General features: G+C 72.0%; 51 protein-coding genes and 1 tRNA gene (1 of these 52 running past the window's edge). 25 read left to right on the forward strand and 27 right to left on the reverse strand.

Annotated features, from left to right (window positions below):
• The first annotated feature begins 244 nt into the window (after nucleotides 1-244).
• Nucleotides 245-1867 carry an ABC-F family ATP-binding cassette domain-containing protein gene (locus J5Y09_RS04400; protein ID WP_209350541.1) on the forward strand — a complete coding sequence of 541 codons (1623 nt, stop codon included), beginning with the start codon at nucleotides 245-247 and terminating at the stop codon, nucleotides 1865-1867.
• 453 nt (nucleotides 1868-2320) lie between these two features.
• Here J5Y09_RS04400 and arsA read toward each other — a convergent pair whose 3' ends face one another.
• The 6 genes from arsA to J5Y09_RS04430 form a co-directional block, all read right to left on the reverse strand.
• Nucleotides 2321-4081, reverse strand: coding sequence for an arsenical pump-driving ATPase (arsA, locus tag J5Y09_RS04405; protein ID WP_209350542.1), 1761 nt, complete (start codon nucleotides 4079-4081; stop codon nucleotides 2321-2323).
• Nucleotides 4082-4092: 11 nt separating this feature from the next.
• On the reverse strand, nucleotides 4093-5280 hold the full coding sequence (locus J5Y09_RS04410; RefSeq protein WP_209350543.1) for an acetyl-CoA C-acetyltransferase: 1188 nt from the start codon (nucleotides 5278-5280) through the stop codon (nucleotides 4093-4095).
• Nucleotides 5281-5604: 324 nt separating this feature from the next.
• On the reverse strand, nucleotides 5605-6984 hold the full coding sequence (locus J5Y09_RS04415; RefSeq protein WP_209350544.1) for an MmgE/PrpD family protein: 1380 nt from the start codon (nucleotides 6982-6984) through the stop codon (nucleotides 5605-5607).
• A 32-nt stretch (nucleotides 6985-7016) separates the two neighbouring features.
• On the reverse strand, nucleotides 7017-9335 hold the full coding sequence (locus tag J5Y09_RS04420; protein WP_209350545.1) for a heavy metal translocating P-type ATPase: 2319 nt from the start codon (nucleotides 9333-9335) through the stop codon (nucleotides 7017-7019).
• Nucleotides 9336-9400: 65 nt separating this feature from the next.
• Nucleotides 9401-10195 carry a hypothetical protein gene (locus J5Y09_RS04425; protein ID WP_209350546.1) on the reverse strand — a complete coding sequence of 265 codons (795 nt, stop codon included), beginning with the start codon at nucleotides 10193-10195 and terminating at the stop codon, nucleotides 9401-9403.
• Complete coding sequence (locus tag J5Y09_RS04430; protein WP_209350547.1) at nucleotides 10192-12630, reverse strand: Lon protease family protein; 2439 nt, start codon at nucleotides 12628-12630, stop codon at nucleotides 10192-10194. Before J5Y09_RS04430 ends, J5Y09_RS04425 begins: the two co-directional genes overlap by 4 nt.
• A gap of 146 nt (nucleotides 12631-12776) precedes the next feature.
• Between J5Y09_RS04430 and J5Y09_RS04435 the strand changes: the two genes are divergently transcribed.
• A complete protein-coding gene (locus tag J5Y09_RS04435) occupies nucleotides 12777-14387 on the forward strand; it encodes a GMC family oxidoreductase (protein ID WP_209350548.1) in 1611 nt (536 codons plus the stop codon).
• A gap of 81 nt (nucleotides 14388-14468) precedes the next feature.
• Here J5Y09_RS04435 and J5Y09_RS04440 read toward each other — a convergent pair whose 3' ends face one another.
• Complete coding sequence (locus J5Y09_RS04440) at nucleotides 14469-15233, reverse strand: arginyltransferase (protein ID WP_209350549.1); 765 nt, start codon at nucleotides 15231-15233, stop codon at nucleotides 14469-14471.
• 54 nt (nucleotides 15234-15287) lie between these two features.
• A complete protein-coding gene (locus J5Y09_RS04445) occupies nucleotides 15288-17669 on the reverse strand; it encodes a penicillin acylase family protein (RefSeq protein WP_209350550.1) in 2382 nt (793 codons plus the stop codon).
• Between the two features lie 92 nt (nucleotides 17670-17761).
• Between J5Y09_RS04445 and J5Y09_RS04450 the strand changes: the two genes are divergently transcribed.
• Entirely contained in the window at nucleotides 17762-19237 is a 1476-nt protein-coding gene (locus J5Y09_RS04450; protein ID WP_209350551.1) for a tetratricopeptide repeat protein, read from the forward strand.
• An 11-nt stretch (nucleotides 19238-19248) separates the two neighbouring features.
• On the opposite strand, the gene J5Y09_RS04455 is transcribed toward J5Y09_RS04450, so the two are convergent.
• From J5Y09_RS04455 to J5Y09_RS04465, 3 genes are all read right to left on the reverse strand, one after another.
• Complete coding sequence (locus J5Y09_RS04455; RefSeq protein ID WP_209350552.1) at nucleotides 19249-19689, reverse strand: surface-adhesin E family protein; 441 nt, start codon at nucleotides 19687-19689, stop codon at nucleotides 19249-19251.
• Nucleotides 19690-19694: 5 nt separating this feature from the next.
• Nucleotides 19695-21206, reverse strand: coding sequence for an aldehyde dehydrogenase family protein (locus J5Y09_RS04460; RefSeq protein WP_209350553.1), 1512 nt, complete (start codon nucleotides 21204-21206; stop codon nucleotides 19695-19697).
• 96 nt (nucleotides 21207-21302) lie between these two features.
• Nucleotides 21303-22577: a type VI secretion system contractile sheath domain-containing protein gene (locus J5Y09_RS04465; protein ID WP_209350554.1), complete on the reverse strand. Its 1275-nt coding sequence runs from the start codon at nucleotides 22575-22577 to the stop codon at nucleotides 21303-21305.
• 86 nt (nucleotides 22578-22663) lie between these two features.
• Here J5Y09_RS04465 and J5Y09_RS04470 point away from each other — a divergent pair, with 86 nt between their 5' ends.
• From J5Y09_RS04470 to J5Y09_RS04480, 3 genes are read left to right on the forward strand one after another with little or no spacing between them, the layout of a single operon-like run.
• Nucleotides 22664-23287 (forward strand): YdeI/OmpD-associated family protein, encoded by a 624-nt coding sequence (locus J5Y09_RS04470; protein ID WP_209350555.1) that lies wholly within the window; start codon nucleotides 22664-22666, stop codon nucleotides 23285-23287.
• A gap of 32 nt (nucleotides 23288-23319) precedes the next feature.
• Nucleotides 23320-24525, forward strand: a complete 1206-nt coding sequence (locus J5Y09_RS04475) for a CaiB/BaiF CoA transferase family protein (protein ID WP_209350556.1) — start codon at nucleotides 23320-23322, stop codon at nucleotides 24523-24525.
• 30 nt (nucleotides 24526-24555) lie between these two features.
• A complete protein-coding gene (locus J5Y09_RS04480) occupies nucleotides 24556-25389 on the forward strand; it encodes an alpha/beta fold hydrolase (protein WP_209350557.1) in 834 nt (277 codons plus the stop codon).
• On the opposite strand, the gene J5Y09_RS04485 is transcribed toward J5Y09_RS04480, so the two are convergent.
• The 11 genes from J5Y09_RS04485 to J5Y09_RS04535 all read right to left on the reverse strand — a co-directional run bounded on the left by J5Y09_RS04485 (nucleotide 25383) and on the right by J5Y09_RS04535 (nucleotide 37631).
• Entirely contained in the window at nucleotides 25383-26177 is a 795-nt protein-coding gene (locus J5Y09_RS04485; protein WP_209350558.1) for an SDR family NAD(P)-dependent oxidoreductase, read from the reverse strand. The genes J5Y09_RS04480 and J5Y09_RS04485 overlap by 7 nt on opposite strands.
• Nucleotides 26178-26246: 69 nt before the next feature.
• A complete protein-coding gene (locus tag J5Y09_RS04490) occupies nucleotides 26247-28220 on the reverse strand; it encodes a methyl-accepting chemotaxis protein (protein WP_209350559.1) in 1974 nt (657 codons plus the stop codon).
• Between the two features lie 150 nt (nucleotides 28221-28370).
• Complete coding sequence (locus J5Y09_RS04495; RefSeq protein ID WP_209350560.1) at nucleotides 28371-28694, reverse strand: hypothetical protein; 324 nt, start codon at nucleotides 28692-28694, stop codon at nucleotides 28371-28373.
• Nucleotides 28687-29742 carry a porphobilinogen synthase gene (hemB, locus tag J5Y09_RS04500; RefSeq protein ID WP_209350561.1) on the reverse strand — a complete coding sequence of 352 codons (1056 nt, stop codon included), beginning with the start codon at nucleotides 29740-29742 and terminating at the stop codon, nucleotides 28687-28689. Before hemB ends, J5Y09_RS04495 begins: the two co-directional genes overlap by 8 nt.
• Nucleotides 29739-31064, reverse strand: coding sequence for an O-acetylhomoserine aminocarboxypropyltransferase/cysteine synthase family protein (locus J5Y09_RS04505; RefSeq protein WP_209350562.1), 1326 nt, complete (start codon nucleotides 31062-31064; stop codon nucleotides 29739-29741). The genes hemB and J5Y09_RS04505 overlap by 4 nt, the downstream gene beginning before the upstream one ends.
• Nucleotides 31065-31210: 146 nt before the next feature.
• Complete coding sequence (locus J5Y09_RS04510) at nucleotides 31211-33472, reverse strand: glycosyltransferase (protein WP_209350563.1); 2262 nt, start codon at nucleotides 33470-33472, stop codon at nucleotides 31211-31213.
• The gene (locus J5Y09_RS04515) at nucleotides 33462-34433 is read right to left on the reverse strand and encodes a glycosyltransferase family 2 protein (RefSeq protein WP_209350564.1); all 972 of its coding nucleotides are present in this window, start codon (nucleotides 34431-34433) and stop codon (nucleotides 33462-33464) included. The genes J5Y09_RS04510 and J5Y09_RS04515 overlap by 11 nt, the downstream gene beginning before the upstream one ends.
• Nucleotides 34430-35020 carry a hypothetical protein gene (locus J5Y09_RS04520; protein WP_209350565.1) on the reverse strand — a complete coding sequence of 197 codons (591 nt, stop codon included), beginning with the start codon at nucleotides 35018-35020 and terminating at the stop codon, nucleotides 34430-34432. Before J5Y09_RS04520 ends, J5Y09_RS04515 begins: the two co-directional genes overlap by 4 nt.
• A gap of 27 nt (nucleotides 35021-35047) precedes the next feature.
• Complete coding sequence (locus J5Y09_RS04525; protein WP_209350566.1) at nucleotides 35048-35827, reverse strand: FkbM family methyltransferase; 780 nt, start codon at nucleotides 35825-35827, stop codon at nucleotides 35048-35050.
• Between the two features lie 115 nt (nucleotides 35828-35942).
• On the reverse strand, nucleotides 35943-36854 hold the full coding sequence (locus J5Y09_RS04530) for a DUF6492 family protein (protein WP_209350567.1): 912 nt from the start codon (nucleotides 36852-36854) through the stop codon (nucleotides 35943-35945).
• 30 nt (nucleotides 36855-36884) lie between these two features.
• On the reverse strand, nucleotides 36885-37631 hold the full coding sequence (locus J5Y09_RS04535) for a Stf0 family sulfotransferase (protein ID WP_209350568.1): 747 nt from the start codon (nucleotides 37629-37631) through the stop codon (nucleotides 36885-36887).
• Between the two features lie 26 nt (nucleotides 37632-37657).
• Between J5Y09_RS04535 and rpiB the strand changes: the two genes are divergently transcribed.
• Genes rpiB through J5Y09_RS04590 form a run of 11 tightly spaced genes read left to right on the forward strand, consistent with a single transcriptional unit; the run spans nucleotide 37658 to nucleotide 46729 of the window.
• Nucleotides 37658-38191, forward strand: a complete 534-nt coding sequence (gene rpiB / locus J5Y09_RS04540) for a ribose 5-phosphate isomerase B (protein WP_432761228.1) — start codon at nucleotides 37658-37660, stop codon at nucleotides 38189-38191.
• A complete protein-coding gene (glyA, locus tag J5Y09_RS04545) occupies nucleotides 38188-39528 on the forward strand; it encodes a serine hydroxymethyltransferase (protein ID WP_209350569.1) in 1341 nt (446 codons plus the stop codon). Before rpiB ends, glyA begins: the two co-directional genes overlap by 4 nt.
• A gap of 13 nt (nucleotides 39529-39541) precedes the next feature.
• Nucleotides 39542-39997 (forward strand): transcriptional regulator NrdR, encoded by a 456-nt coding sequence (gene nrdR, locus J5Y09_RS04550; RefSeq protein WP_209350570.1) that lies wholly within the window; start codon nucleotides 39542-39544, stop codon nucleotides 39995-39997.
• A gap of 9 nt (nucleotides 39998-40006) precedes the next feature.
• Nucleotides 40007-40675 carry a zinc metallopeptidase gene (locus J5Y09_RS04555; RefSeq protein ID WP_209350571.1) on the forward strand — a complete coding sequence of 223 codons (669 nt, stop codon included), beginning with the start codon at nucleotides 40007-40009 and terminating at the stop codon, nucleotides 40673-40675.
• 48 nt (nucleotides 40676-40723) lie between these two features.
• Nucleotides 40724-41830, forward strand: coding sequence for a bifunctional diaminohydroxyphosphoribosylaminopyrimidine deaminase/5-amino-6-(5-phosphoribosylamino)uracil reductase RibD (gene ribD / locus J5Y09_RS04560; RefSeq protein ID WP_209350572.1), 1107 nt, complete (start codon nucleotides 40724-40726; stop codon nucleotides 41828-41830).
• Nucleotides 41830-42441 (forward strand): riboflavin synthase, encoded by a 612-nt coding sequence (locus tag J5Y09_RS04565; RefSeq protein ID WP_209350573.1) that lies wholly within the window; start codon nucleotides 41830-41832, stop codon nucleotides 42439-42441. Before ribD ends, J5Y09_RS04565 begins: the two co-directional genes overlap by 1 nt.
• Entirely contained in the window at nucleotides 42438-43577 is a 1140-nt protein-coding gene (gene ribB, locus J5Y09_RS04570; protein WP_209350574.1) for a 3,4-dihydroxy-2-butanone-4-phosphate synthase, read from the forward strand. Before J5Y09_RS04565 ends, ribB begins: the two co-directional genes overlap by 4 nt.
• On the forward strand, nucleotides 43574-44059 hold the full coding sequence (gene ribH / locus J5Y09_RS04575) for a 6,7-dimethyl-8-ribityllumazine synthase (protein WP_209350575.1): 486 nt from the start codon (nucleotides 43574-43576) through the stop codon (nucleotides 44057-44059). The genes ribB and ribH overlap by 4 nt, the downstream gene beginning before the upstream one ends.
• On the forward strand, nucleotides 44056-44556 hold the full coding sequence (gene nusB / locus J5Y09_RS04580; protein WP_209350576.1) for a transcription antitermination factor NusB: 501 nt from the start codon (nucleotides 44056-44058) through the stop codon (nucleotides 44554-44556). The genes ribH and nusB overlap by 4 nt, the downstream gene beginning before the upstream one ends.
• Nucleotides 44553-45521 carry a thiamine-phosphate kinase gene (gene thiL / locus J5Y09_RS04585; RefSeq protein ID WP_209350577.1) on the forward strand — a complete coding sequence of 323 codons (969 nt, stop codon included), beginning with the start codon at nucleotides 44553-44555 and terminating at the stop codon, nucleotides 45519-45521. Before nusB ends, thiL begins: the two co-directional genes overlap by 4 nt.
• Nucleotides 45522-45544: 23 nt before the next feature.
• Nucleotides 45545-46729 carry an MFS transporter gene (locus J5Y09_RS04590; protein ID WP_245216840.1) on the forward strand — a complete coding sequence of 395 codons (1185 nt, stop codon included), beginning with the start codon at nucleotides 45545-45547 and terminating at the stop codon, nucleotides 46727-46729.
• Nucleotides 46730-46758: 29 nt separating this feature from the next.
• On the opposite strand, the gene J5Y09_RS04595 is transcribed toward J5Y09_RS04590, so the two are convergent.
• Nucleotides 46759-47277 carry an outer membrane protein assembly factor BamE gene (locus tag J5Y09_RS04595; RefSeq protein ID WP_209350579.1) on the reverse strand — a complete coding sequence of 173 codons (519 nt, stop codon included), beginning with the start codon at nucleotides 47275-47277 and terminating at the stop codon, nucleotides 46759-46761.
• A gap of 75 nt (nucleotides 47278-47352) precedes the next feature.
• Between J5Y09_RS04595 and J5Y09_RS04600 the strand changes: the two genes are divergently transcribed.
• The 8 genes from J5Y09_RS04600 to J5Y09_RS04635 all read left to right on the forward strand — a co-directional run bounded on the left by J5Y09_RS04600 (nucleotide 47353) and on the right by J5Y09_RS04635 (nucleotide 51731).
• A complete protein-coding gene (locus J5Y09_RS04600; protein ID WP_209350580.1) occupies nucleotides 47353-47907 on the forward strand; it encodes a ubiquinol-cytochrome C chaperone family protein in 555 nt (184 codons plus the stop codon).
• Nucleotides 47897-48403: a YceD family protein gene (locus tag J5Y09_RS04605; RefSeq protein WP_209350581.1), complete on the forward strand. Its 507-nt coding sequence runs from the start codon at nucleotides 47897-47899 to the stop codon at nucleotides 48401-48403. Before J5Y09_RS04600 ends, J5Y09_RS04605 begins: the two co-directional genes overlap by 11 nt.
• Nucleotides 48404-48519: 116 nt before the next feature.
• Complete coding sequence (gene rpmF / locus J5Y09_RS04610; protein WP_198375697.1) at nucleotides 48520-48720, forward strand: 50S ribosomal protein L32; 201 nt, start codon at nucleotides 48520-48522, stop codon at nucleotides 48718-48720.
• A 37-nt stretch (nucleotides 48721-48757) separates the two neighbouring features.
• Nucleotides 48758-49810 (forward strand): phosphate acyltransferase PlsX, encoded by a 1053-nt coding sequence (gene plsX, locus J5Y09_RS04615; RefSeq protein ID WP_209350582.1) that lies wholly within the window; start codon nucleotides 48758-48760, stop codon nucleotides 49808-49810.
• A 14-nt stretch (nucleotides 49811-49824) separates the two neighbouring features.
• Nucleotides 49825-50805, forward strand: coding sequence for a beta-ketoacyl-ACP synthase III (locus J5Y09_RS04620; protein WP_280845164.1), 981 nt, complete (start codon nucleotides 49825-49827; stop codon nucleotides 50803-50805).
• A gap of 73 nt (nucleotides 50806-50878) precedes the next feature.
• The gene (locus J5Y09_RS04625) at nucleotides 50879-51184 is read left to right on the forward strand and encodes an integration host factor subunit alpha (RefSeq protein ID WP_432761229.1); all 306 of its coding nucleotides are present in this window, start codon (nucleotides 50879-50881) and stop codon (nucleotides 51182-51184) included.
• On the forward strand, nucleotides 51181-51606 hold the full coding sequence (locus J5Y09_RS04630; RefSeq protein WP_209350584.1) for a MerR family transcriptional regulator: 426 nt from the start codon (nucleotides 51181-51183) through the stop codon (nucleotides 51604-51606). Before J5Y09_RS04625 ends, J5Y09_RS04630 begins: the two co-directional genes overlap by 4 nt.
• A gap of 48 nt (nucleotides 51607-51654) precedes the next feature.
• Nucleotides 51655-51731 (forward strand) — tRNA-Pro (locus tag J5Y09_RS04635).
• A gap of 37 nt (nucleotides 51732-51768) precedes the next feature.
• On the opposite strand, the gene J5Y09_RS04640 is transcribed toward J5Y09_RS04635, so the two are convergent.
• The 4 genes from J5Y09_RS04640 to J5Y09_RS04655 form a co-directional block, all read right to left on the reverse strand.
• Complete coding sequence (locus J5Y09_RS04640; protein WP_209350585.1) at nucleotides 51769-53355, reverse strand: ABC transporter substrate-binding protein; 1587 nt, start codon at nucleotides 53353-53355, stop codon at nucleotides 51769-51771.
• A 64-nt stretch (nucleotides 53356-53419) separates the two neighbouring features.
• Nucleotides 53420-54361 carry a dimethyl sulfoxide reductase anchor subunit family protein gene (locus J5Y09_RS04645; RefSeq protein ID WP_209350586.1) on the reverse strand — a complete coding sequence of 314 codons (942 nt, stop codon included), beginning with the start codon at nucleotides 54359-54361 and terminating at the stop codon, nucleotides 53420-53422.
• Entirely contained in the window at nucleotides 54358-55101 is a 744-nt protein-coding gene (locus J5Y09_RS04650) for a 4Fe-4S dicluster domain-containing protein (protein ID WP_342451410.1), read from the reverse strand. Before J5Y09_RS04650 ends, J5Y09_RS04645 begins: the two co-directional genes overlap by 4 nt.
• A protein-coding gene (locus J5Y09_RS04655) for a molybdopterin-dependent oxidoreductase (protein WP_209350588.1) crosses the window boundary here: on the reverse strand, nucleotides 55098-55415 show its 3' portion. The gene runs 2538 nt beyond the window's last position; 318 of the gene's 2856 nt are visible here — the last part of the coding sequence; its start codon lies beyond the right edge, outside the window — the gene reads right to left on this strand; it ends in the stop codon at nucleotides 55098-55100. Before J5Y09_RS04655 ends, J5Y09_RS04650 begins: the two co-directional genes overlap by 4 nt.

Genomic DNA, 55415 nt, shown 5'->3' on the forward strand with positions numbered 1-55415 from the left:
GAGCAGCCCGGTAGCTCGTCAGGCTCATAACCTGAAGGTCACAGGTTCAAATCCTGTCCCCGCATCCATCATCTCCCAACCTCAGAACACAACACGCCCGTCAGCAACAGCTGCCGGGCTTTCTGCGTTCCAGCCAACAAAACACGCCAGCACCAAGCACACACAGCAGGACTCTGCCGCCTGCCCTCGGCAGATCCACATGCCATAAGGCCCCCGCAACAGTGACGAGGCTTCCGCGCCCCCCATGATCCGCCTCGACAACGTCAGCAAGCAGAACGGACGACAGCTCATCTTCGTGGAGGCCTCTGCCGCTCTCCAGAAGGGAGAGAAGATCGGGCTCGTCGGCCCCAACGGCGCGGGCAAGACGACTCTCTTCCGACTGATCACCGGGCAGGAAGCCCCGGACGAAGGCCAGATCCTCGTGGATCGGGGCGTCACCATCGGCTTCTTCAGCCAGGACGTCGGCGAGATGGCCGGGCGCGCGGCCGTGGCCGAGGTGATGGACGGTGCCGGCCCGGTCAGCGCCGTGGCCAAGGAACTGGCCGCGCTTGAGACCGCCATGGCGGACCCCGATCGTGCCGACGAGATGGACAGCATCATCGAGCGATTCGGCGAGGTGCAGTCCCGCTTCGAGGAACTCGGTGGCTACGCGCTGGATGGACGCGCCCGCGAGGTGCTGGCCGGCCTGGGCTTCAGCCAGGAAATGATGGACGGCGACGTGGGCGCCCTTTCGGGCGGCTGGAAGATGCGCGTGGCACTGGCCCGCATCCTCTTCATGCGGCCCGATGTCATGCTGCTGGATGAGCCGAGCAACCACCTGGATCTTGAGAGCCTCATCTGGCTCGAGCAGTTCCTGGTGGGCTACGAGGGCGCGCTGCTCATGACCTCGCACGACCGCGAATTCATCAATCGCGTGGTCCGCAAGATCATCGAGATCGATGGCGGCGCGCTGACGACCTACTCGGGCGACTATGCCTTCTACGAGCAGCAGCGTGCGCTGAACGAGAAGCAGCAGCAGGCGCAGTTCGAGCGGCAGCAGGCCATGCTGGCGAAGGAGATCAGCTTCATCGAGCGGTTCAAGGCGCGGGCCTCGCACGCTGCCCAGGTCCAGAGCCGCGTGAAGAAGCTGGAGAAAATCGAGCGCGTCGAGCCCCCGAAGCGCCGACAGAGCGTTGCCTTCGACTTTCCCCCTGCGCCGCGTTCAGGAGAGGACATCGTGAACCTCCGGCAGGTGCACAAGCGATACGGCACGCGCACGATCTATGCCGGGCTGGACTTCATGGTTCGACGGCGCGAGCGCTGGTGCGTGCTTGGCGTCAACGGCGCCGGCAAGTCCACCTTGCTGAAATTGGTTGCCGGTACGACGCAGCCTGACGAGGGAACGGTGTCCGTCGGCGGCAGCGTCCGGATGGGATACTTCGCGCAGCACGCGATGGAATTGCTGGACGGTGACCTCACCGTGTTTGAGACGCTGGAGGAAGCATTCCCACTTGCCGGACAGGGATCGCTACGGACGCTGGCGGGCTGCTTCGGCTTCTCGGGCGACGAGGTCGAGAAGCGCTGCCGCGTGCTGTCCGGCGGAGAGAAGGCGCGCCTGGTCATGGCGAAGATGCTCTATGACCCGCCGAACTTCCTCGTGCTCGACGAGCCCACGAACCACCTCGACATGGCGACGAAGGAGATGCTGATCGCGGCGCTGGCGCAGTACGAGGGCACGATGCTCTTCGTCTCGCACGACCGGCATTTCCTGGCGGCGCTGTCCAACCGCGTGCTGGAACTGACGCCGGAAGGCGTGCACCCGTATGGCGGCGGCTACACCGAATACGTGGCGCGAACGGGCCAGGAGGCACCGGGCCTCCACGCCTGACGGGTTTGCGCGTGGCTTCGGGCGGGCGCCTGCGCCAATCGTCCCCGCCCGTCGTTGGGGTGGGCAGGTCCTCCACGCCGACCGCCATCGCGATCATGCTGCCGTGCGGCAGTTATGCCGCGTGCAGCAGCGCCCAAGGTCACCACGCAGCAAGACCGTCGTCTCGCCGCGATGCCCTCGGTGTCGCCGCAACTCAAGCTTCGCTTCGACTTGCCCGGCGCTGCACGAAAGACGGTCGCCCCCCGTCGCTTGGCGATCAGCGGCCGCACGATGCCGAGCGCGGCAAGCTCACTATGCAGCGTTGCCGCAACCCGAAGGAGCTGGCGCTGCGCGCCACCGAAGCGGGGAGGTTTGGCAGCCTTTGCCAAGCGACGGAGAACCAAGCCATCGCAAGCCTAATCCGTCGATCCGACGACATCCGGCGCACCGCCAACAGCAATCGAGTCCGCCCCCCTACGCCGCAAGGCGGCGGAGCGCAGCCATACCGACCGGCGCCTCGGCCTGCCAGGGCAGGAGGAACAGCCGCTGCGCAAGGCCACGCTCGATCCGTTGGATCTGGGCTCGCTCGCCCGCCATCCGCTGCATCAGCAGGGGATCCGTCGTGCCGCTGCCGGAAAGCGCGCGGTTGACCATCCACGCATAGGGCTCGATGCGAGCGCGCCGCAGATCCTCCTGAAGCGCCGCCGCTTCCGACACGGGCGTCGTCTCGGGAAGGGTCACGAGCAGGACCTGCGTGTGTTCGGGATCCTGCAGCCGCATGAGCGGCGTGACGATCCGTCCTGCACCCTTCGCCGGATCGAGGTTGCGCGTCATCTGCCGGTGATAGGCGCCGGTCGCATCCATCAGCAGAAGCGTGTGTCCGGTGGGCGCGGTGTCCAGCACGACGAAGCTGCTCCGCGCCTCCGCGACGATGCGCGAGAAGGCATGGAAAACCGCGACTTCCTCGGTGCAGGGGGAGCGCAGATCCTCCCGCAGCAGCGCGCGCCCGGCCTCGTCCAGGGTGCGACCGCGGCTTTCCATGATCCTTGCGACGTAGCGTTCCGTCTCGATCTTGGGGTCGATGCGGTCCACGCGCAGGCCGGGTAGTTCGCCGCCGAGCGTCATCGCGAGGTGGGCCGCCGGATCGGTCGTGCTGAGATGGACGGCATGGCCGCGCCTGACGAGTCCGATGGCCACGGCCGCGGCGATCGTCGTCTTGCCGACGCCACCCTTGCCCATGACCATGACCAGGCCGTGCCCGCGCGCGGCAAGCCCGTCCACCAGCGCATCGAGACCCGGCGGCTTCACCGATGCGGCCGCTGTCGCCTGCGGGATGGCGGCTGTCGTCGGAGGAGGCGGCTTCAGCAGCGCGCGAAGCGCCGTGAGCCCGACCATGTCGAAGCCGCGCAGCGGCACCTCGTCCCGCGGCAGGCCCCTCAGCGTCTCGGGCATGCCGTCGAGCGCGTCGCGGCCACCCTGCTCGATGGCACGCGCGACCACGTCATGCGGGGCGCCCGCATGAAAGACGCCGTTGACCATCAGTCGCTGGTTGCGCAGGCCCAGCGCGGCAAGTTCCCCCGCGCTGCGGGCTGCCTCCAGGAGAGAAGTTCGGTCAGCCCTGGCGACCAGGATGATGGCCGTGGTCGCGGAATCGCCCAATGCCTCCATCGCGGCACGGAAGCGGCGCTCCTGCATCTTCAGCCCGGAATGGGGACCGAGGCAGGAGGCGCCCGCCTCATTCGCCGCGAGGAACCCGGTCCAGGCCGCCGGCAGGCTCAGCAGGCGCAGCGTGTGCCCCGTCGGCGCCGTGTCGAACAGGACATGATCGAACCCGGCCGTATCGCCAGACAGAAGCGCGGCGAACTCGTCGAAGGCGGCGACTTCCGACGTGCAGGCACCGGACAGTTGTTCCCGCACGGTTGCGCGCTCGGCTTCGCCGGCCCCTTCCATCTGCGCCAGCACCCGCTTGCGATAGGCATCCGCCGCCGCCTCCGGGTCAATGTTCAGGGCCGACAGGCGCGGCACGCCGGGCACAGGTCGCGGCGCATCCGACAGCGCCACGCCGAGCATCTCGTCCAGGTTCGACGCCGGGTCGGTGCTGACCAGCAGCACGCGCCGCCCGGCCTCCGCCAGGGCGATCGCGGATGCGCAGGCGATCGAGGTCTTTCCCACTCCACCCTTGCCGGTGAAGAAGAGGTGGCGCGGCGGTGCCTGGAGAAAGCCCGGAAGCGTCATATGACGCGCGTTCAGGCCAGACGCTCCAGGCAGAGCGCGATGCCCTGGCCGCCGCCGATGCACAGCGTCACCAGGCCCCGGGCCTGGCCCGCGCGGGCCATGCCGTGCAGCAGCCTGGTCGTCAGCACGGCGCCGCTCGCGCCGATCGGATGGCCGTGTGCGATGGCGCCGCCCTCGGGATTCACCGCGTCTTCCTTGAGGCCGATCTCGCGCATGACGGCGATGGCGATCGCCGCGAAGGCCTCGTTGATCTCGGCGCGCTCGATGTCGGAGGCCGTCCAGCCGGCGCGGGCCAGGGCGCGCTGCACCGCGGGCACGGGGCCGAGGCCGAACATCCCGGGCTCGACCGCACCGACGCCTGCGGAGACGAGCCGCGCCATCGGCTTCAGGCCGAGTCGCTCGGCCGCCCCACGTTCGGCCACGACCATGGCGGCGGCACCGCTGTTCAGGCCGGGGGCGTTGCCGGCGGTGATGGTGCCATCCTTGCGGAAGGCCGGGCGCAGCTTCGCCAGCGTCTCGGCCGTGGTCTCGGGGCGGTTGTGCTCGTCCTTCGCGAATGCGACGGGGCCCTTGCGGCCCTGGATCTGCACAGGCGCGATCTCGGCCTCGAACTTCCCCGCCGCCTGGGCGGCCGAGAAGTTCGTCTGCGAGCGCAGCGCCCATGCGTCCTGCTCCTCGCGCGAAATCCCGCACTTCGTCGCCAGATCCTCGGTGTGCCAGCCCGAATGCTGGCCGGAGAAAGCGTCGTTCAGGCCATCGTACAGCATGCTGTCGATGACCTGGCCGTCGCCCATGCGCATGCCCCAGCGGCCGTTCGGCAGCAGGTAGGGCGCGCGGTCCATGTTCTCCATGCCGCCGGCGATCATCACCTCGGCCTCGCCGAGGCGGATCTCCTGGGCGGCCGAGGCGATGGCCTGGGCGCCCGAGCCGCAGACGCGGTTCACGGTGAGGGCCGGCGCCGAGACCGGAATGCCGGCGGCGATCGCCGCCTGGCGGGCGGGGTTCATGCGGTTGCCGGCCTGGATGACATTGCCCATGACCACGCCATCGACCTTGGCTGGGTCGAGGCCCGCGCGCACCATCGCGGCGCGGATCGCGACCGCGCCGAGCTCCGTCGCCGGCATGTCCTTCAGCGTGCCGGCGAAGGTTCCGATCGCCGTCCGGACCGGGGCGCAGATGACGACATCGCGGTCAGCCATGGGGAATCCTCCTGTCGGTGGCCGCAGCGCGGCTGGAGGAAACTGCGGCCTCGCGCGCGGGTCGGCCTTGCGGCGCCTCAAGTCGGCCTCCGATGGCACTTCCACAGTTCCGCCCGCGGGACTGGTGGCGGTGCCGCCGGGAGCCTGGCGCGCGGGCCATCCGTTCGGCGCCCGCAGACCGAGGACATCAGATCAGCACAGCCTTGGGCCACCTCTGCTGCGCGTGGACATCCGCCATCTCGACCGAATGGGCTACGCCAGACGCGACGTCATTCGCTTCGCGGGCCCAATCCCGACGCCCACGCCGCGGCACGCGGCACCAACTCACTGCACGGCGTAGAGCCGGCCGAGGATGCCCGCATCCGTCTCCTGCGCGAGCCCGAGCACCCTTCCCAGCACGTCACGGACCGCCGCCGGCGCGAAGCCATGGCGAGATGCCGCGACGCACGCCTCCGCCTTCGCGATCTGCGCGTCGTCGGACAAGGGGCGCTCCGGACTGCCGATCGCGGCCTCGACCACGACTCGCTCGATCCGCCCGCCGGCCATGCGCAGTTCGACCGCCTGCGGCACCACGGCGTTCTGGTCCGTCGTCCCGTCCTCGCGCATCGTCACGCGCGCCGCGAGGGCGAGCGTCTGCGCATCCGTCACCCGCGCTTCGCTGAAATCCGCCAGGTCCACGGTGGCGCGGCGCAGCGTCGTCGCGACGACATAGGGCAGGCAGAGCCGCGCGTAGTTCGGCGTCAGCGGGCTCACCAGCGGCCGCCCGACGAGGCGCGTCGCGAGCGGCGGCAGATGGAGCACCACTTCCTCGATCAGCGCGGCGTCGATCCAGCCCCGCGCCAGCAGCCGCTGGACGCCGTCGATCGCGGGATGCGTCAGCCGCCCGGATGGAAAGGGCTTGTGCGACAGCCGCGTCACCTGCCACGGCGCGCCCAGCGCCGCGAGCCCCGGCGCCAAATCGTGTTCGGGCTCCGTCAGCGCCAGGAAGCCAGACGCGCCGGTCAGCCAGGCCTGCGGCCCGCTCAGCCCGGCTTCCGCCAGGTCCGCGGCCCGGAACGCCGCCGCGGCGGCGAAGCCCATCTGCACCGCGAGGGCAACCGACCCTTCATGGTGCGCCTGCATCGTCCCCGGGATCTGCCCGATCATCAGCCCCGCGCCTGCCGTGCCCATCGCCGCATCGAAGCCGCGCAGCCGCGCGACGGCGCCATAGGCGCCGAACATGCCCGCGGTCGCCGGCCGGAAGAACCGCATGGGCCCGCGCGCCGCCGCGCCGATCACGCAGGCCAGTTCGATGCCCGCGACAATCGCCGCGACGAAGCGCGCACCCGGGACGGGACGGCCCAGCGCCCCCTGCCGTTCCGCCTCCGCGACCGCCGCCGAGAGCGTCGGCGTCATCGCATGCACGACGGCACCTTCGTGGATCGCATCGAATTCGAGCGCATGCGCCTGGAACGCGTTCACGAAGGCGGCCTGCGGCGCCGGAAGCCGTAGATCCTCGCCCCAGACCGAGGCTTCCGCCCCGCTGCCCCAGCGCCGCGCGGCGGCGATCACGCCGGGCTGCGCCGGATGGGCCGTGCCGGCCACGCCGACGGCCAGCGCGTCGAAGGCGAAGCGGCAGGCGGCGGCTCGCGCCTCGCCTGGTATCGCGCCTTCGGGCGTCTCGAGGACATGGCGCAGGAGAAGGGCTTCAGGTGTGTTCCGCATCGCGCGGATGCTGCGGAGCGCGTGCCCCCCGGTCAACCGGCCCGCCCCGGCACCAGGGCGGGACCTGCCGGCGACACCTTCTCCCCGCTGAGCCCCGCCAGCATCTCCTCCTCGACCGCGAGATGCACGCGCAGCAGGGCTTCGAGCGCGAAGAGGCTCCGCCTGATCTCGAGCATGGCGGAAGGCCAGGTGTCCGGCTCGGTCGCGAGCGGCAGCAGCACCGCGACGCGTTCGGCAAGCTGCTCCATCTCGGCATGCATGCGGACCAGCGGCGCCATCGGGTCCTGCCCGCCAAGCCGCCGCGCGGCTTCGGGGAAGAGCAAGCGCTCCTCCGCCTGGTGATGCGGGAGCAACTCGGTCCGCAGGCGTGCCTCCAACGCCGCGAGACCCGCCAGCCCGTCCGGCGTCGCTTCGATCTCCTCCGCGGTGCGGCGCAGCGCCTCTGCCAGGTCGCGCAGCCCGGCATGCTCCTCCTGCCGTTCGACGAGACCGGCCTCGGCCGGGAGATGTTCGTCGCCCGGCTCCTCGCCATCGGGGCGGAGCGCCGTCAGCGCATACAGGATGGCCAGCACGTCGATCGCTTCCTGCAGCAGCGCCCCCGCCAGCGGCGTGATCCAGCCGCCGGCCGCCGCGACCATGGCGCCGCCGGACAGCCCCATGCCGAGCATGATGGCGCGCAGCGCGATGCGCCGTGACCGGATCGCGATCGCGATCGCCTCCGGCACGCGGTCGACGCGGTCGACGAGGAGGACGACGTCGCCCGCCTCCGCCGCCGCGGCGGTGCCCATGGCCCCCATCGCGATCCCGACATCTGCCGCGGCGAGCGCCGGCGCGTCGTTCACGCCGTCGCCGACCATCGCGGTCGGCGCGCGCGCGGCCTCGCGCCGCACGGCCTCGATCTTGTCGGCCGGCGCCTGGCTCGCGAGCACCGCGTCGAGCCGCAGCGCGCGCCCGATCGGCGCCGCCGCGGCGGCGCGATCGCCGGTCAGCAGCAGGATCCGCTCCACCCCGATCGCCCGCAGCCGCCGTACCGCGCGCGGCGCGTCGCGGCGCACGCCGTCGGCCATCACGAAGGCCGCCGCCGCGCGACCATCGACCGCGAGCCAGGCGACGGACCCCGCCGCCGCCGCGACCTGCGCGGTGATGCCGAAGCCATCCTGCGGCACGATGCCCGCCGCCTGCAGGAAGCCCTCCGAGCCGAGCATGAGCACGCGGCCCTCCACTGTGCCCGTGAGCCCGCCGCCCGCCGTCTCCGCGACGCTTTCCGGGGCGGGCGGCACGATGCCCCGCGCGGCCGCCGCGGCGACGAGCGCGCCGGCGACGGGATGCGTCGACCCCTGCGCCAGCGTCGCCGCAAGGCGCAGCGCGCCGTCGCGGCCGGGATCCGGCGCGGCATCGATCGCCGCGAGCCGCGGATGCCCCGGCGTCAGCGTGCCGGTCTTGTCGAACAGCACGGTCCGCACGCGGGCCAGCCTTTCCAGTGCGCCGCCCCCCTTCACGACGATGCCCCGGCGCGCCGCGCGCCCGATCCCCGCGATCAGCGCGACCGGCGCGGCGAGGATGAGCGGGCAGGGCGTCGCCACCACCAGCACCGACAGGGCGCGCGTGGGATCGCCGCTGATCAGCCAGGCGCCGGCGGCGAGCGCGGCGGTCAGCAGGATGAACCCGACCGCCCAGCGATCGGCGAGCCGCACGAGCGGCGCGCGCACCTCCGCGGCCTCGCGCGTCAGGCGAATGATCGCGGCATAGGTGCTCGCCGCCGCGTCATGTTCCGCGCGCAGGCGAAAGGCCGCGCCCGCATTGACGGAGCCGCTGCGCAGCCGGTCGCCGTTCCGCGCCTCGACCGGCAGCGCCTCACCCGTCAGCGCGCTGTCGTCGAGCACCGCGCCGGCATCCTCGAGCCGCCCGTCCGCCGGCAGCGTCTCGCCCGGGCGGACCAGCAGCAAGTCGCCGGGCCGGATCGCCGCGACGTCGATCTCCTCCACGCCGGCGTCCAGGATCCGCGCGGCGCGGCGCGGCGCACGGGCGACGAGTTCGGTGAGCGCGGCGCGCGCGCGCCCCTCCGCCCAGGCTTCCAGCGCCTCGCCGCCCGCGACCATCATGCCGATCACCGCGGCCGTCGCCGCTTCCCCCAGCGCGACCGCGCCAAGGATCGCGAACAGCGCCACGGCATCGACGCCGAGCCTGCCGCCGATCAGCGCGCGTGCCAGGCCGATCGCGACATGCGCCGCGACGGGCAGGGCGGACGCCATCCACACCATCCCCGCGGCCTGCGGCGCACCGGCAAGCAGGCAGGCGATGCCGGCCGCGAGACCGCCGATGCTCCAGGCGAGGAGGAGATATCGCTGCATGCGTGGCCACCATACGGGTTGAGGGCCAGAATGCCGCCCCTCCGCCCGTCCGGCGTTGTTCGACCTCAAGCGGCGCCGGGCGGGGCCGCGACCGGTTCGGCGAGCAGCACCGGCACGCGCAGCCGGGCCGCGAGGCGTTGCGCCATGGCGGCCATCGCCCCGGATTCGTTCGGGAGGATGAGCAGGCGCGCATGCTGTCCGACGAGCGCGGCCTCGATCGCCTCGGCGTCGCGTTGCGCGATGCGCCGTGTCGCCACGCCTGCCGGCCCGCCGTTGTCCGCTTCGGTGAGAAGGAGCATCCGCTCGCCCGCCGCCCTTGCCAGGGCTTCGGCGAGGTCGAGCCCGGTGCGCGCGTCGCGCGGCGCGAGCACCGCGACCGTGCCGCGGACCCGTGCCGGGCGCGACGGGAGCATCAGGACCGACGCCGCGCAGCCGAAGGCCGCGCGGTGGATGCCCGCGACGGACCGGCACGCGAAATCCGCCCCCGCGGCGAAGCCGGTGGCCAGGATGTCGCGCGGCGCGGCATGGGCGACGAGCAGGGCTGCCGGGTCGCCGCGCAGCCGCTCGAAGCGCGCGGCCTGCCCGAGCGCCGCCACCTCGACCTGCAATTGCCGGCGGGCGCGTTCCGCCAGCCCCGCGATCTCGCCGAGGATCCGCTCGGGCTCGGCCGCGCCCCAGCTTCCCGCCGGCAGCCGGTATTCGCGCGCGCCGGCAAGCAGCGCCAGCTGCTCGTCCTCGACGAAGATCCCGACCAGGTCGAGGCCGAGCAGGGTGCCCAATTCGGCGGCCGTGCGCAGCGCGCCGCCATCGCCGGCGAGGTTGCCGAGGTCGATCAGCAGGCGGCGAGGCGCGTCGATCATGGCTTGGTCGGCCTCAGCGCGGTGGCCTCGTCGCTCCTCGCCCAGCGGCGGCGCAGCGCGGCGAAGCGCCGCAGCCGCACCTCGACGCGCCGGTTGACCGAGCCTTCGGCGAAGGCGCCGTCGTCCAGCCGCGCGCCCGCCGGCAGGCCGGTCAGCAGGGCAAGCGCCTCATCCGCCGTCGCCACGGCGTGGATCGCGAAGCGGCCGTCGCGGCAGGCGGCGACGACGTCCGGGGCCAGCATGAGGTGCCGCGCATTCGCCGACGGGATGATGACGCCCTGGGTTCCCGTGAGACCGCGCGCCGCACACAGGTCGAAGAAGCCCTCGATCTTCTCGTTGACGCCCCCGATCGCCTGCACGAGCCCCTGCTGGTCGACCGATCCCGTGATGGCAAGGTCCTGCCGCAGCGGCACCTCCGCCAGCGCCGAGAGCAGGGCGCAGAGTTCCGCGCAGGACGCGCTGTCGCCTTCCACCCCCGAATAGGATTGCTCGAACACCAGGCTCGCCTGGAGCGACAGCGGTTCCTCTCGCGCATAGCGCGCGGACAAGAAGCCCGAGAGGATCAGCACGCCCTTCGAATGCAGCGGGCCGCCCAGCTCGACCTCGCGCTCGATGTCGACGATGCCGGCGCCGCCGGGCCGGACGCGCGCCGTGATGCGCGACGGCCGCCCGAAGGCATGGCCCCCGACATCGAGCACGCTGAGGCCGTTCACCTGGCCCTCCCGCGCGCCCGTCGTCTCGATGCGCAGCACGCCGTCGATCGTCGCGGCATGCAGCCTTTCCTGGACGCGCGCGGCGCGGTGACGGCGCGCGGCAAGGGCGGCCTCGACCTCGGCCGCGCCGGCCTGGGCGATGCCCGCCGCGCGCGCCCGCTCGCCGGCCTCGATCGCGACGTCGCGCAGCGGTTCGGGCAGCAAGGCAAGCCGCCCGGCATCGCCCGCGATCCGCGCCGCGTGCTCGACGATGCGCGCGAGGCCGGCCGGCGCGATCGGCGTCGCGGCCTCCGCTTCGAGGCCCGCCGCGACGATGCGCGCGAGCGCCGCCTCGTTCTGCGGCGTGCGCTCCATCACCTCGTCGAAATCGGCCAGCACCTTGAAATGCTGGTCGAGGTCGGGATCGAGCTCGGCGAGGAGGTAGTAGAGCGACCGGTCGCCATGGACCACGACGCGCAGGTCGAGCGGGATCGGGTCGGGTTCGAGCGAGACGGTGCCGGCCATGCCGGCGAAGCGCTGCATGTCCTCGATCACGATGCGCCCGCCGCTCAGCGCGCGCTTGAGCGCCGCCCAGCTGAACGGCTCGGTCAACAGGCCGCGCGCATCGATCAGCAGGACGCCGCCATTGGCGCGGTGCAGCGCGCCGGCCTTGATCAGGCGGAAGCTGGTGACCAGCGCGCCCTGCCGCGCGACATGCTCGACGCGGCCGATCAGGTTGCCGAGGGTGGGGTTCGTCTCCTCCACGACCGGCGCGCCGTCCGCATCCGGGGCCTGCGTGACCAGGACATTCGCGCCGTAGCGCTCGCGCAGGCCCGCGCCCTGCGCGTTGCCGGGCACGGTCTCGGCCTCGGGGTCCTCGCCGAGGAACATGTGCAGGTTCTCGACGATGTCGGCGCGGATGGTCGCGATGTGGCGCACGATCTCCGGCAGGTCGGCGAAGGCGGCGAGCAGTTCCTCCACCTCCTGGTCCACGACGATGCGCGCGGCCTCCTGGTCCAGTTGCCGCACGGCCTCCCGCCGGTCCTTCTCGAGCCGGGGGATGGAGCGCAGCGTCTCCTCCAGTTCCTTCTCGACCGCGCTCATCACCTGGCGGGCGGCCTCGCGCTCGGCCTCCGGCCAGCCGGCGAAATCCTCGGGCGGGACGACCTTGCCGTCGCGCGCGGGCGCGACCGCGAAGCCCATCGGGGTGCGCAGGATCGCCACGCCGTCCTTCGTGGCCTTCTCGCCGAGCGCCTGGAAGGCCTGTTCCGCGCGGCCGTGGAAGGTCGCCTCGATGGCGCCGCGGCGGCGCTGGTGGTCCTCGCCTTCCAGCACGGCCGGCAGGCCGCCGCGCAGATCCTCGACCAGGGCCTCCAGCGCCTTCGCGAAGGCCGGCGCGCGGCCCGCGGGCAGCCGCAGCGCCGTCGGCCGGTGAGGCGCGGCGAAATTGTGCATGTAAACCCAGTCGTCCGGCCGCGGGCGGCCGCGGGCGGCCTCCCGCATCCGCGCGGCGAGCGAATCCTTGATCCGCGCCGCGGCGGGACCGATGGCGAAGATGTTGAAGCCGCGGGCCGCCGTGCCGGCGCCGAGCGCGAGCGCGGCCGCCGCGCGCGGCTGGAGCGCGAGGCGCTCGGCCTCGGGCGCCGTCCCGTCGCCGGTGCCGTCGAGCACGGCAGGGTCGGTCGCGCGGCGCAGCGCGGCGGCATCAAGCGGCGGCGGGCCGATATCCTCGGGCGGTGGCATGCGCCCTCCCTGCGAGTTGTCGAAAGTATCACGCTTCCGTGATCCTACTCCAAGCCCGTATCGGGTCCCCGGCCGACCGCCGGTTGGCACCCCCGCGCCGGCGATGCGAGGATGGCGCGCGACGCGAAAAACGGGGGAAACGCGCGATGAAGCTGCGCGAAGCGGACTACGTCATCCTGGGTGGCGGCTCGGCCGGCTGCGTGATGGCCGCGCGCCTGTCCGAGGATCCTTCGGCGCGCGTCGCGCTGCTGGAAGCCGGGCCCTGGGACCGCAACCCCTGGATCCACATCCCGATGGGCTTCGCGCGGCTGTACGTGACGAAGAAGTTCGACTGGAACTACCAGACGGAAGCCGAACCGGAACTCGGCGGCCGGCAGGTCTATTGGCCGCGCGGGCGCGTCATCGGCGGCTCGGGCAGCGTGAACGGCCTGGTGTTCCTGCGCGGGTCGCCGCGCGACTACGATCGTTGGGCGCAGTCCGGCGCGCGCGGCTGGTCCTATGACGACTGCCTGCCGGCGTTCCGCAAGCTCGAGACCTTCGCCGGGCCGGAGAGCGAGTTCCGCGGCAAGGACGGCCCGGTCCAGGTGGGGGAGGTGCCGGAACCCTCGCCCGGCTGCCGCGCCTTCGTCGAGGCCTGCGAACGGCTCGGCTTTCCGCGCAACCCTGACAACAACGCCGCGTGGTTCGAGGGGGTGGCCCCCAACCAGCTCAACGTCCATCGCGGCTGGCGCTGGAGCCCGGCGACCGCCTACCTCAAGCCCGCGATGCGCCGGCCCAACCTCGAGGTCGCGACGGAACGGCTCGGCCTGCGCATCCTGATCGAGAACGGGCGCGCGACCGGCGTGCTGGTGCGCGGGCCGGAAGGCGAGGAGGTGTGGCGCGCGCGGCGGGAGGTGATCCTGTCGGCCGGCGCGATCGAGAGCCCCAAGATGCTGATGCTGTCGGGCATCGGCGACGGCGCGGCGCTGCAGGGCCTCGGCATCCCCGTCGCCGTCCATGCGCCGGAGGTGGGGAAGAACCTGCAGGACCATTTCATGGTTCGCTTCGCCTTCCGCACCAGGCCCTGCGGCACGCTGAACGAGATCATGGCGAACCCGCTGCGCGCGGCGGGCCTCGGGCTCGACTGGATGCTGCGGCGGCGCAACCAGATGGCGGTCGGCGCGTCGGAGGCGAGCCTCTTCGCGCGCGTGCTGCCGGGCAGCGAGGAGCCGGAGGTGCAGTTCCAGTTCGTGAACTTCAGCCTCGGCGGCAACCAGGGCACCTCGGCGAGCAGCCTCGCGAAGCATCCCGGCTTCACCTTCAACTTCTGCGTCTGCAGGCCGGACAGCCGGGGCGAACTGACGCTGCGCGCGCCGTCGGCGGAGGTGAAGCCGCGCATCGTCGCGAACTACCTCTCGGCCGCCTCCGACATCCGGATCATGCTGGAGAGTGCCAAGCTCGGCCGGCGCATCGCCGCGACGGAGCCCTTCGCCGGGCTGATCGAGGAGGAGCAGTTCCCCGGCCGCGGGACCGAGAGCGAGGACCAGATGCTCGACTACATCCGCAAGGCGGGCACCACGGTCTACCATCCCTGCGGTACGGTGCGGATGGGGGCCGACGAACGCTCGGTGGTGGATACGGAATTGCGCGTGCGCGGCGTGGCCGGGCTGCGCGTGGCGGACGCGTCGGTCTTCCCGCTCGTGCCGTCCTCGAACATCCACCCGGCGGTGCTGATGCTCGCCGAGCGTGCCGCGGAATTGATCCAGCGCGCGGCGTGAGGGCCATTCCGCCCTGGACCGGCGGGGCGGCCGCGCGCGATACCGAAGGTTGAAACCGGCCGGGGAAGGCCGGGCCTGCCTTCAGGCCTCGACGCGCGTCACGCTGCTGGCGGGCACGTCGGCGTCCTCGCCCAGCATGCGCCAGACGCCGCCGGTGAGGATCTCGCTGGGCCGGAAGCGGGCCTTGTAGGCCATCTTGCGGCTCTCCGGCACCCAATAGCCGAGATAGACGTAGGGCAGGCCGAGTTCGCGCGCGCGCGCCACCAGCCAGAGCACGACCTGGGTGCCGAGCGAGCGTCGCTCGACCCCCGGCTCGTAGTAGGAATAGACGGCCGAGAGACCGTCCGAGAGCCGGTCCGTCAGGCAGGCGGCGACGAGGCGGTCGGCCGGGTCGCGGAACTCGATGACGGTGCTGCCGATCGGGGTGTCCTCGATCATGGCGCGATAGTCGTAGAAGCCCATCGCCGCCATGTCCCCATCGGCGTGCCGCGCCTTCTGGTAGCGGTGGAACAAGGCGAATTGCTCGGCGGTGGCGCGGGCCGGCATCTCGGTGCCGGACAGGTCGGCGTTGGCGCGCCAGATCTTGCGCTGGGTGCGGTCGGGCTCGAAGGCCTCGGCGACGATGCGGATCGGGATGCAGGCCTGGCAACCGGGGCAGACCGGCGAATAGGCGATGTTGTGGCTGCGCCGGAAGCCGGCGCGCGACAGGCGGTCGTGCAGCGCCTCGGCATCCGTGCCCGAGAGTTCGGTCACGATCTTCCGTTCCGTCCGCCCTGCCAGGTAGGGGCAGGGCAGGGGCGCGGTCGTGTAGAAGAACTGCGGGCGGCGGGCCGAGCGTTGATGCATGTGTGTCCGCTCAGTTTCGTCGCGCGGCGTTCCGGAATCAACCTGCCTGCCGAATCACGGCACCAGCCGCAGCCGGCCGGACGGCGCGCCGGCCAGCGCCCCGATCCGCAGCAGCGCGCCGTCCCGCCAGAAGGGCAGCAGGTCGGCCCAGTGCCGGCTCATCGGGTGGCCCGACTGGCCGGTCGCGATCACGAGATGCGCCCCGTCCGGGTCGGCCAGGTCGAAGACGCCGCGGAAGCCCGCGCCATGGACATTGCCGAAGACGCCGTCGCGCTCCGGCCGCAGTCCGGCGCGGTTCACCGTCTCCCCGTCGCCGCCGGAGGGCACGGCGATCCTGGTGAGCGCGCCGAGGCCGGGGACGAAGCGCAGCACCGGATGCTCAAAGATCGCGGGCTGGGCGGCGGCCCAGCGCCAGGATGCCGGGTCGGCGCCATGCGCGGGCGCGAGGTCGGCGATGGCGCGGGTCAGCGCCTCGGCCAGCAGCGGCCCGCAGCCGCCCGCCCCGCACCAGGCGAGGCCCGTCTCCGGCACGGTGAGCACGCGGCGGAGGAATTCCGGGCTCGGCCGCCAGGCATCCTCCGCGACGCCGGCGCGCGCCAGGAGCAGCCGCGCGAAGCGGCCGAGCGTCGCGTGGAACAGCAGCGGCTGCGGCCGCGCACCCTCCATCTCCCCCTGCCAGTCGGCCAGCAGGTCGAGCGCGGCGCCGGCCGTCCCCGCGGGGCGGGGCATGGCGCGGAAGGCGGGCAGCGCCTCCCGCGCGAACAAGGAGACGCGATCGGCCTGCAGCGCCGCGAAGCCCGCCGGCGCATGGGACGTGGCGCCTTCCAGCACCTCGCCGATGCGGCGGAAGCGCCAATCCCCGTACCAGTCGCGGCCGAGGAAGGCCGGGTGGCCGGGCGGCGCGATGCGGTTGTTCGCATTGGCCAGCAGCCCGCTCGCGGGTGTCGCGACATGCGGCAGGTCCTCGAAGGGGACGAAGCCCGTCCAGTCCGACCGCCCGTCCCAGCCGGGCATCGGGGCGCTGCCGTCGCCGGCGCGGCGCAACGGCACGCGCCCGGTGACCACCATGGCGATGCGCCCATCCGCATCCGCCAGCATTAGGTTCTGCACCGGGCTCGTGATGAGCCGCGCCGCCTCGCGGGCCTGCGCGATGTCGCGTGCGCCGTTAAGCGCGAGCAGCCCCGCCGCTGCGCTGTCCCCCGGCGCGAGGCTCGCCATCGCCACGGCGAGCACGGTCCCGTCCGCCCGGCCCTGCGGCGCGTCGAGGTCCGACAGGACCGGGCCGTGCCGTGTCTCCCGCACGCGCATGGTCACGGGCGCGCCGAAGCGGACGTTGATCACTTCCTCCCGCACCGCGAAGGGGCGGGGGCCGTCGGGGGTTTCATAGGCGTCGGGGCCGGCGAGGCGCTCGACGAAGACGTCCTGCGTGTCGGCGTGGGTGGTGGTGAAGCCCCAGGCGAGGCGATCGTTCCGGCCGATGACGATGCCCGGCACGCCTGGCGCGGTCGCGCCCGCCAGCACGCGGCCGCCCGGCAATTCCACGCGGGCGAGGTACCACAGGATCGGCGCCTGGTAGCCCAGATGGGGGTCGGTCGCGAGCAGCGGCGCCCCGGTCGCCGACCGTCCCGGCGCGACCGCCCAGCTGTTCGAGGCGAGCGAGGGCAGCGGCGCGTCGCCGGGGAAGCGGGGCAGGGCGGCGGCGAGTCCCTCCAGCCCGGCCAGCGCCGGCGCCGCGACCGCATCCGGCCCGGCCGCGGCGCGGGCGGTCATCAGCGGCGCGTCGGGGCGGCCCGGGCTGCGGTCCTCGGGCCAGAGGTCGGCCAGCCGCTCCGGCGGCAGGATGGCGGCGAGGCGGGCGCGATCGAGCTCGGTGCGGAAATTCCCCGCCAGCCACAGCCCCATCACCTTGCCCCATAGGAGGCTGTCGACCGGCCGCCACGGATCGGGCGCGCCGAGCAGCACGAATTCGGGGCCGGCGAAGCGGCCGCGCGCGGCGATCCAGGCATTCACGCCGGCGGCATAGGCCTCGAGCGCGCGCCGCGTGTCGGCCGGCAGGCCGGCGAGGTCGGCCTCGGCGCGCCGTTCGAGGCCCAGCAGGCGCATGAACCGATCGACGCGCAGCGCCGGCGCGCCGGTCAGTTCGGCGAGCCGCCCCGCCGCGCCGCGGCGCATGGTCTCCATCTGGAACATGCGGTCCCGCGCGTGCAGCCAGCCGAGGGCGGTCCAGGCATCCTCGTCATTCGCCGCGGCGATGCGCGGGATGCCATGCGCGTCGAGCGCGATCTCGACCGGGGCCGAAAGTCCGGCGACCTGCAGCGTCCCGTCCCGCCCCGGCAGTGTCCACCAGATGGCGGCCAGCAGCCCGGCGAGGCAGAGCACAACAAGGCCCAGGGCGCCGAGCGCGAGACGGCCGGTCCAGCGGAGGAGATTTCGCATGGCGGGAAGATGGGCCCGCCTGGCGCGGTGCGAAAGCGCATCCCCCTTCCGCGAGGATGGACGGCGCGCGGCGGTCCTGATACCCGCAAACCATGACGATGACGGAATGGAAAGCTCCGGCGGCCGGCCCGGCGGAGCCCGACGTCGCGATGGCCGCGGCGCAGGCCATGATCCGCGCCGCCCCCGCCGACCCGTCGGCCCATGTGGCCCTGGCGGAGGCGCTGCTCGCGGCCGGCCGGCCGCGCATGGCCGCGCGCACCTTCCAGCGCGCGCTGGAACACGATCCGGCCCATCGCGCCGCGCGGATCGGGCTGCTGCTGGTCGAACCCTGGCCCGACGCCGAACCCCTGCTGGCCGCGTTGCTCGACGAGATGGTGCTGGCGGGGGCGCCGGAGCCGGCCTGGCTGGACCTCATCGCCCGGCTCGACGGGGCGCGGCGTTTCGTGGCGGCGCTGGCGGCGGCGCGGCGCGGCGCGGCGCTGCACCCGGCGTCGATCGAGCTACGGATGTGCCTAGCCCGGCTCGCCTTTCGCCTGGGCGACGCCGCGGAGGCGGGCGACGCCTTCGCCGCCGTGGCCGAGGCGGCGCCGGCGCTCGCCGATGGCTGGGAGGGGCTGCTCGACGCGCTGTGGCGGCAGCGCCGCTTCGCCGATGGGCTGGAGGCGGCCGGGCGGGCCGTCGCGGCGCATCCCGACGCGGCGGGGCTGGCGGCGCGGCATGCGCAGCTTCTGCTCGCCGCCCGCAAGACCGGGCCGGCGGAGCGCGAGGCGCGCCGGGCGCTCGCGCTCGATGCGGCGCAGGAGGTGGGGCATCTTGTGCTCGCCAACGCGCTCGTGCAGCAGCAGCGCCTGCGGGATGCGCTGGAGGCGGTGCGGATGGGCGCGGCGGCCGTGCCGTCGAGCCGCGCGCTCGCCACGCGCCTCGCCCAGATCGCGCTGTCGGTCGGTGAAACCGACCTGGCCGTCGAGGCCTATGCCGGGCTGGTCGAGCCGGGCCGGGTGGTGCCGCCGAATCTCTGGCTCGGCCGGGCGGATGCGCTGGCGGCCGCGGGCCGGATGGCGGAGGCGGCGGAGACGGCGCTGCAGGGGCTGGCGCAGCATCGCGGCGCGGAACGGCTCGCCGCGCGCTGCGCCGAACTCCTGCTGGACGGGGTGGCGCCGGAGGAAGCGCAGCGCGCGCTGGCGCGCGCCCTCGGCGTCGAGGCGGAGGCACCCGATGCCGTGCTCGCCCTGGCCGAGGGCCATGCCGCCCGTGGCGCCGCGGCGGCGGCGATGACGGCCGCGCAGGCGGCGCTGTCGCGCGGCGGGCTGACACCGCAGGGCCAGATCAGGGCGGCGGGCGTCCTGCTGGCGGGCGGGGCGATCGAGGAAGCGGCGGCGGCCTATGCCGCGGCCAGCGAAGCCGCGCCGGACCTCGCCGCGGCCTGGATCGGATTGTCCGATGCGCATCGGATGGCACGGCGCATCCGCCCCGCGATCGAGGCCTGTCGCCGGGCCGAGGCGGCCGGCGCCGACCGGCAGGCCTTGCGGGCGCTGCGCTTCCGCCTGTTCGGCGAATGGGGCGACTAGCGTAGGCGGCGCTACAGGCCGCAGGCCGCATCCAGGAAGGCGCCACCCAGCGTGCCCGCCGCCGCGGGGCGGAAGCCCGCGCTGCGCGGGCGCTCGGCATGGACAGGCTGCTGCGCGTTCTGGCGCGCGAACCAAGCGCCTTCCAGCGGCCGCCATTCGCGCTGCGCGCAGCGGTATTCGCCGACGAAGCGGACGGATTGCGCGCGGCCGCCGGTCTCGGGGATCGGGATGGGCTCGCGCAGGTTCAGCAGGATCCAGGCCCGCCGCACGGGCCCGGAGGTGACGAGGCCGCGATCCTGCACATAGCCGCTGACGATATCCCCGCTGGTGGACAGCGAAGGGATCTGCCGCCACCCGACGGGCGGGGGCGGCGCCGGATCGGGGGCCGGCGCCGGCGGGGGTTCCGCGGCGCAGGCGGCGAGCAGCAGGGCGAGCGCGAGGATGCGGCGCATCGTCGTCAGGCCATGTTCACCATGATGGTCTTCTTGTGCGTGAAGTGCTCGAGCATCGCCTCGAGCGAGGCTTCCTTGCCCAGGCCCGAGGACTTCACGCCGCCATAGGACAGGTTCGCCTGCACAACGAGGTTCTGGTTGATCTGCACCAGCCCCGCTTCCAGCCGGTGCGCGAGGTCGAGCCCGACCTTCAGGTTGTTCGTCCACAGGCTGGCGGCGAGGCCGTAGTCGGAATCATTCGCCTCGGCCAGCACCGCCTCGGGTTCGTCGAAGGCCTGGATCACGGTGACGGGCCCGAAGATTTCCTCCCGCACCAGGCGGCTGTCCTTCGTCAGGCCGGTGAAGATCACCGGCTGGATGAACAGGCCCTTCTTCAGCGCCGGGTCGGTCGGCATGGCCGAGCAGACATGCGCCGTCGCGCCCGGCGTCGCCGCGCCCTCGGCGATGTAGGCCTTCACCTTCTCCAACTGGCCTTCGCTGACGATGGTGCCGATGTCGGTCTTCTCGTCCAGCGGGTCGCCCATGACCATGCCGTTCACCGCATCCTTCATCGCCGTGACGAAGCGGTCGAAGATCGGGCGCTCGACGTAGATGCGGCTCGCCGCGGTGCAGGACTGGCCCTGGCGCGTGAAGCGCATGGAGGTCAGCGCGCCGGAGACCGTCTTGTCGAAGTCGCAATCGGCGAAGACGATCATCGGCGACTTGCCGCCGAGTTCGAGCGTCACGGGGATCAGCTTGTCGGCCGCGGCGCGCGCGACGATCTTCCCGGTCTCGACCGAGCCGGTGAAGGTCACCTTGCGCACGAGCGGGTGGGTGACGAGCGGCGCGCCGCATTCCGGGCCGAAGCCGGACACCATGTTGAACACGCCGGGCGGCAGCACGCGGTTCATGATCTCGCAGATGCGCAGCACCGCGAGCGGGGCTTCCTCGGCCGACTTCACCACCACCGCATTGCCGGCGACCAGCGCGGGCGCGACCTTCAGCGCCATCAGCAGCATCGGCACGTTCCAGGGGATGATCGCGCCGACCACGCCGAGGGGCTCGCGCACCGTCACGGACAGCACGTTCGGCGCGAAGGGCACGCTCTCGCCCTTCAGCTCGGACCCCAGGCCGCCGAAGAACTCGAAGACATCGGCGACGACATTCGCCTCGACGCGGGATTCGGTGCGCAGCGCCTTGCCGGTTTCGAGCGCGATCAGCCGGCCGAGCTCGTCCACATGTTCCTTCAGCAGCTGGGCGCATTGGTGAACCAGGGCACCGCGCTTGCGCGCGGGAACCTTCGCCCATTCCTTCTGGGCCTTCGCCGCGTTCTGCACCGCGGCATCGACATCCGCCGCGTCGCCTTCGGCCGCGCGGGCGATTTCAGCGCCCGTGGCCGGGTTCACCACGGCGAAGGTCTTGCCCGCCCGCGCCGGCACATAGGCGCCGCCGATGAAATGGACGCCGGACAGCGCCTTCGCCAGCGCGAAGGGGTCCGCGGTCGGCGCGGCGGGGGTCGGGTGCGGGCGGTCGAGCATCGGGCGCTCCTCGGGGTCTTGCTTAGGGCGGGAGGAATAGACCCGGGCGGCGCGGGAGGGAACCGCCGTGGGGTTCCGGGGGCGGATCGGCCGGCCTCAGCCGACCGGCACCGCCACGGTCAGGGGGAAAGGCCGGGACAGTTCCGCCATGCCGAGCGGCGGGCGCGCCATGAGGCGCACATTCCACGGGCCCGCGCCGTCGCCCGGCGGCAGCAGTTGCGCCGCACCCTCCAGCAATGGGAAGAGCCGCGTTGGCGTTCGCTCCCCCGTCTGTGCCGCGACCCAGCGGGCGAGGCGCGCCTCGATCTCCGCGGGCGCCCGGCCGGCCGCGCGCCCGTCGCGCGCGATCAGCTTCAGCGCGTGCAGCACCTGCACCACCGACAGGGCGAACCACAGCCGTGCGGCGATGGCGGCATCGGCCGACACGGCCGGGTCTTCGTAGCGCCGGGGCCGGTGCAGGCTGGGCGCCGAGAAGATGACCGCCGCGGCCGGCAGCTCGGCATCGGCGGGCACCAGGTGCGGCGGGTCCTGCGTCACCGGCACGAAGCCGAGCGACCCGAGCCGGAGATCGAGCGTATCCGCCCAGACGCGGCAGTCGAGCGAGCGCCGGTCGCCGCGCCCGTCGGGCGCGGGGCCGAGATCGGCGGTGGGAAGGTCGGCGATCCGTCCACCGCCCTGATGCCCCCACATCCAGGTGCCGACGCCGAGATCCGCGGCGCTGCGGACGATGCTGGCGGCCACGAGCCATGCGGCGGGCAGCCAGCAATGGCGCGCCGGCGCATCGCCGACGCGCACCAGGGCCCGCGGCAGCGCGAGCGCCAGGTGCCGCGCCTCGGGCATGTCGCGCAGCGCGAGCCAGTCCGCCCGGCGGTGCAGCGGCGCCTCCGCCATGGCCTCGGCCGTCCGCGCCTCGCGCCAGTCGGCGAGGCCGAACATGGCGGGCGCGGCCTGCGTCAGGCACAGCGCGGGACTGGCGGCGGCGATGCGCGCGAACGCGGCGAGGGCGGCGACGTCCTCCGCCGCGTCGGACCAGGCGATGTCGACCAGCAGCAGGCTGAAGGGCTCGGACGCGTCGATGCCGAAGACATCGTCGTGCACGCGCTTGAAGACCAGCGTGCGGTCGAAGCGCTCCGCGCGGGCAAGATCGCGGCGCAGCATGTGGTCCGGCGCGTCGAGGAGCCGAAGCGCGACATGGCGTTCGCCGCGCGCTGCCGCGACCAGGCGGTGCAGCCCGCGCCAGCGCGCTTCGAGCGCGAGCAGCCGCGGATCGCCGAGCACCCCTGCCGAGAGCGCGTCGATCCGCGCCTCGAGCCACGCAAGTGCCGCCGCGGCGCGCGCCGCGGTTCCGGTGTCGTCCGAGTCCGTTGCCATGGAGCCTCCGCCGCGAGGCTTGCACGGGGCCCGGAGGCGCGCCACGTCCGCCGGCGCGGCCGGTGGCCGTGACGGATCGACGCGCCATGCCGGATACGCCCAGGACGCCTCTCGACATCCCGCTGGTCGAGGCCCCGACGCGTGCCGCGTGGCGCGCCTGGCTCGAAGCCAACCACGCGACCTCGGGCAGCGTCTGGCTGGTGCTGAACCGCAAGGACAGCGGGCTGCCGGTGCTGCCGGCGGCCGAGGCGGCGGAGGAGGCGCTCTGCTTCGGCTGGATCGACAGCCGGCCGGGCAAGCTCGATGCGCGGCGTTCCCTGCTGCTGATGTCCCCGCGCAAGCCGGGCAGCGCGTGGTCGGGCCTGAACAAGGACCGCGTCGCGCGCCTTGCCGCCGCGGGGCTGATGGCGCCGGCCGGCATCGCGGCGGTGGACCGCGCGAAGGCCGACGGGTCCTGGGTGCTGCTCGCTGGTGCGACGGCGCTGGTCGAACCGCCCGACCTGCTGGCCGCGCTGGCGGCAGCGCCGGGGGCGGAGGCCGCCTGGGCCGGCTTCCCGCCATCCCACCGCCGGGCGAACCTCGAATGGATCGCGCAGGCGAAACGGCCGGACACGCGCGCGGCGCGGATCGCGCAGATCGCGGACCGTGCGACGCGCGGGGAGCGCGCCAAGACCTGGCCGCGGGTTGCCGGCGGCAAGGGCCGGGACTAAGCCTCCGCCCCGAGCCTTTCCCGGAGTAGCGCATGACCAGCCCTGCCGGCCCGCTCGCGGGCCTTCGCGTCCTCGACCTCACCCGCGTCCTCGCCGGGCCGACCTGCACCCAGATGCTGGGCGACCTGGGTGCCGAGGTGATCAAGATCGAGCGGCCCGAGGCCGGCGACGACACGCGCGGCTTCGCGCCGCCCTTCTGGCCCGAGACCAAGGAGAGCGCCTACTTCCTCGGCGTGAACCGCAACAAGAAGTCGGTCACGCTCGACATGGCGAAGCCCGAGGCGCAGGCGATCCTGCACCGGCTGCTCGAGACGACCGACATCCTGGTCGAGAACTTCAAGGTTGGCGCGCTGGCCAAGTACGGCCTCGGCTGGGACCAGCTGAAGGCGAAGTACCCGCGGCTGATCTACTGCTCGATCACCGGCTTCGGCCAGACCGGTCCCTACGCGCCGCGTCCCGGCTACGACGCGCTGATCCAGGCGATGGGCGGGGTCATGTCGCTGACCGGGGAGCCGAATGGCAGCCCGCAGAAGGTCGGCATCCCGGTCGCGGACCTGTTCGCGGGGCTGTATGGCTGCATCGGCATCCTCGCCGCGCTTAACCACCGCAACGCGACGGGGCAGGGGCAGCAGATCGACATCGGGATGCTGGACACGCATGTGGCGTGGCTGGCGAACCAGGGCATGAACTACCTGGCGACGGGGGACAACCCGCCGCGGCTGGGCAACCAGCACCCGAACATCAGCCCCTACCAGGAATTCCCCACCAAGGACGGCTACATCATCCTCGCCGTCGGCAACGACCCGACCTTCGAGCGCTTCTGCAAGGCCTTCGGCTGCGCGCACCTGCTGGCCGACGAGCGCTTCGCGACGAACCCGAAGCGCGTCGCCAACCGCGACCTGGTGACCGAGACCCTGACGCCGGTGATGAAGTCGCGCACCACGGCCGATTGGGTGGCGGCGCTGGAAGCCGAGAAGATCGGCTGCGGCCCGATCAACACGCTGGCCGACGTCTTCGCCGACCCGCATGTGCAGGCGCGAGAGATGACGCTCGAGATGCAGCATGGCAGCGGCGCGACGGTGAAGGTCATCGCCAACCCGGTGAAACTGAGCGCGACGCCGCCCACCTACCGGTCGGCCCCGCCGGTGCTCGGCGAGCACACGGACGAAGTGCTGGGCGGCGTGCTCGGCATGGATGCCGCGGAGATCGCGGCGCTGCGCGCCAAGGCGATCCTGTAGCCGGCGCCGCCGGCGCGAGAGGAGAGGTTCATGCGCGAAGGCGCGGTGCGCTGGCTCTCGCCGGCCGGGTTCTTCACCCTCCGCTGGTGGGATTGGGGGCCGGTGGATGGCGCGCCCGTGGTCTGCGTGCATGGGCTGACACGGTCCGGGCGTGACTTCGACGCGCTCGCGGCCGCGCTCGCGGCCCAGGGCCGGCGCGTGATCTGCCCGGACCTGCCGGGGCGCGGCGCCTCCGACTGGCTGCCGGACCCGATGCTGTACCAGCCGCCGGTCTACATCGCCGCGCTGTCGCACCTGCTCGCGCGCTTCGACGGGCCGGTGGACTGGGTCGGCACCTCGCTCGGCGGCATCTGCGGCATGGGAATCGCGGCGACGCCGGGGAACCCGATCCGTCGGCTGGTGCTGAACGATGTCGGCGCCTTCGTGCCCCAGGCGGCGATGGCGCGCATCCGCGACTATGTCGGCACCGAGCCCGTCTTCCGCGACATCCCGACGCTGGAGGCGCATCTGCGCGTGGTCCACGCGCCCTTCGGGCATCTGTCCGATGCGGAATGGCGGCACCTGGCCGAGACATCCGCCCGGCCGGCCGATGGCGGCGTCGCGCTGCACTACGACCCGGCGATCGCCGCGCCGATCCGGGCGATGGAGGCGCAGGCGCTCGACATGCAGGCGCTGTGGGAGCGGGTGCGCGTCCCTGTCCTGCTGATCCGCGGCGCGGAAAGCGACCTTCTCCTGCGGGAGACGGCGGCCGCGATGGCGGCCGCGCCGAATGTCGAGCTCGCGGAGATCGCGGGCGCGGGCCATGCGCCGGCCCTGATGGACCCGGCGCAGGTCGCGCTGGTCGCGGACTTCCTGGCTCAGTAGCCCGGGCGGGGCGTCAGCTCCATCAGCGCCTGGTCGAGGCCGCCATCCACCAGCAACTCGGCGCCGTTGACGTAGGCGGCGCGCGGACTCGCGAGGAAGGTGACGGCATCGGCGATGTCCTGCGGCGTGCCGATGCGCCGGCTCGGCAGCATCGCCTCCCGCCGCTCCAGGATGCCGGGCGACTGGTAGAAGGATTCCGAGAGCGGCGTGCGGATGAAGCCGGGGCTGACGATGTTGCTGCGGATGCCCTCCGGCCCCCATTCCAGCGCCAGTTGGCGCGACAGCATGGCGACGCCGGCCTTCGAAGGGCTGTAGGCGCCGCTGCGCGGCTGCGGGTTCGACGCGGCGATCGAGGCGATGTGCACGATCGCCCCGCCGCCCTTCGCCAGCATCTGCGGCCGCGCGGCCTGGGCGCAGGCGAGGTAGCCGGTCAGGTTCACCGCCAGCAGCGCGTTCCAGGCCTCGATCGCGATCTCCGCGAGCGGGCCGGGGCGCAGGATGCCGGCATTGTTGACCAGGATGTCGGCATCGCCGAGCGCGCCCCGGCACGCGGCGAAGGCGGCGCGGACGCTTGCCTCGTCCGTGGTGTCGCAGGCGGTGGCGAAGGTGGTCGCGCCCGCCGCGCGCAAGGCGGTCGCGCGCGCCTGCGCGCCATCCCCGTCGCGGTCGAGCAGCGCGACGGCGGCGCCGGCGCCGGCCAGTTCCGCCGCGATGGCGCCGCCGATCCCGCCGGCCGCGCCGGTGACGATCGCGACGCGGCCGGTGAGGCCAAGCCAGTCCGGTGTCATGGTGTATCCTCCCGCCGCGCATTCACGCGCGGCGGGAGTGCTTGTGCAAGCGCGGCGGGCCGCGCCGCGTCAGGCCGCGCGGGCCGGGTTGCGGGCCTGTTCGAGGTAGGCGAGGCCGATCCGATCCGCGGCGACGTGGCGCACTTCCACCTGGCGCGCTTCCTGCCCCGGCATCCGGAGCACGCCGCGCTGGCCGCTGCGCAGCGTGGCGGCCGCATCGGCGCGGATGCCTGCGCCGCCCGGGCCGACATCGACGACATCCACGGCCAGCGTCTCCGCGCCGATGCTGAGCGAGGCGGAGGCCTGGGTCGGGCGGCGCGGGCCGCTGCGACGGTCCACCTCGGGCACCGCGGTGCGGACGATGCTGACGACCTGGTGCGTCAGTTCCTCCGCATCGGCGGCGAGGCGCGCCGTCTCCGCCTCGGTCCGCGCCGCACGGTCACCGGCATCCCGCGCATCCGCGGTGACGCTCGTGATGCTCTGCGAGGCTTCCCGCGTTGCGCGCGCGGCCTCGCCGATGCCGCGGGCAATCTCGCGCGTCGCGCTGTCCTGGCGATCGACGGCGTCGGCGAGGTTGGCCGCGAGCCGGTCGATCCGCGCAACCGCCTGGGCGATGCGGCGCACCGTCTCGACGGCGGTATCGGTCCGGGCGATCACGGATTCGATGTGCTGGCGGATCTCCTCCGTCGCGCGGGCCGTCTGGCTGGCCAGTTCCTTGACCTCGCCGGCCACCACGGCGAAGCCCTTGCCGGCATCGCCGGCGCGCGCCGCCTCGATCGTCGCGTTGAGCGCGAGCAGGTTGGTCTTGCCGGCGATGTCGCTGATCAGGCGCGTGACGTCCCCGATCTGGCCGACGGCGGAGGAGAGCGCGACGATCGCCGTCTCGGTCTCGGCGCTGTCGGCCGCCGTCTCGCGGCTGACGGTCGCAGCTTCCCGCACTTCCGAGGTGATGGCGCGGATCGCCTCGGTCAGTTCCTCGGCCGCCGCGGCGACGGATTCGGTCGTCTCGAGCGAGCGGCTGGAGGAGGTGCCGGCGGCGCCGGCATTCTGGTCGACGCGGCCCGCCGCGGCGGACATGGCGGAGGCATCGCCGGCGAGGGCGCGCGCCTTCTGCGCGATCCGCTGCATCGCGCCGAGCGTCTCGTTCTCCACACGGTCCGCCATGGCGCGGAGCGCGGAGACCTGCGCCTCCTGCGCCGCCGCGCGCTCGGCTTCCTGCGTTGCGCGCAGGCGGACGGCCTCGAGGCTGCCGGTGCGGAGCACGCCCACCGCCTCGGCCATGCGGCCCACCTCGTCGCGCCGGCCGGTGCCGGGGATGTCGCCATCGAGGTTGCCCTCGGCCATCCGGCGCATCGTGTCGGCCAGCGCACGCAGCGGACGGATGGCCGCGATCGCCCAGAAGGCGATGCCGGCGCCGAGCAGGAGCCCCGCTGCGAGCAGGCCGGCGATCAGCGTCTGGAAGCCTTCCGCGACTTCGCGCGTGCGGGCGGCGACGATGCGGTTCTTTTCCTCCTGCAGGTCGATGAACTGGTTGATGCGCGCGAGCCATTCGACGAAGGCGGGACGCGCCTGCTCCATCAGCATCGCATGGGCGCGATCCCGGTCGCCCGCCTGGCGGGCGTCGATGACGGCGCGGATGATCGGCATCGTGCGTGCCTCGGTCTCCTTGATCGAGGCGAGGATGCGCGTCTCGTCCGCCGTCACCTCCCGCCCTGCGCCCATCATCCGGTCGAGGCGCACGCCGCTTTCGGCGTAGAAGGCTGCGAGGCGGTCGATCTCGCGCAGTTCGTTCCGCAGGCCTTCTTCCGAGCCCAGCAGGACGACGTCGCGCAGGCTGATCGCGCGGTCATGGACGCTGCCGCGGAAATTGATGGCGAAGCGCTGCTTCACGCTGTTGACGTCGTTGACGATCGCCAGGCTGTGGCTGATGTCGTTCACGCGCTGAACGGCGATGGCGGCGAGCACGACCATCAATCCCAGCACGGCCGTGAAGCCGAGGACGAGCCGACGGGCCATGCCGCCGGAACGGAGCAGTTGAAGCATCGGAAATCCCGTCGAGTTCAGGCGCTCCCCAGCGAGCGCGGCCGGATATTCTCGGCGGCGCCTGAATGACGCATTAACTGTTCCGTAATTGATACGAACTTGGCCGTCATTTTTTGTCGCGGGCGCTGGCTGCGCCCCGACCGGCCGCGGTCAGCGCGGTTCGCGCATCAGTCCGAGGCGGCGCCGCAGCTTCTGCCAGGCGGTCAGGCCGCGCGCCGGCCCGGGCGGCAGGGGCGGCAGCCGCGCGGCCTCGGCCGTCGGCATCAGCGCCATCCGCTTTTCGCGCAGGGTGGCAAGACGCCGCCAGGCGCGCGCCTGTTCCTCGGTCGCCTCGGGGGCACGGCGATAGGCCATCATCGCCTCGACCTCGGCGCGCTGCAGCCGCAGCACGGCGACCGCCGGGTCCTCGGCACGGTCGGAGGCGCCGTGCCAGGGACGGCGCAGCGCCTCGTCGGGCAGGGGCGCGTCAGCCACGGCGGAGCACCTCCGCCGCCTCCACCGCGAAATAGGTGAGGACGCCGTTTGCCCCGGCGCGCTTGAAGCCCATCAGGCTCTCCAGCATCGCGCGTTCATGCTCGATCCAGCCATTCTGCACGGCGGCCATGATCATCGCGTACTCGCCCGACACCTGGTAGGCGAAGGTGGGCACCGCGAAGCGGTCCTTCACGCGCCGGACGATATCCAGGTACGGCATGCCCGGCTTGACCATGACCATGTCCGCGCCCTCGGCCAGGTCGAGTGCGACCTCGCGCAGCGCCTCGTCCGAATTGGCCGGGTCCATCTGGTAGGTCTTCTTGTCGCCGCGCAGCGCCTTGCCCGAGCCCAGCGCGTCGCGGAACGGGCCATAGAAGGCCGAGGCGTATTTCGCCGCGTAGGACATGATGCGCGTGTCGATGAAGCCCTGCGCGTCGAGTGCGGCGCGGATCGCGCCGATGCGCCCGTCCATCATGTCCGACGGCGCGATCACGTCGATGCCGGCTTCGGCCTGGTTGACCGCCTGGCGGACCAGGATCGCGACGGAATCGTCGTTGTGGACGTAGTCCCCCGTGCGCGTTTCACGGATCACGCCGTCATGCCCATGGTCGGTGTAGGGGTCGAGCGCCACGTCGCCGACCAGCCCGAGTTCGGGGAAGTGCTTCTTCAGCTCGCGGGCGGCGCGGCAGATCAGGTTGTTCGGGTTGAGCGCCTCGGTGCCCTCCGCGTCCTTCGCCTCGGGCGGCGTGGCGGGGAAGATGGCGATCGCCGGCACGCCGAGGCGCGCGGCCTTCTCGACATGCTTCGCGACGAGGTCGACGGTCACGCGCACCTGGCCGGGCATGGAGGCGACCGGCCGTTCTTCCTTCGTGCCCTCGATGACGAAGATCGGCCAGATCAGGTCGTCGGTCGAAAGGCTGTTCTCGGCGACGAGGCGGCGCGTCCACGCGTCGCGGCGGTTGCGGCGCGGTCGCACCGTCGGATAGGCGCCGAGGACATCCGGCGCCTCGACGGGGAAGGGCGCGCCCTGGCGGCGGTCGGCATTCATTCCGCGGCGGCCTTCATGCTCGGGCCGGTCGCGGCGGCCAGCGCCTGGTCGAGGTCGGCGATGATGTCGTCCACATGCTCGATGCCGATGGACAGGCGCACATAGCCGGGCGTCACGCCCGACGCCGCCTGCTCGGCCTCGGTCAACTGGCTGTGCGTCGTCGTCGCCGGATGGATGGCGAGGCTGCGGGCGTCGCCAATGTTGGCCACGTGGTAGAACATCTGCAGCGCCTCGATGAACTTCTGGCCGGCTTCCTTGCCGCCCTTGAGCTCGATGCCCATCAGGCTGCCATAGCCGCCCTTGAGGTAGGCATCCGCGCGGCGCTTCCACTCGCCCTCCATCAGCGAGGGGTGGATCACCTTGGCGACGGCCGGATGCTGCGCGAGGTGGGCCGCGACCTTCAGCGCGTTGGCGCAGTGGCGCTCGATGCGCAGCGGCAGCGTCTCCAGCCCCTGGAGGAACAGGAAGGCGTTCATCGGCGCCATGGGCGCGCCGATGTCGCGCAGCAGGCAGGTGCGCATGCGGATGATGTAGGCGATGGGGCCGAGCGGCTTGACCGCCTGCGTCCAGACCGCGCCGTGGTAGGACGGGTCGGGCTTGTTGAGCGTGGGGAAGCGGTCGCCATGCGCTTCCCAGTCGAAATTACCGCCATCGACGACGAGCCCGCCGATGCTGGTGCCATGCCCGCCGATCCACTTGGTGGTGGAGTGCATCACGACCGCCGCGCCGTGCTGGAGCGGGCGGCAGATCACGGGCGCGGCCGTATTGTCCATGATGAGCGGCACGCCGAGCTTGCGGCCGAGTGCCGCGACCTCGCCGATCGGGAAGACGTGCAGCTTCGGGTTGGGCAGGGTCTCGGCGTACCAGCAGCGGGTGCGGGCATCGGTCGCGCGGGCGAAGTTCTCGGGGTCGGCCGGGTCGACGAAGCGGACCTCGATGCCGAACTGCTTCAGCGTATTGGCAAAGAGGTTCCAGGTGCCGCCGTAGAGGTCGGTGGAGGAGACGATGTTGTCCCCGACCTCGCACAGGTTCATCACGCAGAAGGTCGTCGCCGCCTGGCCCGAACCCACCGCGAGGCCGGCCACGCCGCCCTCGAGCGCCGCGACGCGCTTTTCCAGCACGTCGACGGTCGGGTTCATGATGCGGGTGTAGATGTTGCCGAGTTCCGCCAGCGCGAAGAGGCGCGCCGCATGGCCGGTGTCCTGGAACTGGAAGGAGGTCGTCTGGTGGATCGGCACCGCGACCGAGCCGGTGGTCGGATCCGCCCGCCAGCCGGCGTGCAGCGCGATGGTCTCGGGGTTGGTGAAGGTCGGTGCGGACATCGACGCACTCCCGTGTTCGGCGTTTTCCCGCACCTCAAGTGCCACGGGTTGGGGCGGGGCGGAAGGGAAATGCGGCGCTTTGCCGGCGGGGGCGCTCGCGGAGCGTGGGTTTTCCCGCCTTGGCCCGCCCGGAGACCAGCCTTGCCTCAGGCCGCGACGAGGTCGCCCAGTTCGCGCCAGATCCGCGCCCAGCCGGCATCCTGCCCGTATTCTACGGCGAGCGTGCGATCCGCTTCACGCCAGTCGACATCCCGATCGAGCGCCGCGAGGAGCAACGCTGCCGAGACGAAGCCCCGGGCCCGCCCTGACAGGCTCGGCTGCGCCTTGGCGACGGCCGGGGCGGCCGGGTCGGCGACGGACAGATGCGGAATGCCGGCGCGCAGCGCTACCTCTCGCGCCACGGACGTCGTCGGGCGGCCATGCTCGATGATGCAGCCGGGCCCGCCGGCGGACCAGGTCGCGGCGCGGAAGAAGGCGTCTATCGGCAGCAACTGGATGGCCTCCGTCCGTACCGCGAGCGGACCGGATGCGGGCCAGGATGGCGGCGCTTCGCCCGCGTGGAACAGGCGCAGCTGCCGCCCCTGAACGCGGGTCAGGAAGGCGAGCAGCGGCAGGAGGTCGGGCGCGTCCGGCCTGCGGGTCAGCAGCGCGACAGGCCCGCGCGGCGTGGCCCTGAGCGAGGCGAGCAGGCGGCTGTCCTCCCCGCGCCAGAGCAGGGGCACGGCCAGCCTTTCGGCGCCGGACGCCGCGGCGAGCCGCGCGGCATCCGCCGACGGGGCGGCGCTGAGCGCAAGGAAGCGGGGGAAGGCGGTCGCGATTCGCGCCGCGTCCTCTCGCCCGCCCGCGAGCCAGAGGGCGCCGAGATGAGCGACCCCGACCTGGATGCGGACCTGCGCCGCGGGCGGAAGTTCTGGCGCATGGGCGAACCACGCCATGGGATGGGGCTCGGCGAGAAGTTCGGCGATCCGCGCGGCCTGCGGCCGGCTGTCGGCCTCCGCCATGGCGGGGTGCGCGGCGACCGCGTCGAGGGCCTCGGGTTCGACCAGCATGCGGCCGCGCGCGGCGAGCAGGGCGAGCGCCTCGTCCTCGGCGGCGTCCGGCGCGCCGGACAGGTGGAAGGCGACCGGGGCGCGGAAGCCGGCGTAGTGGGCGGCGTCGAGGACGTGGTCGAGCAACAGGCTGTCGCGGCACAGCTGGTCGAAGCGAAGGAAGAAGATGACGGATGGCGGAATCGCGCGCGCCCGGGCACCGGCATCGGCGAGAGTCGCCCCGATGCTCGCGGACGCCGCCGCGACCGAGCGCGCGGAGGCGTCCGCCAGCACGCCGAGAAGGCCTGGATCGCGCGCGATCTGGTGCATGGCGCGCAGCATCGCCTCGAAATCCGGGCATTCGTGGAAGGCGTGGGTGGGAACGTAGCCTTCGAAGGCGTGGGCGTGGCTGATCAGCGGCTTGGCGCGGGCCAGCGCCTCCCCCACCTTGATCTTGAGCCCGGTCGAGAAGGCGAGCGGCGCCAGCACAGCATCGACCTGGGCGTAGAGCTCGTCCATCTCCGCCACCCTGCCGACCAGCCGCAGCCAGGGCTGGCGGAGGTCGCCGATCAGGTCGCAGACGGAGCCGGCGACCAGCACCTCGACCGGCAGGAGGGTGCGCGCGAGATAGCGGTCCGCCGCCTCGGCGAAGCGGCGGATGTTGGTGGCGTTGACGTTGTTGCGCCCGCCCACGATCCCGAAGCGCAGCACGCCGTCGCGCGATGGTGGCGGCGAGGGCGCCGCGGGCGGTTCCATGTGCAGCAGCGTGGCGACGGGACGGTCGGTGATGGTGCGAAAGAAGGCTTCTTCCTGCGCCTTGATCGCCCAGACGATGTCCGCCCGGTTCAGGCCGACCGCTTCCTCGGTTTCCGTCGTATGGAAGTACTCGGGCGCCAGGCCGTTCGCGGTCAGCAGGTCCCGCCGGCCCGAGAAGCGGTCATGCGTGTCGAGGATCCGCAGCACGCCCCGCGGAGCGTGCTCGAGCGCCTTCGACAGCCACGTGTAGTTCACCAGCAGCGCGTCGTAGCGGCCCACCTTGAACAGCCAGTCGAGCATCTGCCCGATCGCGGGGTCCCACCATTCGTCGATGCGATGGTCCTCGCCCTTCGCCGGGCGGGTGTGCAGCGGGCGCGTGGCGGGGAGGTGGAACACCTCCTCCCACTGCCGCGCCATCTCGGCCATCGCGGTGCGTGGCAGGCGGCTGCGCCATTCGTCGTCCGACGGGTAGTGCAGCAGCGCGACATGCGCGCCCTCCCGCTGCAGGGCGCGGTTCACCTGGACGATGCGGTTGCGGTTGCCGAAGGTGACGGGCCAGGTCGGCACCGGGGAGAGGACGAGGACGCGCAGCCCCGCCCAGGCGCCCTTGTGATCAGAGGTCATCCCGCTCGTCCAGCCCGCCGAGAAGCGCTGTGACCGCGTTGTAGACGGCCGAGACCTGCCAGCGGAAATCCCCGGCGTCCTGCTGTTCGAGCGCGAGGCCGCGCAGCGTCCGGTCGGCGGGATTGCGGCTGAGCAGGTAGCGCTTCGTCGCCGCCCAGGACGCCTCCCGCTGCGCGAGGCGCGCCTTCGGGTCGCGCAGGTAGTCCGACACCGCCTGCCAGGCGGCGCGGCGGCGGAACCAGGCTTGCGTCAGCCGGTCCGGGTCGACCCAGTGCTCGACCGCCGCGTCCGGGTCGTAGGCGACGAGGCCGCCGCGGGCACGCAGCCGGTCGGTCACCGCGGTTTCCTCGGCCGATAGCAGGCTCGCCCCGCCGCCATTGCGGCCGAGGGAGGTGTCGAAGCCGCCGATCGCCTCGAGGGCCGCGATGCGGAAGGCGATGTTGGCGCCGGCGACCCATTCGCCATCCTCGAGCAGGCGGCGACGGTCGCCGAGATCGACCACGGTGAGGTCGCCGAGCATCGAATCCGGCAGCCAGCCGGGCCGTGCGGCGCCCCACCAGGGGCGGATGCGGCCGCCCACGACCTGCACCTTCTCGCCGAACGCGTCGAAGCAGTCGGCGATCGCGGCGAGCCAGCCGCGGTCGGCGCGGGCGTCGTCGTCGAGGAAGGCGATCAGCGGCGCGGCGGCGAGGCCCGCGGCGACGTTGCGCGCGTTGGACAGTCCCGGGCGCGGTTCATGCCGCCAGGTCAGGTTGGGATGCGCACCGAAGGCCTCGGCTTTTCGCGCCGAGAGGTCGGCATCGGGGGAATTGTCGATGACGATGACCTCGAAGGCCTCGGCGGGCAGTGACTGGTCGAGCGCGGAGCGGATCGCGCCGGGCAGCAGGTCGTAGCGCTGGTAGGTGCAGATCGCCGCCGTGATGCGGCGGGCGGGCTGCGGCGCGGACGGGCGTCGGATCATGCCGGGGCGAGGCGCAGCGACTGGAAGGCGACGCCGAGGATCCGCTTGTCCGGCCTGCCCTGGTCGGCCGGCGAATGGAGGTGGGGAACCTTCACGACGAGGATGGTCGGGCCGGTGCCGGGCCGCGGCGGGATGGGTTCCGAATGGAAGACCTTGCTGCTGCCCTCGCGCTTCAGGGCGAGGGTCATGCCTTCCACCTCGACCGTCATTTCCCTGGCGTTCGCAGGCGTGCCGAAGTGGAACAGGCGGAGTGTGGCGACGAGCGGCGCGGCGCGGTCGACCCAGGCCTCGAAGCGGAGCGCGCCTTCGGCGCCGGTCCAGCGGAAGGCACCTTCCGAGCCCCATTCGAGCTGGTGGAAGCCGTCCTGCGCGGCGAGCAACTGGTCGGCGGCGATGTCGTGGGTGGGGGGGAGGGGTGTAGGGGAGGGGTCGGGGATGGCCGGCGGGAGCGTGGCGTCGCGGAGCTGGAGGATGCGTTCGAAGGTGTCGAGGCGGGCGCGGAGGTCGGCGATCTCGCTGCGGAGCGCCTTGAAATCGTCCTGCTTCGCGCCCTCGGCTACAGGGCCGTGGTCAATCGTCGCTGTCATGGGTTCGTCTCGCCTACGTCGATCTACTCAGGGCGAAGCAAGTATTCTGCTGATCACCGGCGGGTACTCCTCGAGTTCCCTGAGTAGTCCGGTGCGAACGAAGTCGTCGCGATCGACTGCGTAGCCATCCTCGCCGAGGAAGAAGAGTTGCAGCCCCTTCGGGTCGAGCACATCGCGGAGCGTTGCGCGCGTCGCATCATCCATGTGCCAAGCCTCGAAAATCGTGATCGCAGGCCGGACGCGTTCGAAAGGAAACGCGCGCAGGATCGGCAGTTCATGCCCCTCGACGTCGATGCACATTAGGTCAATGCGCTCGAACGACGCTTCTGCGCAGATCTGCTCCGGCGTCTTCGTCGGAACGACGATTTGCTCGCAATCCTCATGTGCTACGCCGTGTCGCAGAAGATGTTCGCGGCTGCTTGATGCGAGACCCTGCGTCCAATCTGGGTAGCGAGAAGCGGCGCGCGAGCCGACGAACCAAAGCGTCAACTCCCCAGGCGTGTCCGACACGGCGCACTGGAAGAGTTGAATGCCGCTTCGGTCCGCGTGCAGGGATTTCAGCTTCGCGAAGTAATTGGGAACTGGTTCGACGATAGCGCCAGTCCAGGGATGTTCCTTGTGCCAGCCGAACAGCGGGTCCGCCAGCACACCATCATTTCCACCGATCTGGAGAAAGCGGACATGACCTTGTCGCTCACGGTTGATGCCGCCGATGAGTCCCTTGCGGACGTGGTGGACTAGTCCACCCTCGAGATCGCGGCGAATATGCGCCCTCCTGGCAGCGGGTTCGGGCACTTGGCTCGTCACGATCAGGGCACCACTTCCAAAACTGCTAGCGTTTGGTGCACTGCCAAAATGAGTTCCGCAAGCGCTAGGCTGTCCCTCGCGCAAACTTCATCGCGCGGGCTGCCCATCGATGCGGTCAGGGTGCGACAGAATAGGGATTTCGTAGGAACTGCTCTGCATCCTCGCGATCCGGGACGAGTCCAAGACCCATCCAGAACGAGGCGACGGCGCCACGTTGCTCATCGGATAGATGGTCCAATGCGGCGTGGTGTATTGCGAAGCTCAATGAATGAGACTGCGACGCCGCGAACATCACGGCACCGAAGCGGTTCGCGTCTTCCACCTTGTCGCGAAAAAGAATCGCACTGTTCGGACGACCGAACGCGAAGCGCGCCGCCAGGCTTCCATGCGTGCGGATCTGATGGGCGCCGATGAGGAAGAACTCCGTCATCCGGCACTCCCAGTGCAGGAAGCGATCGAAGAAGTCTGTTCCGAAGCGCGCGAGGAGAGCGTCCAGGCAGCCGCGGACATCCTCCACTGGCAGCGGAAAAGGCGTGACCGTCGGGGTCCACGCGTCGATATGCGGCTCGACCGGAAGGTCGAAGGCTTCCATCGACGCACGGAAGTACGGCTCCATGTGCCCGCGATGCTGCGCCTGCCAGACGCGCAGCAGGCCGCTGTCCGTCACATAACTCTCGCGCCCGATCGGTCGGATGAAGTGGTTCTTGGAATCGAGAACCAGCATCACGCCGTCCGGCAGATGCCGCGCAGCCAGCATCTTCAGCAATTGCTGCGACCGCCAGCCATGCTGCCAACTGGCGGGGTGTGCGAGCGCGCTACGATGCGCGAGCGTCAGGTTCGTCCGATGCACGCCGTACTCGGGCAGCACCTCCGCCTCGAAGCCCGCACGGAATGCGTGGAAGTCCGGCTCGTTGCAGATGACCGTAACCGAGGTCGCGGCGTCCTGCTCGACGAAGCGGGCGATGGATCGCGCCTGCAGGCGAAGTGCGTGAAGCTCGGGGCTGTGCGTGATCGTCACCAGATGCATGCGTCGAAGCCCTCGCGAGGTCCGGCACGTTCAGCGATCGAACGTCAGGTGTTCGTATTCGACGGAGTCCGCCGAACGCTGCTGCGCGGCGTAGTCCGAGCGGTAGCGAGCCAGGAATGCCCTTGACGTTTCCGTGGCTTGAGGCACCAGGGCTGTCTTGATGGAGACATCCGCCAGATTTACATCCAATTCCGCAGCAAGACTTGAAATATGCGCCGATGGATCGGCTACAAAAGACTCAAACGACCAATGGAGCGCGGAACAACCGAGGCAGTCCAGGGCGGTATCCCAGCTCGCATCCTGTCGGGCCAACATGGTCATGTATCGCTCGATCTTCTGCTGATCGTATTCGACTTCATCGGGCGGCTTCAGTCCGGGGTCACTTGCGATCCATTGGCCTGTCTCGACGGCCATGAAGTATGAGATCGCCTGGGACAGCTTCTTCCGGCGCGTCAGTCGTACGATCGTGGCATTTCGAATCATGCTACAAATATCTGTGAATTGCCCCAGATATTCGAAATCCTCATAAAGAAGCTTGATGCCGAATATACCGTTCGATGTGATTTGATTTTTCTTGAGCCAGGAAAGGTAGTCGGACAACGAAACTTTCAAATCAAATGGAAAGCGCTTTCCGTACGCTCCGTTGCGAACAATATCTGGATTGAGGAATTCTGCCGGCCGGCCCAGGCGTCCGGTTCCGTCAAGGTAGTCGCAAACAAGATTGCTCCCTGATCTTGCCGTTGTGCATATCACGTAGGTGCGCGAAACCGCGGACATCACGGCGCGTCTCGTACCGGCGCCGAATGGCCGTCACGCGCTGGCGTCCTTCGCGTCCCGGTGCCAGAACCGCACCTCAATTCTCCAACGCCTGGCAGGTCATGGAACATCCGCCGCTACCCATCGCCTCCGACCACGCCGGCCTCGCGCTCAAGCTCGCCATCAGGGCGGCGCTCGAAGCCGAGGGCCATGCCATCCAAGATCTCGGAACCCACGGGCCCGAGTCCGTCGACTACCCTGACTACGCCCATTCCGTATGCGAACTGGTCGCGTCAGGGAAGTCCCCCTTCGGCATCCTCGTCTGTGGCTCCGGCATCGGCATGGCCATCGCCGCCAACCGCCACCCCGCCATCCGCGCGGCCGTGCTGCACGATTCGACCGAGGCGCGGCTTACACGCGCTCACAACAATGCGAACGTTGCCTGCTTCGGGGCGCGCACCATCGGCGTCGAAACGGCGCTCGACGCCCTCCGCGCCTTCCTCGCCACGCCCTATGAGGGCGGACGCCACGACCGCCGCCTTGCCAAGCTGAACCCGCCCGGCGCACAACCGCCCGCATGATCCGCCCCGCCCCCGCACCCCTCCGCGCGCCAGACGGACCCTCCGCCGGCGTCGCGCCCGCCGCCTCCTTCTTCACCGCCTCGCTCGCCGTGGCGGACCCGGACCTCGCCGCCGCCGTGGCGCAGGAACTGGAACGCCAGCAGGACGGCATCGAGCTGATCGCGAGCGAGAACATCGTCTCCCGCGCCGTGCTCGAGGCCCAGGGCAGCGTGCTGACGAACAAGTACGCCGAGGGCTATCCCGGCCGCCGCTACTATGGCGGCTGCGAGGCGGTGGACATCGCCGAGCGCCTGGCGATCGAGCGCGCGACGAAGCTGTTCGGCTGCGGCTTCGCCAATGTGCAGCCCCATTCGGGCGCGCAGGCGAACCAGGCCGTCTTCCTGGCGCTGCTGCAGCCGGGCGACACCTTCATGGGCCTGGACCTCGCCGCCGGCGGGCACCTGACCCACGGATCCCCCGCCAACCAGTCCGGCAAGTGGTTCAAGCCCGTCCCCTACACGGTGCGGCGCGACGACCAGCGGATCGACATGGCGGAGGTCCGCCGGATCGCCCTCGAATCGAAGCCGAAGCTGATCATCGCCGGCGGCTCGGCCTATGCGCGCGCCTGGGACTTCGCCGGCTTCCGCGCCATCGCGGACGAGGTCGGCGCCTATTTCATGGTGGACATGGCGCATTTCGCGGGCCTGGTGGCCGGCGGCGCGCATGATTCGCCCTTCCCGCACGCGCATGTGGTGACCACCACCACGCACAAGACGCTGCGCGGCCCGCGCGGGGGCATGATCCTCACGAATGACGAGGCGCTGGCGAAGAAGTTCAACAGCGCCGTCTTCCCTGGCCTGCAGGGCGGCCCGCTGATGCACGTGATCGCCGCCAAGGCGGTCGCCTTTGGCGAAGCGCTGCGGCCGGAGTTCCGCGCCTATGCCGCGCAGATCGTCGCGAACGCCAAGGCGCTGGCCGAGGAACTGAAGGGCCAGGGCCTCGACCTCGTCACCGGCGGCACCGACAACCACCTGCTGCTGGTGGACCTGCGCCCCAAGAAGCTGAACGGCAAGATCGCCGAAGCCGCGCTCAACCGCGCCCACCTGACCTGCAACAAGAACGCCATCCCCTTCGACCCCGAGAAGCCGATGGTCACCTCCGGCGTGCGGCTCGGCACGCCCGCGGGCACGACGCGCGGCTTCGGCACGGATGAATTCCGCGCCGTCGGCCGCCTGATCGGCGAGGTGCTGGACGGTGCGGCCGCGTCGAACGCCGATGGCGTCAACACCGCGGTCGAGACGGCGGTCAAGGCCAAGGTGCTGGAACTCTGCCGCCGCTTCCCCGTCTACCCGGCCTGAGGCACCCCGCCCGATGAAGTGCCCCTTCTGCGGCGCCGAGGACACGCAGGTGAAGGACAGCCGCCCGGCCGAGGACGCCGCGGCGATCCGTCGCCGGCGGGCCTGCGCGTCCTGCGGGGCGCGCTTCACGACCTTCGAGCGGGTGCAGCTGCGCGAGATCACGGTGCTCAAGACCGATGGCCGCCGCGTGCCCTTCGACCGGGAGAAGCTCGCCCGGTCGATCCGCGTGGCCCTTCGCAAGCGCCCGGTGGACGAGGACCGGATCGAGCGGCTGGTGAATTCCATCCAGCGCCGCCTCGAGACCGAGGGCGAGACGGAGATCCCGTCGCGCAAGATCGGCGAGATCGTGATGGAAAGCCTCAAGGCGCTCGACCAGGTCGCCTATGTCCGCTTCGCCAGCGTCTACCGCAATTTCGGCGAGGCGAAGGACTTCCAGGCCTTCCTGGGCGAGCTGGGCGGCAAGGACTAGCCACCCGCGATGGTTCCGGCGGCGGTCCTGCTGCTGCTCGGGCTGGTCTTCGGCCCCATGGCCTATGTCCGCTGGATCATGGCCCGGCACGGCGCCGACCGTCCGGACCTGCCCGGCACGGGCGGCGAACTGGCCCGCCACCTGCTGGACGAGGCCGGGCTGCATCACGTCGCGGTCGAGCCGACGGATGAGGGCGACCGCTACGATCCCGCCGCGCCCGCCGTCCGCCTTTCCCCGGAACATCTCGACGGCCGTTCCGTCACCGCGGTCGCGGTCGCGGCGCATGAGGTCGCGCACGCCGTGCAGCATCGCGACGGGGCGCGGCTGTTCGGGCTACGCCTGGCGCTGATGCGCATCGTCGTTCCGCTGCGCGCCGTCGCCATCGCGCTGATGACGGTGCTGCCCTTCGGCGGCGCGGTGGCCGGGGCGGGTCACCTCGTGCTTCCGTCGATCCTGCTCGCCGTTGCCGTCTTCGGCCTGTCGATCCTCGTGCAGATGGTCACCCTGCCGCTGGAGTTCGACGCCTCCTTCACCCGGGCCCTGCCGGCGATCGACCGCGGCGGGTATCTCGCCGGCCCCGACGTCGCGGCGGCGCGGTCCGTGCTGTGGGCGGCGGCGTTGACCTATCTCGCCTCGGCGCTCCTGTCGCTGCTGCAATTGACCCGGGTGGTCCGCTAGCGGCGCTTGCCGGCGCCCCCGCCCTGCGGGACAAGCGGCCGGCGACCCATGTCAGACGACCTCAACCACATGCGCGCCGCCCTGGCGCTGGCCCGCCGCGGCCTCGGCAATGCCTGGCCCAACCCGGCCGTGGGCTGCGTGCTGGTGCGCCATGGCCAGGTGGTCGGCCGCGGCTGGACCCAGCCCGGCGGCCGCCCGCATGCGGAAACCGAGGCACTGCGCCGCGCGGGGGCCAGGGCCCGGGGTGCGACCGCCTATGTCACCCTTGAACCCTGTTCCCATCACGGCCGCACGCCGCCCTGCTGCGAGGCGCTGGAAGCCGCCGGCATCGCCCGCGTGGTGGTGGCGATGCGGGACCCGGACCCCCGGGTGAACGGCCGCGGCCTCGAACGGCTCCGCGCCGCCGCCATCCTGGTCGAGGAAGGTCTCTGCGAGGCCGAGGCCCGCGCGCTCAACGCCGGCTTCTTCCGCCGCATCGAAGCGGGCCTGCCCATCGTCACGCTGAAGCTCGCCACCACGCTCGACGGCCGCATCGCGACGGCCACGGGCGAAAGCCGCTGGATCACCGGCCCCGAGGCGCGGCGCGCGGTGCATGCCATGCGCGCCCGGCACGACGCGGTGCTGGTGGGGTCCGGCACCGTGATCGCCGACGATCCGGACCTGACCTGCCGCATCCCGGGGATGGAGCGCGTGCCCATGCTGCGCGTCGTCGCCGACGCCCGGCTGCGCACGCCGCCCACGGCGCGGATCGTCGCGACCGCCGGCAGCGCGCCGTCCTGCATCGTCACGGCGCCGGGCCATCCGCCGGCGGCCCTTTCGCCCTTCATCGCCGCCGGGGTCGCGGTGCTGACCGTGCCGGGGGCGGAAGGGGGCGGGCTCGACCTGCGCGCGCTGCTCTCGGCCCTGGCGCGGCGCGGCGTGACGCGCGTGCTGGCCGAAGGCGGCGCGGGCCTTGCCGCGGGGCTGCTGCGCGCGGGCGTGGTCGACCGGCTGGCCTGGTTCCATGCCCCCGGCGTGATGGGCGCGGAAGGGCTTCCGGCCGCCGAGGGCTTGCGCCTCGCGGCACTTGCCGCCATGCCCCGCTTCCGCCGGGTTGCCGTCAGGCCCCTTGGCGCCGATGTGCTCACCGAGTTCGAACGGCTGGAGGCCCCCTGATGTTCACCGGGATCGTGACCGCGCTCGGCACGGTGCGGGAGGTGCAGCCGATCGGCGGCGGGCACGATTTGCGGCTCGTCATCGGCACCGCGCCGGATTTCCTCGCCGGGCCGACGCCGGCTGTGATCGGCGCCTCCATCGCGTGCTCGGGCGTCTGCCTGACGGTGGTGCATCTGGCGGCGGATGCCTTCTCGGTCGATTGCTCGGCCGAGACGGTGGCCAAGACCACGCTCGGCACCTGGAAGGCGGGCGCGCGGGTCAACCTGGAACGGGCGCTCCGCGTCGGGGACGAGCTGGGCGGCCACCTCGTCGCCGGCCATGTCGACGGGGTGGGGGAGGTGGTCTCCGCCACGCCCGAGAATGCCTCGGTCCGCTGGCGCTTCCGCGTCCCCGCCGCGATCGCGCCCTACATCGCGCCCAAGGGCTCGGTCGCGATCGACGGCGTGTCCCTGACGGTCAACGAGGTTGACGGGGAGGTGTTCGGGGTCAACATCATCCCCCACACTGCCTCGGTCACCACTTTCGGCACGCTGCAGCCCGGCGACCGCGTGAACATCGAGGCCGACATGATGGCGCGCTACGTCGCGCGGCTCCGGGAGTATGCGCGATGAGCGCCAGCACGGCAGGCGGGCCGGTCCGCACGGGTTTCCACGATTTCATCGCGCCGACCGAGGAACTGCTCGAGGAAGCGCGCCGCGGGCGGATGTTCGTCCTGGTGGACGACGAGGACCGGGAGAATGAGGGCGACCTCGTCATCCCCGCCCAGTTCGCGACGCCGGACGCGATCAACTTCATGGCCAAGCACGCCCGCGGGCTGATCTGCCTCGCCATGACGCAGCAGCGGGTCGAGCAACTCGGCCTGCCGCTGATGGCGCAGTCGAACGGCACGCGGCACCAGACCGCCTTCACCGTCTCGATCGAGGCGCGCGAGGGCGTGACGACCGGCATCTCGGCCGCCGACCGCGCGCGGACCGTCACCGTCGCCATCAATCCGGAACTGGGGCGCGAACACATCGTCACGCCGGGCCATGTCTTCCCGCTGGTCGCGCGCGAAGGCGGCACGCTGGTCCGCGCCGGGCACACGGAAGCCGCGGTGGATTTCGCGCGCCTGGCCGGCCTCAACCCGGCGGGCGTGATCTGCGAGATCATGAACGACGACGGGACGATGGCGCGCATGCCCGACCTCGTCGCCTTCGCCCAGCATCACGGGCTGAAGCTCGGCACCATCGCCGACCTGATCGCCCATCGCCGCCGCACCGAGCGGCTCGTGCGCCGCGTCGAGGACAGCGTGCTGCCGCAGGCGATCGGCGGCGACTGGCGCGCCGTGGTCTACGCCAGCACCGTCTCCCCGGGCGAGCACCTGGCGCTGGTCAAGGGCGACATCGCGGGGGACGAGCCGGTCCTGGTGCGCATGCACGCCGCATCGCTGCTGAACGACCTCGTCGCCGGGCGCACGCTCGGCGAACTGCATGGCGCGATGCGCGTCATCGCGCAGGAAGGCCGCGGCGTCGTCGTGCTGCTGCGCGACTGGCGCACGGACGGGCTGTCCGACCAGATCCGCCGCGGCCGCGGCCGCGCGGCCCCGCCGGAACTGCGGGACTACGGCATCGGCGCGCAGATCCTGGCCGACCTCGGCGTGACGCGCATGGTGCGGCTTTCCAACCACCCGCGGCCGATCGTCGGCCTCGAGGGCTACGGGATCGAGGATGTCGAGACCCGGCCCATACCCACGGACATCGCCACTTGAGCACTCTCGACTCCCCCGAGCGCGGCGCCGCCCTGCTCGCCGGCCCCGCGCCGCGCATCCTCGCCATCGTCGCCCCGTATTACCGGGAGGTGGTGGACGGCATGCTCGCCGGCGCCCAGCGTGTCTTCGCCGACGTGAACGCCGCGGTCGAGGTGGCCGAGGTCGCCGGCGGCTACGAGCTGCCGGCCGCGCTCGCCATGGCGCTGGCGACGCCGCGCCGCTGGGACGGCTACCTGCTGCTGGGCTGCGTCGTGCGCGGGGAGACCGACCACTACACCTTCATATGCGACGCGATCTGCCACGGCGTGATGGACCTTTCGACCCGCCACGCGGCGGCGATCGGCTTCGGGCTGCTGACGGTGGACAGCCTCGACCAGGCGCTGGCGCGCTCGCGCGACGACCGCATGAACAAGGGGGCGGAGGCCGCCCATGCGGTGATCGGCCAGGTCGCCCTGGCGCGGCGCTGGGGGCTGGCGGGATGAAGGACCGGCCGAAGCCGACCGGCCGCCCGCGCACCGGCGCGCGCGTCGCCGCCGTGCAGGCGCTGTTCCAGTCCGAGCATACGGGCGAGAGCGCCGAGACGGTCGCGCAGCAATTCATCCGCCACCGCATCGGCGCGGGGGAGGCCCCGGACCAGGAGGCCTTCGAGGAAGGGCGCGTGCCGCTCGCCAACATCCCGCTGTTCGAGGCGATCCTGCGCGCCGCCGCGACGCGGGGCGACGCGGCGGATGCCGAGATCCGCGCGCACCTGTCCAAGGACTGGACGCTTGAGCGGCTGGACCCGGTGCTGCGCGCCGCCCTGCGCGCCGCGGCCGCGGAACTGCTGGCCGGCGCCGAGCCGCCGGCGCGCGTCGTGATCAACGAGTATCTCGACATCGTCCGCGGCTTCCTCGACGAGGAGACGAGCCGCTTCGCCAATGGCGTGCTCGACGCCATGGCCCATGCGCTGCGCCCGGCGGAGTTCGGGCGCGCGCGGTGAGCCTGCCCGCCGAATTCGCGCTGATCGCGCGCCATTTCAGGCCACTCGCGGGGGAAGGCGCGCTCGACCTGTCCGACGACGCCGCCGTGCTCGACATCCCCGCCGGCCGGCGGCTGGTGATCGCGGCCGATGCGATGGTCGAGGGCGTGCACTACCTGCCCGGCGATCCGCCCGGGACGGTCGGGCGCAAGCTGCTGCGGGTGAACCTGTCGGACCTCGCCGCGATGGGCGCGGCGCCGCTCGGCTACCTGATGACCACCAGCCTCGCGCGCGGGATGCCCGAGGCCTGGCTCGCCGGTTTCGTCGCGGGGCTGGCGGAGGACCAGCGGCTGTTCGGCCTCACGCTGCTCGGCGGCGACACCACGGCGACGCCGGGGCCGACCTCGCTCTCGCTCACCATCCTCGGCACGGTCGAGCCCGCGAAGGTGATCACGCGGGCCGGCGCGCGGCCGGGCGACGACATCTGGGTCTCGGGCACGATCGGGGATGGGGCGCTCGGCCTGCGGGTGCTGCAGGGCACGCTGCCGGCCGATACGGCCGGGCACCTCGCGCGGCGCTACCGGCTGCCGGAACCGCGGCTGGCACTCGGGCAGGCGCTGGCCGGGCTGGTGCGGGCGGGTATGGATGTGTCCGACGGGCTGGTGCAGGACCTTGGGCATCTGTGCCGCGCCGGCGGCTGCGGGGCGGTGATCGACGCCGCCGCGCTGCCGCTCTCGGACGCGGCGGGGGCGCTGCTGGCGGCCGATGCCGGGCTGCTGCCGCTACTGCTGACCGGCGGGGACGACTACGAATTGCTGCTGGCGGCCGACCCCGCCGACCGGGCCGAGGTCACCGCCCGGGCCGCCGCCTGCGGCATGGCTGTCGCGCGCATCGGCCGGTTCATCGCCGGGCCCGCCGAGGTTAGCGTGCACGCTCCGGACGGCTCGCCACTCGCGTTGCCGCGGGGGGGATGGAGCCACTTCTGACCATGTCGGCGAGCGAAGCGCGCATGAAGCGCAATGTCTGGCTGCTGTTCTTCTGCCAGGCGCTGATGGGTGCCAGCATGATCGGCCAGGTGGCGATGAGCGCGCTGATCGGCCACTCCCTGGCCGAGGACAAGTCGCTCGCGACCCTGCCCATGGCCTTGCAGATGCTGGCCACCATGGCGGCCTCCATCCCCGCGGGCATCATCTTCGCGCGGCTCGGGCGGCGGACGGGCTTCATCGTCGGCGCGCTCGCCGCCCTGGCCGGCTCGCTGATCTTCGCCGCGGGCGTCTGGAAGGGCGATTTCCTGATCTATTGCCTGGGCGCCATCCCGGGCGGCATCGGCTTCGGCATCTCCCAGCACTACCGCTTCGCGGCGGCCGAGGTCGCCTCCGCCCAGTATCGCCCGCGCGCCATCGCGCTGGTGATGGCGGGTGGGATCGTCTCGGCCGTGATCGGGCCGGAACTGGTGAAGCACACGCAGGACATGATGCTGCCCTTCCTGTTCCTGGGCACCTACCTGCTGCTGGCGCTGCTGCCGCCGGTCTGCATCCTGCTTCTCGCCATCGTGGACCTGCCGCCCGCGCCGCCGCGCCAGGCGGTGGCGACGCCGGTGCTCGAGATCATGCGCCGCCCCGCCTTCATCTCGGCCGCCGTGGCCGGGATGGTGGCCTATGGGACCATGAACCTGGTGATGACCTCGACGCCGCTCGAGATGATGCTCTGCGGCTTCGGCGTGGGCGCGAGTGCCACCGTCATCCAGCTGCATGCGGTCGCGATGTTCGCGCCGGGGTTCGTCACCGGCCGGCTCATCACGCGCTTCGGCCTGCGGCCGGTGATGGTCGCGGGTGCCGTGCTGACCGGCGGCTGCGCCGTCGTCGCCGTGCTGGGGCGGGATTTCGGGCATTTCGCCGTCGCGCTGATCCTGCTCGGGATCGGCTGGAACTTCATGTTCGTCAGCGCGACCCAGTTGCTGGCGACGGCGCATGCGCCGGAAGAACGCGTCCGCGCGCAGGCGACCAACGACGTCCTGGTCTTCGGCACCGTGGCCTGCACGGCCTTCGCCTCCGGCGCGGTGCATGCGGGGGCGGGCTGGGCGCTGTTGAACCTGGCGATCGTGCCGGCGCTGGTCATCGCGCTCGCCGCGGTGCTCTGGCAGGGGCGGCGGCGCGTGGCGGAGCCGCAGGTCGCGGGCGCGTCAGCCGACTGACGGGGTGGGCCCCGGCTGGGGCCGCCGGGTCACGGGCGGCGCGTCATCGCCGCCGGGTTGCTCGAGCCACTGCCGGAGCGATCGACGCCCGGCCGGCCGATATTGCCGAACAGCGCCTGCAGCAGCGAGCGGTCGTTGCCGGGCACCGGCGTCTCGCGCGAGACCATCTGCACGTCGCGGCCATCGGCCTGGGTCAGCTCGCGGACATTCGCGACCACGCCCTGCCGGTTGAAGGAGATGGCGACGACGCGCTGGCCCTCGACTTCGAGGAAGCGGCCCGGCTGCGTCCGCGTGCGGGCGCTGATGTAGTACCAGTTGTCGTCGTCGAAGGTGCCGCGGGCGGAAGGCGAGCCGAGCAGCGCCTCGACATCCGCGCGGGTCTGTACGCCCGGCGTGATCTGGCTGAGCCGCTCCGCGTCGACGTTGTTGCCGCGCATGATGGGATCGGGGCCGATCCGCTCGCCGATCCAGGCGCAGCCGCCCAGGCCGAGCAGGACGAGCAGCGGCGCGGCGCGGAATACGTTGACCATGTGGGTTCGACGGGCCATGTCGCGCCAAGCGATAGCCATGAGGCCGCCCCCGGGTCAACCGCCAAGGTCCGGGTGCGGAAGCCAGGAACGGGAATGGGACTGCTCGGGATGTTCCGCCGCCGGCCGCATGAGCGGGCCGGATTCGAACTCTACGGCGCCGCCGTGGGTGCCGCGCGCTCGCCCGCGCTGTTCGCCGCGCTTGGCATTCCGGACACGGTCGAGGGCCGCTTCGACCTCGTGAGCCTTCATGTCGGCCTGCTGATCCGCCGCCTGCGCACGGATGGCGACGCGCGCGGGCCGGCGCTCGCCCAGGCGGTATTCGACGCGATGTTCGCCGACATGGACCTGAACCTGCGGGAGATGGGCGTGGGCGACCTGTCGGTCGGCAAGCGCGTGCGGCGGATGTGGGAGGCGTTCCACGGCCGGTCGCTCGCCTACGAGGCCGCGATCGATTCGGACGACCGGGCCGCGCTGGCCGATGCGCTGGCGCGCAACGTCTGGCGCGGCGAGGCGCCGGAGGAGGCGCCGGGCCGCCTCGCCGCGATCGCCCGCGCCCAGGCGGCGCATCTGGCGGGGCAGGGGATCGAGGCCATGGTCGCCGGCCGCGTCGCCTTCCTGCCGGCCGAGGGGCTGCTCGATGCAGCCTGAATTCCATCGGCCGCTCGCGCTCGCGCGCATCCCGCCCGAGGGGCGGGAGGAGCGGATCGAGGCGCGCGGCCCCGAATGCGCCGCGCTTGCCGCCCGCTTCGGCATCCCCGCCATCGAGCGCCTGTCGGCGGAGCTCCGCCTGCGGCCGGAGCCCGGCGGGACCGTGCTGGTCGAAGGCCGCCTGTCGGCCGAGGTCGTGCAGACCTGCGTCGTCACGCTCGAGCCGGTGCGGCAGGCGGTCGGCGAGGCGATCACGCTGCGCATCCTGCCCCCCGGCGCGGAGCCTTCCGACGACCCTGAGGGCCCGGACGAAATCGAGGCCGAGGACGGCACGGTCGACCTGGGCGAGGCCGTGGCCGAGCAATTGTCCCTGGCGCTGGACCCCTATCCGCGCGCGCCGGGCGCCGAACTGCCGACGGCCGGGGAGGGCGAGGCGGCGCCGAGCGGCCCCTTTGCCGCGCTGGCCGCGCTGCGCGGCAAGGCGAAGGGGGCCTGAACGCCCCGCCCGCGGCGCCCGGCGGGCACAACCGGTCCCTTGCGCCCCGCGGGGGTGGGTGCTAATGCCCCCCGCTCCCGCTATCCTTGACGTATTGATGAAAGAGGCTCGGCGCCATGGCCGTTCCGAAGAAGAAGGTTTCGCCCTCCCGCCGCGGCATGCGCCGCAGCCATGAGGCACTGAGCGCCCCCTCCTACCAGGAGTGCTCGAACTGCGGCGAACTGAAGCGGCCGCACCATGTCTGCTCCCATTGCGGCCACTACGACGGCCGCGAAGTGGTGGCGGCAGAGCGCGTGGGCCAGACGATCCGCGGCTGACCGCGGTGACGCCGACCCCGCGCCCGGAACGCTGACGATGGCGCAGCAGGGGCCTGCCTTCTCGCTCGCGATCGATGCCATGGGTGGCGACGCGGCACCGGAGGCGGTGCTCGACGGGCTGGAACTGGCTGCCGAGCGGCATCCCGATGCGCGCTTCCTGCTGGTGGGCGACGAGGCGCTGGTCGCCGGCGCGCTCGCCCGGCGGAAGCGTGCCGCTCGCGCGTGCAGCCTGCGCCATGCGCCCGACCGCATCTCCGGCGACATGAAGCCCACCGCGGCGCTGCGCATCCGCGGATCGTCGATGCGCGTGGCGATCGATGCCGTCGCGGCCGGGGAGGCCGCGGGCGTGGTTTCGGCCGGCAACACCGGCGCGCTGATGGCGCTGGCCAAGATCGTCATCAAGACGATGCCGGAGATCGACCGGCCGGCGCTGGCCGCCATCGGGCCCTCGGCGCGCGGCGACGTGGTGCTGCTCGACCTCGGCGCCAATGTGCAGTGCGACGCGCGCAACCTCGTCGAGTTCGCGGTGATGGGCGACGCCTTCGCGCGCGCCGTGCTCGGCCTGACCAACCCGACGATCGGCCTGCTGAACGTGGGCTCGGAGGAACTGAAGGGCGACGACCGCGTCCGCCACGCCGCCGAGACGCTGCGCGATTCGCATATCGGCCAGAACTTCCGCGGCTTCGTCGAAGGCCACGACATCACGGCCGGCACCACGGACGTGATCGTGACCGACGGCTTCACGGGCAATGTCGCGCTCAAGACCGGGGAGGGCGCGCTGAAGCTGATGCGCGACCTGCTCCGCCAGGTCTTCACGAGCAGCGTGCCGGCGCGCATGGGCTACCTGCTCGCGCGCCCGGCGCTCGACCGGCTGCGCGAATGGATGGACCCGCGGCGCTACAACGGCGCGATCCTGATCGGCCTCAACGGCGTCGTCGTGAAGTCCCATGGCGGGACGGATGCGCTCGGCTTCGCCCATGCCGTCGATGTCGCAATGGACATGGTGACGCACGGCTTCAACGAGCGTATCCGTGAAGGCCTGACCCGCCTGTCCACCTCCGGCCCGCGGGTGCCGGCCGAGCCCCGCTGAAGGCAAGCCTGCCCATGGTCCTGCGCGCGACGATCGCCGGCTGCGGCGGCTACCTGCCCGAGACTCGGCTGTCGAACGACGAACTCGCGGCGCTGCACGGGCTCGAGACCTCCGACGCCTGGATCCGCGAGCGCACGGGCATCGGCTTCCGCCACATGGCCGCGCCGGATCAGACGGCCTCCGACCTCGGCGCGGCGGCGGCCCGGGACGCGCTCGCGCGCGCTGGCGTGGCGGCGGAGGAGGTGGACGCGATCCTGGTCGCGACCTCGACCCCCGATTCGGCCTTCCCGGCGACCGCGGTGCGCATCCAGGCCAAGATCGGCGCGACCAAGGGCTTCGCCTTCGACATGGCGGCGGCGTGCACCGGCTTCGTCTACGCCCTTGGCGTCGCGGACAGCCTGATCCGCGCCGGCCAGGCGCGCTGCGTGCTGGTCATCGGCACGGAAGTCTATTCGCGCATCCTCGACTGGACCGACCGCGGCACCTGCGTGCTGTTCGGCGACGGCGCGGGCGCTGTGCTGCTGCGTGCGGAGGAGAATGGCGGCACGCGGGAGGATCGCGGCATCCTGTCCTGCCACCTGCACGCCGATGGCCGCTTCGGCGACATCCTGCATGTCGAGGGCGGCGCCGGGTCGAACGGCGGGGCCGGCCTGCTGCGCATGTCCGGCAAGGAAGTGTTCCGCCACGCGGTCACCAAGCTGGCCTCCGTGGTGGACGAGGCGCTGGCCGCCAACGACATGTCGCATGCCGATGTGCGCTGGCTGGTGCCGCACCAGGCGAACCTCCGCATCATCGAGGCGATGGGCCGCAAGCTGCATCTGCCGGCCGAGCGCGTCGTGGTCACGGTGGACCGGCACGCCAACACCTCGGCCGCCTCCATCCCGCTCGCGCTGGCGGAAGCCTGCGGCGACGGGCGCATCGGGCCTGGCGACCTTGTCGTGATGGAAGCGATCGGCGGCGGCCTGACCTGGGGCGCGGCCCTGGCCCGCTTCTGACAAGCGCGGTTGACGCACCCCCCGGCGCGCGGGTTTCATAGCGTTCATAACGGGTTGCGAGACCATGTCAGGCATGAACACGGTGACGCGCGCGCAGCTCGCGGAAGCGATCTACGCCAATGTCGGCCTTTCGAGGAACGAGAGCGCGGCGCTGCTCGAGACGGTGCTCGAACGCATCTCCGCCGCGCTCGAATCCGGTGAACCCGTCAAGATCTCGGCCTTCGGCACCTTCCTCGTGCGCCAGAAGGGGCAGCGCGTCGGGCGCAATCCCAAGACGGGCGTCGAGGTTCCGATCCTGCCGAGAAAGGTGTTGAGCTTCCGTCCGTCCCAGGTTCTCAAGGCGCGCATCAACAACGAACCCGTAGGGGCCGAGGAATGAGCGACGAGGTCTCCGAAGCCGAGGCGCGCGGCAAGCCGCGCAAGGCGCCGACGGCGTTCCGCACCATCAGCGAGGTGGCGGACGACCTGCACATCCCGCAGCACGTCCTGCGCTTCTGGGAGACGAAGTTCCCGCAGCTCAAGCCGTTAAAGCGCGGCGGGGGGCGGCGCTACTACCGGCCCGAGGACATCGCGCTGCTGCGCCGCATCTCCGACCTTCTCTACACCCAGGGCTACACGATCAAGGGCGTGCAGCGGCTACTGCGGGACGGCACGGATGAAGGGCCGCAGGCCGCGGTGACCGGGGAATTGCCGCTGGGCGACCCGCCGCCCGCGGCGGAGGAGCAGGAGACCGCCGACCTGCGGGAAGCGCTGGCCGAACTCGAGGCCATTGCGCGGGAGTTGCGTGCGCTCGCCGCCTGAGAGGGGGTGGCAAGCGGGCGCGGCGGATGCTAAACGGCGCGCCTCGGTCGGGCAGTAGCGCAGCCTGGTAGCGCATCAGTCTGGGGGACTGGGGGTCGTGGGTTCGAATCCCGCCTGCCCGACCAATTTACCCCCCCTGCATAGAACGCTTTCCCGTAATCCCTACGCCCGCGCCACCGCCTGCGGCAGGAAGGCTCCGTTGTAGTAGGGCGTCACGGACAGGGGCTTCCGCGCCGCGTAGACATAGGCGGGGTGGTAGACCATGTGGATGATCGCCTCCTCCCCGATCGCGATGTCGGCCGCCTGCGCGAACAACGCGTTGCGCTTCGCCTCGTCCATCTCGACCAGCGCCTGGGCGACCAAGGCATCCGCGCGCGGGCTGGAATGCCGCGTGCGGTTCGCGGTGCCCAAGCCCTGCTCGCGATTGAAGGTGTGGACCAGCGCGCGATAGGCGTAGGAGATATTGTCCGCGCCGTACTGCGCCGCCATCACGCTGAAGGTCTGGCGCGCCGCGGCCGGGAAATAGGCCGCGTTCGGCATGGTCTGGACCTCCGTCCGCACGCCGATCCGCGTCCAGAACTGGGCGATGGCCTGCGCCACCTTCTCGTCGTTCGGGTAGCGGTCGTTGGTCGCGTGGATGGTGATCTGGAAGCCGTTCGGATAGCCGGCCTCGGCCAGCAGCCGGCGTGCGCGTTCCACATCCTGGGTCACGACGCGCAGGTTCGCCGATGTGCCGGGCGTGCCTTCGGGCAGCAGGTTGGAGGCGACGCTCGCCGCCCCTTCCATCACCCGCTCGACGATCGCCTGGCGGTTCAGCGCGAGCGACAGCGCCTGGCGCACCCGCGCATCCTTGAGCGGGTTGCGCGTCATGGGCTGCCCGGCCGCGTCGCGCACGAAGGGCGAGACGTCCCGGTCCATGTCCATGGCGATGTACATCACGCGCATCCCGGGGATCTGCGTGACGTTGATGTTCGCATCGCGCCTGAGCCGCGCGATGTCGGAGACCGAGACCTCGTCGATCGCCTGCACGTCGCCGGCCAGCAGCGCGGCCATGCGGCTGGCGTCCGAGGAGATGACCTTGAAGTTCACCGTCTCGAAGGCCGGCGCGGCGCCGAACCAGTGCGGGTTGCGGCGCATCTCGACGAATTCGCCGAAGCGGTAGTCGACCAGCGTGTAGGGGCCGGAGAAGACGCGGACGGTCTTCGCGTTGAAGTCGGCGGTGCGGAGTTCCGCGCCGAGCGACTTCGACAGGATCGCGACCTCCGTCATGTCCTCGACCATGAAGGGGTAGGGCTGGGCCGTGTGCAGCAGGATGGTGCGCGCGTCCTTCACCTCGGTCCGCGTGATGGCGCGGACGAAGATGTGGTAGGCGCCGGCGGATCCCGTGATGGTCGGCACGCGCGCGATGGAATAGGCGGCGTCCTCCGCCGTGATGGGCGTGCCGTCGCTGAACTTCGCATCGGCGCGCAGCGTGAATTCCCACGCCATGCCGTCATTCACGGGGCGCCAGCGCTCGGCGATGCCGGGCTCGGGCTTGCCGTCCGCGCTCATGCCCACGAAGCGGGCGTGCAGGGCGCGGAGCAGGTTCTGCTCCCCCGAGAGGCGGAAATGCGGGTCGAGCGATGTCGGGCTCAGCTTCAGCCCGGCGCGCAGCGTGCCCGCCGCCTGCGCCCGCGCGCCGCGCGGCAACCCTGCCGCGGCGAGGAACCCGCCCGCGGCGGCGGCCTTGAGGAAGTCGGAACGCTTCATGGCCGGATCCCCCCGTTGATCCCGGGGGCGATCCTTGGCCATGGCGCCCGGTGGCGCAAGCCGCTCAGCGCGGCTCGCCGACCCCGTAGTAGAGTGCCACGGTGTGCGTCGCCTCGGCGAACATCAGCCAGCGTTCCGCGAGCAGCCCGACCAGCGCCAGCAGCGCCGCGGCCAGCGCCAGGATGCCCGCCGGCACGCCGCCCGCGGGCAGGGCCAGCGCGAGCAGCACCGCCGGCGCGGCGAAGCCCGCCAGGCTCGCGATCCGGCGCAGCCGTGCCGCATGGACGCGTCCGATGCGGAAGGCCATCTCCCGCAGCAGGTAGTTGGTCTCGGTGTGCGGCGGATCGAGCGGCCGCACCTTGCCGATGAAGCCGAGGCCCGTGGCACTTTCCATCGTCGCGACCGGTGGCGCGGCGTCGATGCTGGCCCAGTAGACGCGCTTGAAGATGAAGCTCCCGGCGCCGAGCAGGGCGGCGATCGCGGCCGGCACCGCGGCCGCGCCCCAGAAGGCGGCGAGCATCGCCAGCAGCACCGCGCCGGAGAAGGCGCCGAACAGCAGGTAGCCCGGCGTGGTCAGCGGGTTGTGCCATTGCCGGATCGGCTTCAGCGACGCGTAGATCATCCCCGTGCAGTAGACCGTCGCCGCCGCGCCCGCGGCCGCGAGCAGCCCGGTCCACCAGGCAAGCCATTCCTTGCCGCCGATGACCGCGATGAAGAACAGTCCGGCCGGCGCGAAGGTCGCGACCGCCGCGACGCCCTCGCGCGACAGCCAGGAGGACCGCCACTGGCTCAGCGCGCGCCAGGCGCGTTCCGGCCGCCCGAGATGCGCGGTGGAGGACAGCAGCCCCAGCATGATGAGCACCAGCGCGAGCCCGACCGCGCCGGCGCCGAAGGCCGCCCCGCCCGGCACCAGGCCGAGCGGCCGCAGCAGCCCCATCCAGAACAGCAGCCCGTAGCCGGCCCCGGATGCGACGGTGAAGAAGACGATCGAGGGCGCGGGGTTCATCGCGACAGCACCTTGTCCACCCAGCGCAGCAGCGGGTTCGTGATGCGGGAGGGCAGGGGCCCGGCCTCCTTCGGCGGGCCGGCATCGGCCTTCGGCGCGCGGCGCGGCGGCAGGTAGCGGTTGACCGGCTGGTAGCCGAGCTCGGGCATCAGCTCGACGCCGCCGCGTTCGGCCACGAGCTTCGACACCGCGCTCTCCGGGTCGCCGAGGTCGCCGAAATGCCGCGCATGGGCAGGGCAGGTGGACACGCAGGCGGGCACGCGCTGCGGTTCGGGGATGGTCTCGTTGTAGATGCGGTCGACGCAGAGCGTGCACTTCTTCATCACGCCCTGGTCGTCGTCGAATTCGCGCGCGCCGTAGGGGCAGGCCCAGGCGCAGAGCTGGCAGCCGATGCAGATGTCGGTGTTGACCAGCACGATGCCGTCCTCGGCGCGCTTGTACGACGCGCCGGTGGGGCAGACGGTGACGCAGGCCGGCGTCTCGCAATGCAGGCAGGACCGGGGGAAGTGGACCGTGCGGCCTTCCTCGCCTTCGCCGGCTTCATAGGCATGGACGCGGTTGAACCAGACGCCTTCCTGCCCCGCCGAATAGGCGTTGCGGTCGGGCAGCGGCGCCATGTGGCCGCTGGTGTTCCATTCCTTGCAGTTGGTCGCGCAGGCATGGCAGCCGACGCAGGTGTCGAGGTCGATGACGAGGCCGAGCTTCTTCGCACCGGGCGCCGGCGTTGGCAGGGATGTCACGTGCGGTCTCCCCCGGCGTTGTAGCGCAGGATGTCCGGTGTTTCCGGCATGTTGGGCGGCGGCTCCAGCAGCGTCGGCAGAGGGTCGGTGATCCCGTCCTCGCCCGGGGCGCATTTCGTCACCTTCACGCGCAGATCGTACCAGGCGGCCTGGCCCGTAACGGGATCGGCGTTGGCGAGGCGCGGGCCGGTCTGCGCCGGCAGCCATTCGCTGATGACGTGGTTGAGCAGGAAGCCGCGCTGCGCCTCGGCCGCGCTCGGGGAGAGCATCCAGGCGCCGGCGCGCTTGCCGATCGCGTTCCAGGTCCAGACTGT

The sequence above is a fragment of the Roseomonas nitratireducens genome (assembly GCF_017813355.1).
Classification (GTDB): domain Bacteria; phylum Pseudomonadota; class Alphaproteobacteria; order Acetobacterales; family Acetobacteraceae; genus Neoroseomonas; species Neoroseomonas nitratireducens.

What these genes read in the sequence shown, in the direction of transcription:
- J5Y09_RS04400 (WP_209350541.1), top strand. Translation starts at nt 245, where the DNA reads ATGATCCGCCTCGACAACGTCAGCAAGCAGAACGGACGACAGCTCATC.
- arsA (WP_209350542.1), bottom strand. Translation starts at nt 4,081, where the DNA reads ATGACGCTTCCGGGCTTTCTCCAGGCACCGCCGCGCCACCTCTTCTTC.
- J5Y09_RS04410 (WP_209350543.1), bottom strand. Translation starts at nt 5,280, where the DNA reads ATGGCTGACCGCGATGTCGTCATCTGCGCCCCGGTCCGGACGGCGATC.
- J5Y09_RS04415 (WP_209350544.1), bottom strand. Translation starts at nt 6,984, where the DNA reads ATGCGGAACACACCTGAAGCCCTTCTCCTGCGCCATGTCCTCGAGACG.
- J5Y09_RS04420 (WP_209350545.1), bottom strand. Translation starts at nt 9,335, where the DNA reads ATGCAGCGATATCTCCTCCTCGCCTGGAGCATCGGCGGTCTCGCGGCC.
- J5Y09_RS04425 (WP_209350546.1), bottom strand. Translation starts at nt 10,195, where the DNA reads ATGATCGACGCGCCTCGCCGCCTGCTGATCGACCTCGGCAACCTCGCC.
- J5Y09_RS04430 (WP_209350547.1), bottom strand. Translation starts at nt 12,630, where the DNA reads ATGCCACCGCCCGAGGATATCGGCCCGCCGCCGCTTGATGCCGCCGCG.
- J5Y09_RS04435 (WP_209350548.1), top strand. Translation starts at nt 12,777, where the DNA reads ATGAAGCTGCGCGAAGCGGACTACGTCATCCTGGGTGGCGGCTCGGCC.
- J5Y09_RS04440 (WP_209350549.1), bottom strand. Translation starts at nt 15,233, where the DNA reads ATGCATCAACGCTCGGCCCGCCGCCCGCAGTTCTTCTACACGACCGCG.
- J5Y09_RS04445 (WP_209350550.1), bottom strand. Translation starts at nt 17,669, where the DNA reads ATGCGAAATCTCCTCCGCTGGACCGGCCGTCTCGCGCTCGGCGCCCTG.
- J5Y09_RS04450 (WP_209350551.1), top strand. Translation starts at nt 17,762, where the DNA reads ATGACGATGACGGAATGGAAAGCTCCGGCGGCCGGCCCGGCGGAGCCC.
- J5Y09_RS04455 (WP_209350552.1), bottom strand. Translation starts at nt 19,689, where the DNA reads ATGCGCCGCATCCTCGCGCTCGCCCTGCTGCTCGCCGCCTGCGCCGCG.
- J5Y09_RS04460 (WP_209350553.1), bottom strand. Translation starts at nt 21,206, where the DNA reads ATGCTCGACCGCCCGCACCCGACCCCCGCCGCGCCGACCGCGGACCCC.
- J5Y09_RS04465 (WP_209350554.1), bottom strand. Translation starts at nt 22,577, where the DNA reads ATGGCAACGGACTCGGACGACACCGGAACCGCGGCGCGCGCCGCGGCG.
- J5Y09_RS04470 (WP_209350555.1), top strand. Translation starts at nt 22,664, where the DNA reads ATGCCGGATACGCCCAGGACGCCTCTCGACATCCCGCTGGTCGAGGCC.
- J5Y09_RS04475 (WP_209350556.1), top strand. Translation starts at nt 23,320, where the DNA reads ATGACCAGCCCTGCCGGCCCGCTCGCGGGCCTTCGCGTCCTCGACCTC.
- J5Y09_RS04480 (WP_209350557.1), top strand. Translation starts at nt 24,556, where the DNA reads ATGCGCGAAGGCGCGGTGCGCTGGCTCTCGCCGGCCGGGTTCTTCACC.
- J5Y09_RS04485 (WP_209350558.1), bottom strand. Translation starts at nt 26,177, where the DNA reads ATGACACCGGACTGGCTTGGCCTCACCGGCCGCGTCGCGATCGTCACC.
- J5Y09_RS04490 (WP_209350559.1), bottom strand. Translation starts at nt 28,220, where the DNA reads ATGCTTCAACTGCTCCGTTCCGGCGGCATGGCCCGTCGGCTCGTCCTC.
- hemB (WP_209350561.1), bottom strand. Translation starts at nt 29,742, where the DNA reads ATGAATGCCGACCGCCGCCAGGGCGCGCCCTTCCCCGTCGAGGCGCCG.
- J5Y09_RS04505 (WP_209350562.1), bottom strand. Translation starts at nt 31,064, where the DNA reads ATGTCCGCACCGACCTTCACCAACCCCGAGACCATCGCGCTGCACGCC.
- J5Y09_RS04510 (WP_209350563.1), bottom strand. Translation starts at nt 33,472, where the DNA reads ATGACCTCTGATCACAAGGGCGCCTGGGCGGGGCTGCGCGTCCTCGTC.
- J5Y09_RS04515 (WP_209350564.1), bottom strand. Translation starts at nt 34,433, where the DNA reads ATGATCCGACGCCCGTCCGCGCCGCAGCCCGCCCGCCGCATCACGGCG.
- J5Y09_RS04520 (WP_209350565.1), bottom strand. Translation starts at nt 35,020, where the DNA reads ATGACAGCGACGATTGACCACGGCCCTGTAGCCGAGGGCGCGAAGCAG.
- J5Y09_RS04530 (WP_209350567.1), bottom strand. Translation starts at nt 36,854, where the DNA reads ATGCATCTGGTGACGATCACGCACAGCCCCGAGCTTCACGCACTTCGC.
- J5Y09_RS04535 (WP_209350568.1), bottom strand. Translation starts at nt 37,631, where the DNA reads ATGTCCGCGGTTTCGCGCACCTACGTGATATGCACAACGGCAAGATCA.
- rpiB (WP_432761228.1), top strand. Translation starts at nt 37,658, where the DNA reads ATGGCCGTCACGCGCTGGCGTCCTTCGCGTCCCGGTGCCAGAACCGCA.
- glyA (WP_209350569.1), top strand. Translation starts at nt 38,188, where the DNA reads ATGATCCGCCCCGCCCCCGCACCCCTCCGCGCGCCAGACGGACCCTCC.
- nrdR (WP_209350570.1), top strand. Translation starts at nt 39,542, where the DNA reads ATGAAGTGCCCCTTCTGCGGCGCCGAGGACACGCAGGTGAAGGACAGC.
- J5Y09_RS04555 (WP_209350571.1), top strand. Translation starts at nt 40,007, where the DNA reads ATGGTTCCGGCGGCGGTCCTGCTGCTGCTCGGGCTGGTCTTCGGCCCC.
- ribD (WP_209350572.1), top strand. Translation starts at nt 40,724, where the DNA reads ATGTCAGACGACCTCAACCACATGCGCGCCGCCCTGGCGCTGGCCCGC.
- J5Y09_RS04565 (WP_209350573.1), top strand. Translation starts at nt 41,830, where the DNA reads ATGTTCACCGGGATCGTGACCGCGCTCGGCACGGTGCGGGAGGTGCAG.
- ribB (WP_209350574.1), top strand. Translation starts at nt 42,438, where the DNA reads ATGAGCGCCAGCACGGCAGGCGGGCCGGTCCGCACGGGTTTCCACGAT.
- nusB (WP_209350576.1), top strand. Translation starts at nt 44,056, where the DNA reads ATGAAGGACCGGCCGAAGCCGACCGGCCGCCCGCGCACCGGCGCGCGC.
- J5Y09_RS04590 (WP_245216840.1), top strand. Translation starts at nt 45,545, where the DNA reads ATGAAGCGCAATGTCTGGCTGCTGTTCTTCTGCCAGGCGCTGATGGGT.
- J5Y09_RS04595 (WP_209350579.1), bottom strand. Translation starts at nt 47,277, where the DNA reads ATGGCCCGTCGAACCCACATGGTCAACGTATTCCGCGCCGCGCCGCTG.
- J5Y09_RS04600 (WP_209350580.1), top strand. Translation starts at nt 47,353, where the DNA reads ATGGGACTGCTCGGGATGTTCCGCCGCCGGCCGCATGAGCGGGCCGGA.
- J5Y09_RS04605 (WP_209350581.1), top strand. Translation starts at nt 47,897, where the DNA reads ATGCAGCCTGAATTCCATCGGCCGCTCGCGCTCGCGCGCATCCCGCCC.
- rpmF (WP_198375697.1), top strand. Translation starts at nt 48,520, where the DNA reads ATGGCCGTTCCGAAGAAGAAGGTTTCGCCCTCCCGCCGCGGCATGCGC.
- plsX (WP_209350582.1), top strand. Translation starts at nt 48,758, where the DNA reads ATGGCGCAGCAGGGGCCTGCCTTCTCGCTCGCGATCGATGCCATGGGT.
- J5Y09_RS04620 (WP_280845164.1), top strand. Translation starts at nt 49,825, where the DNA reads ATGGTCCTGCGCGCGACGATCGCCGGCTGCGGCGGCTACCTGCCCGAG.
- J5Y09_RS04625 (WP_432761229.1), top strand. Translation starts at nt 50,879, where the DNA reads ATGAACACGGTGACGCGCGCGCAGCTCGCGGAAGCGATCTACGCCAAT.
- J5Y09_RS04630 (WP_209350584.1), top strand. Translation starts at nt 51,181, where the DNA reads ATGAGCGACGAGGTCTCCGAAGCCGAGGCGCGCGGCAAGCCGCGCAAG.
- J5Y09_RS04640 (WP_209350585.1), bottom strand. Translation starts at nt 53,355, where the DNA reads ATGAAGCGTTCCGACTTCCTCAAGGCCGCCGCCGCGGGCGGGTTCCTC.
- J5Y09_RS04645 (WP_209350586.1), bottom strand. Translation starts at nt 54,361, where the DNA reads ATGAACCCCGCGCCCTCGATCGTCTTCTTCACCGTCGCATCCGGGGCC.